Consider the following 47,556-nt stretch of genomic DNA (forward strand, 5'->3'; position numbering starts at 1 on the left):
CCTATAAAAACAAAAACAGTTGCAAGAACGTTCTTGCAACTGTTTAATTAATTATTTTTATCTAATAATCAGTGTCGTTTTTTTAGGACGAGACAACAATCAAGTTTCAAAAGCTTTTATAAATGAACTGTTATAGGTATAGAATATAGTACACGAACATTTACACCTCTTTGTTGACCCGGAATCCAATTTTCATAACTTGTGATTACCCTTATCGCTTCTTCATCAAGTCCGTATCCTAATGATTTAACGACTTTTGGCTCGACAATTTTACCATCTTTATCTATAATAAAGGTAACAAACAGTTTTCCGCTTATTTTATTTTCAAAAGCTGCCTTAGTTTTTGTGAAATTTTGCCCAACATAATTATAGAAATCCTGAATCCCTTTTTTAGGCATTGCTCTTAATTCTAAAACATCATAAGTATGCTCGACTCCTGAAGAATCTATGTTTTTGCCTGAAATAAATTCTCCTCTTTTGTAGATATCGGTATATTGATAATTTGTTTTTTTATCTTTGCCACTCCAAACTCCATCTTTAAATCCGTTTTTTACTTTTCCTGTAACGGTTAGATTTTCGTCAATTTCTTCATAATTACCATTACCATCAATTACGAGATGTTCATTTTTAGAATTCCAATATTGGTACGTTTTAAAATCAGAATTAAAACCTTTTTCAGAGTCTATGTATTCACCTTCTAATTTTGGATTCCCATTTTCGTACCATTCCATAAACTTTCCTTTTACTCTTGATTTGTAATAATTTTGAAGACTTTTTTTATTTCCATTTGCATAGTAAAAAGTATATTCACCTTCTTTGCTGTTACCATCATTCGTTTTTGAAGTTCCTTTCATTTGTAGAACGCCAGATTTATAGTAATCATAAATCTTATAAGAATCTTTTTCTGTATAATAGTCTTTTATGATTCTGTAATATTCATAATTTTCTTTTGTTGTTTCTTTCCAAATTGAATCAAAATAAACCGTTTTATCTGTTGATTTTTGAGAAAAAAGTAAAATAGGAATAAAGAACAAGAATGTAATTAGTGAGTAATTTTTCATAAATTGATTCGGAAAAGTTGTAGGATGGTGATTTTTTTAGTACAATTTAGCAACTTCTTGATTTACAAATTCTAAAAATCTTTCGTCAGCTTCGGTAAAAGGATCAATTACGTGACTGTCAATGTCAATTTGCCCAATATTTACTCCGTTTACAAATAAAGGAACAACGATTTCAGATTTCACAGTAAAACTGCAGGCAATATAATTGTCCTGAGCAGCAACATCAGGCACCACAAAATTTGCATTGCTTTCAGCAACTTGTCCACAAATTCCTTTTCCAAATGGAATAACAGTATGATCTGTTTCTGCGCCAACATAAGGGCCTAAGTGTAAGGTTTTGTTTTCGTGATTGGCAAAATAAAAGCCAACCCAATTATAATATTCTACATTTGCATTTAATAATTGGCAAATGGCTAATAGTTTTTCGTCTCTAAGAGTATTAGTGTCAGCTACAATAGCACTTATTTTTGGTTGTAATTCTTGAAATGTCATGATATAAAAATTTTATACAAAAGTATTTAAAGCTAAACTCAAAAAATACATAAATTTGAAAAAAAAATCCCGTTGAGAAAATATTTAATACAGTTCAAACCTTTTCTGATTTTTATAAGTACTTTTTTTGCTACTTATATTACGCTTACCTTTATATATAAGTTTTATTTGGATGGTTTTGAAATAAATGACGTTGACGGAATTACAAAAATCGTAAGTCGAAATGTGGAACAATTAATGCAATTGTTCAATGCTGATTTTATAGTGAGCAAGAGTTTATCGAACTCGTGGATGGATGTCTGGTACAATCAAAAATATATGACACGAATCATCGAAGGCTGTAATGCTGTTAGCGTTATGATTTTGTTTGTTTCGTTTGTTGTTGCTTTCTCCGGAAAATTCAAACCAACATCACTTTTTATCTTACTTGGAATTGTGCTGATTTATATTTGTAACGTTGTTCGAATTGCTTTATTAGTCGTTTTAATATATAGTTTTCCTGAGTACGCTCATTTTCTACATGGAGTTTTTTTTCCTCTAATGATATACGGAATGGTATTCGGTTTATGGGTTGTCTGGATTAATAAATTTTCAAAATATGCTAGATAATCTTAAAGAACACAAATTCACAATTCTGATTGCGATTTTGGTTGTATTTTGTTTTGGTGTTATCAGAGCATTTGAAGATCAGTTGTTTTATGATCCTTTTTTGGATTACTTTAAAGAAGGTTTTAAAAATTTACCTTTTCCTGAAGTTAATCAGTTTAAGCTTTTCTTGGGTCTTTTTCTGCGGTACATTCTAAATACGGTCTTGTCTTTAGTATTAATTTATGCCTTGTTTCCGGATGTCGAAATTCTGAAATTCACTACATTTATGTATGGCTTTTTTCTATTGCTTCTATTTGTGATGTTTTATGTAATTATTGAATACTTTTCAAATGCAAGCTGGCTGCTTTTTTATGTAAGACGATTTATTATTCAGCCCATATTTGTATTGTTATTTATTCCTGCATTTTATTATCAGCAGCAAAATCTTAAAAAATAACATTTCATTAAATCTTTCTTTGGTCTTTTTTAGGTAATTTTGCAGTATGAATGTAAAAAAGTGCACAGGATTATTTTTAGCGCTCCTATTGTTGGTTTCCAACATCGGGTTTGCTTTTGATGTGCATTATTGTGGAGGCGAAATAGCTTCTGTTTCATTAAATACTACAGCTTCTGCAGCTCCTGAAAAGAAATGTTGCGGAGGATCCGAAAAAAAATCATCTTGTTGTAAAGACAAAGTAGTTCATTTCGAAAAAAAATCGGACAATGCTACATTTAAGATTTTCTTTTTTCAATTAGCTTTTCCAGCGGTAATTCAGGAATACAAACCAATCGTTTTTGTGTCAATTCCGAATTTCAAAAGCAATCAAATCACATCGTATTACGCAGATGCGAATGCACCGCCTTTATTTAAATTATACAATCAATACATTTTTTATTCCTGATTTTAATGTTTAGAATCAAGCTGTTTATTGGCTTGAGCTATGCTGTTTAGTTATTTTTCACTTAAGGAGAATTTCTATAAAGCAGTTTTTCTAATTAACATTAAAATCATTTTTTATGCAAAAAAATATCATGCTTTTTTGTATGATTTTATTTTCTATAGCTGCTTTTTCGCAAGAAGATTTAGAGGAAGTTAAAATCACAAAGAAGCAAAAAGGAATAAAAAAATCCTATACACTTACCTCAAATACATCTGTAATTACAAGTAAAGAACTGCTGAAAGCGGCATGTTGTAATTTGGCTGAAAGTTTTGAAACCAATCCATCAATAGATGTGAATTTTTCGGATGCTTTAACAGGGACAAAACAAATAAAAATGTTGGGGCTTACAAGTCCGTATTTGATGATTACCGAGGAGAATATCCCATCAGTACGCGGAGCTTCTCAGGCTTACGGATTGTCATTTACGCCCGGAACATGGATCGAAAGTGTTCAGATTACAAAAGGCGCCGGAAGTGTAATTAACGGTTACGAAAGTATTTCGGGACAAATAAACACAGAACTTTTAAAACCATTAAACGATATTCCATTCTTTTTGAATGTCTACGGTTCTACTGATGCCAGATTTGAGGTAAACACGCATTTCAATAAAAAACTATCTGATAAATGGGCGACAAGTTTGTTCGTTCACGGAAATGCACGTGTCGCAAAAAACGATATGAACGACGACGGTTTTCTGGATAATCCGTTAGGAAAACAAATCAACGTTTTAAACCGCTATCAATATTATAATGCAGAAAGTGGTTTGGTGAGTTTTATCAATTTCAGATATATGAATGATAAAAAACAAACCGGAGAAGTTGATTTTGATAAAGACAGAGATCGAGGAACTACAAATCACTGGGGTTCAGAAATAAATACAGAACGTTTTGATGTTTCTACAAAAATTGGCTATGTTTTTAAAGACATGCCATATCAAAGTATTGGTTTTCAGAATGCTTTTAATAGTCATAATCAAAATTCTTATTTTGGATTGAATTTATATGATATTAAGCAAAATAGTTTTTATTCGAATTTAATTTTCAATTCGATTATCAACAACACCATGCACAAGTTCTCGACTGGTTTAAACTTTACTTACGATCAATATCAGGAATTTGTGAACGTAAATGATTTTAGCAGAATCGATAACTCCGTTGGGGCATTCTTTGAATATACATATGATAACACAGATAATTTTAGTTTAATTCTTGGAGGAAGGGTAGATAATCATAACCGACTAGGTTTTTTTGTTACACCTCGTTTGCATATGAGATACAATCCGTGGAAAGATGGGGTTATTCGTTTTTCTGCCGGAAGAGGAAAACGTTCGGCTAATATTTTTGCCGAGAATCAACAGCTTTTTGCAAGTTCAAGAACATTTTCAATTTTAGATCATAGTGGGAAAATTTATGGTTTAAATCCTGAAATTGCCTGGAATTATGGTATTAGTTTTTCTCAGAAATTTAAATTGTTTAATAAAAATGCCGAAGCTGGGTTTGATTTCTATAGAACCGATTTTCAAAATCAGGCAGTTGTCGATTTGATGCAGAGTCCGCAAGAAGTTTTATTTTATAATCTAAAAGGAAGTTCTTTTGCAAATAGTTTTCAGTTTGAGTTCAATTATGAGTTAATTCATAATTTAAATTTGAGAACTGCCTATAAATATTACGATATCCAAACTGATTATTTGAGAGGAACTTTTCAGCGTCCGTTGCAGGCAAAACATCGTTTTTTAGGAAATTTGGAGTATGAAACCCAATTGAACAATGGAAGACAATGGAAGTTTGATTATACTTTTAATTGGTCTGGAAAACAACAATTGCCTTACACAGCATCAAATCCCGTAGAGGATCAGTTTCCTGATTTTTCACCAGCTTATGCTGTTATGAACATGCAGGTTACAAGAGTACTTTCTCCAGTTTTTGAAGTATATGTGGGAGGTGAAAACATTGGAAACTACAAACAACAGAAAGCAATTTTAGGTGCCGAAGATCCATTTGGACCTAATTTTGATGCTTCTGTTGCATATGCGCCAATTTTTGGACAAATGTATTACGCAGGATTACGATTTAAAATAAAATAATAAATTTATAAACTTTAATAATAGACAAAATGAAAAATATAGTTTTAATTGCATTAGTAACTTTTTTAGGATTTTCTGCGCAAGCTCAAACTAAGAAAAACAAGAATTTAAAATACACGACAGAAGTAAATGGTAATTGCGAGCAATGCAAAAAACGTATCGAAAAAGCAGCGTTTGGAGTTCCGGGTGTTAAGTCTGCAAGTTGGGATATAGGTTCGCACGAATTAACGGTAATTTTAAATGAAGAAAAATCGTCGCCTGCCGATTTAAATAAAGCAATTGCAAAAGTTGGGCATGATACTAAAGAAGTTAAGGCAACAGAAGCCGATTATGATAATTTGCATTCTTGTTGTAAATACGTACGAGAAGAATAATCGTAACGAATAATAGAGAGAGCCCAAGGATAACTTGGGCTTTTTTAATAGTTAATTTATCTTTAAAATATCGTATTTTATTGTGGCTAAACTAAATTATTGTTACTTTCACGAACTTATAAATATAACCAAACGCGTTTATGAATAATTTTGATTGGACTCAATTAATTAACCCTGAATTTTATATTACACTAAGTATCGGTGGTTTTCAAATTGGTTTATTTATTGTTTTGTTTATTGTTTTTGCTGAAACAGGACTTTTTGCAGGTTTTTTTCTCCCTGGAGACAGTTTGCTTTTTTTAGCAGGTATTTATAGCCGTGATTTAATTCAGAATGTTGTTGATATACCAGCTGATTTTCTAAACGTATTTATACTTTCTACTCTGGTTGCTATAATGGGAGTTTTGGGTAATATGACAGGTTATTGGTTTGGTGCTAAAAGTGGGTATTATTTGTTTAAAAAAGAAGACACATTCTGGTTTAAAAAGAAGTACTTATTACAATCTAAAGATTTTTTTGAAAAATATGGTGGTAAAGCGATTATCTATGCGCGTTTCTTGCCAATTTTCAGAACCTTCGCCCCAATTATTGCAGGTATAGTTTCTATGGATAAGAAGAAATTTATGTTCTATAATATTCTAAGTTCATTTTTATGGTCTTTTGTATTGATCTTTTCAGGACATTATTTGTATGGAGTATTTCTAAAGCAAGGAATAGATTTAAAAGAGCATATTGAATATATCATTATTATAATTGTAATCATTTCTACGTTCCCGGTTTTAGTAAAGCTCTTAAAGAAAAGACCAAGTGAGAATATATAAATTGAGATATTAAAATAAATAAAAAAGTCCGAAGTTTAGAACTTCGGACTTTTTTATGCTTGAAAATTGAGATTATGATTCTTGATAATAATTCCTTTAAACTATGTAGAATTAATCGTTATTTGAGCTTATAAGAAGCTTTAGAAGGGGCTTTTAGTCTGAGCAGAATATTCTGTTATGGTTAGAATTTGTTTCTAAAGTTCGAATTTGGAATTTAAAAAAATGAAATTTAATTTTTCAAAAGTCTACCATTCATTTACTTTGTTTGCATCCATTTTTAAGAAGATAAACAGCAAAATAGTGAATCCCCAAAGTCCTGAACCTCCATAGGAAAAGAACGGTAAAGGAACTCCAATTGTTGGGAAAATTCCAATAACCATTGCAATGTTTACAAAAAAGTGTGTAAATAAAATCCCTGCAACACAGTAACCATAAACTCTGCTGAATTTTGTTTTCTGTCTTTCGGCCAAATAAATTACCCTTAAAAATAGACCAACAAAAAGTACGATCACAACTAACGAGCCTACAAATCCCCATTCTTCACCAACGGTTGTAAAGATATAGTCAGTATGTTGTTCAGGAACGAATCCTCCTTTGGTTTGTGTTCCTTCTAAGAAACCTTTTCCAATCCAGCCTCCTGATCCAATAGCAATTTCCGATTGATTGGTATTGTATCCAATACCTTTCATATCGACCGTTTTTCCTAGTAAGATATTAAAACGGTCACGGTGGTGTTGTTTAAAAATGTGATCAAAAACATAATCTACAGATAATACAAAGGCCGAAATAATAGCTAGTAAAATACCACTTAAAATAATGTTTCTATCGACAGCCCTGCCTTTAAAATGTATAATTGCTAATACTCCAAAGGCTATTAAAATAACTGCGTAGGGTTCTAAAACAAGAGTTAATACAAATAAAAGAATGGTGATAAAACCAGTCCAAACGTACCAAGATGGTAATCCTTCTCTGTATAGTACAATGATAAATATACTATAGATTAAGGCGCTCCCGGGATCCGGCTGAGGTAAAATTAATAATACAGGTAAAAAAACAATAGCCAAAGCCTGAATTTGCCTGTTTGTTTCTTTTAGATTTATTTGAGTATCACTTAAATATTTAGCTAATGCTAATGATGTGGCGGCTTTTGCAAACTCAGAGGGCTGTAAAGTAAAGCTTCCAATAGCATACCAACATCTTTGTCCGGCAATAGTTTTCCCAAATAGAAATAATCCTGCTAATGATAACAAAGAAACTCCAAAAATTATACTGGCATATTTTTCATAGAATTTTCCGTCAACAAAAAGTACGACAAAAATTAAAGGAATTGTACAACCTATAAAAATTAATTGTTTTTGGTAGGTTCCTTCAGTCGATAATAATGATGATGAATAAATATTTAGCCACCCTAATGTCACCAACGAAATGTAGATAAGAACGCTTATCCAGTCAATGTTATTTTTTACACTTTGATTTTTCATTTGAAATAATCTTTGTTAGTTTTCCTTAGTGGTGTCTGAAGGGATGGTTTTAATTTCTACTTTTTGTTTTACGATTTTAGCTCTCATGACAGAATCCTTTGGAGTAGATTCGATTGCGCTGGCGTCGCTCATTCCTCCTAATTTTGCATATTCACTCGCAAGACTTTTATTAAGAACTCGTATTTCTAAATCGTTTCTTGTGATTTTCTTTCTTAAATATTTTTCGATCATCAAACTTGCAATAGGTCCGGCTACTGTAGCTCCAAAACCTCCATTCTCGATCATAACTGCGATAGCTATTTTTGGATTGTCTTTTGGTGCAAAAGCCACAAAAATAGAGTGATCTTTTAGTTTTGTTCTAACACCTCCAATTTTTGCAAAGTTTTCAGCAGTACCTGTTTTTCCGCAAATATCAATACCTTCTACTCGAAGCGCATAAGCTGTTCCTTTGTTGTACACGTCAAACAGACCACTTATAACCGGAGGGAAATATTTTTGATCAATTGTAGTAACGTGTTTTGTGGTAAACTTAGGATCAATTTTTTCGCCTTTAATCTTCTTAATGATATGAGGTGTATAATAATAACCTTGATTGGCTACTGTTGCCATCATATTGGCTAACTGAATTGGAGTCATTAAAACTTCTCCCTGACCAATCGCATTCGATACAATTGTTGTACTTCTCCAGCCTCCGTTAGGATATATTTTTTTATAAGTTTTAGATGTTGGAATATTTCCTCTTTTACCTATTGGTAGATCATAACCCATAAATTGACCTAATCCAAAACTTTTCACGTGATCACTCCAAACATCTACAGCTTTTGCCGGATCTTTATATTTGTTGATAGTTAGCATGTACGATTGTGCAAAATAGGTGTTACAAGAATTGTAAATCCCATTGTGTAATTGGTGCGGACCAAAACCGTGACATTTCATAAAACGACCTCTACCATAACTAAATCCATGATGACACATAAAAGTAGTTTGCTCGTTGATAACGCCTTCTTGCAATGCTACTAAACCAGTCAGGATTTTAAATGGAGATCCTGGAGGATATTCTGCTAAAAGTCCTCTGTCGTATAAAGGTTTTGCTATAGAATCATGGTATAAAAGAGTGTAGTTTTTAGATTTTTGTCTTCCAACTAAAATTCCGGGATCGTAAGATGGAGCGGTAACTAAGGCTAAAATCTCACCGGATTTAGGTTCAATAGCAACAATTCCACCTCTTTTATTAATCATTAATTCTTCACCATATTTTTGAAGTTCAGCATCAATCGTTAGATTAATGTCTTCTCCGGCAACGGCGATAGTATCGTATTTGCCCTCTTTATAGGAGCCTATTTCACGATTGTATTTGTCTTTTTGAATATATTTTACACCTTTTATACCGCGTAAAATTTCTTCGTAGCTTTGTTCAACACCTTGTTGTCCAATTAAATCCCCACTATTGTAATATGGGTTTTTTGCAATTAGTCCTTCGGTTACCTGAGTAATGAAACCAAAAATATTGGCACCGTAATCTACTTCGTAATCACGAAGTGATCTTTTTTGGAAATAAAAACCTTCATATTTTCTGATTTTTTCCTGAAAAGCTGCAAATTCATTTTTGTTTAATTGTGCCAAAAATACAGACGGAAGTCGTGGACTATAGACTTTTGCTTTTGCAATTCGTTTGTCGTATTCTTCTCTTGTTATGTTTAGTAAAGCACAGAATTCAGGGATATTAAGGTTTTCTTTGATGTCCCTCGGAATAACCATTATATCGTATGAAGCTTGATTAGCAACTAATAATTTACCATGTCGATCATAAATATAGCCCCTTTCAGGATAATCATACTTCTTCTTGATCGCATTATTTTCTGATTTTAATTTGAAGGAATCATCAACAATTTGCAAATAAAATATCCTGATCACTAGCAAAGATGCTGCAATAATAATTAAAGAGGGCAGCAGGACTTTTCTCATCTTTTATTGGGCTTAATAAGATAAATTATTATGATTGAAGTAATTATTGTAAATATAGAGCTAAACAATGTTCGGAGTAAAATATCCCAGATAAACTTAAATTGAAAAGCTTCAAGGGTAAATAGTACGATGTGATGCAATACTACAGATACTAAAATAAATGAAAATCGCTCCGGTGTTAATGACTCGTTTAATCTGATGGTTTGATATTCGTAGCTTAATCCAAATGAGAATTTAAAAATATAAGGTCTGTAATAGGCTAAGATTACACAGGCAGTAGCATGTATTCCGCCAGAGTTACAAAACAAATCCATTGTTAATCCAAGTAAAAAGCTAGAGATGATTAAACCTGTTCTATTGCTGTTTACCGGATACAAAATAATGTATAAGATGTATGGGAAGGGACTTATGTACCCTAAAAAATTCATATTATTGAAAATAACAATCTGAATTGTTAGTAACATAATAAATCGAAAAATATTGACTAACAAAGCGCTATTCATTTTTTTCCTTGTTTTCTAAATTAATAAGTTCTTCTCTATCCTTACTCTTGATAATATAAACATGTCCCAAGTTTGTCATATCGTTAAACAACTTAACATTTATAACATAATAACTTGTGTTCTTTTCAATAAATATTTTGTCAACGGTTCCAATGTTAATTCCCTCAGGGAAAATAACAGATTGGCCACCAGTTACAATAGTGTCTCCTTTTCTGATAGAAGCCAGTCTTGGAACATCTCTTAATTGTGCAAATCCGGTGCTTTTTCCATCCCAGGTTAAAGAACCAAAGTGATTTGATTTTTTGATTTTGGCATTGATTTGTGACTTCATATTCAAAATACTTACTACTGTAGAGTATCTTGGCGAAGTATCGTCAATTATACCAATTATACCTAAACTGTTAATTACACCCATATCAGGTTTAACACCGTCTCTTGCTCCTGAATTTAATGTAATAAAGTTTTCGTATCTGTTGTAGGAGTTGTGAATTACTTTAGATACAACTATATCGGCAGGTTTTACTCCTTTTATGCTATCTGCCAAAGGTAGTTTTGTAGTGTCTTCTTTATTGAATAGTAAACTTTTCAATCTTGCATTTTCAAGTACAAGCTCGTCATTTTCAGTTTTTAGATTCAAATATTCGTTAATACGATTGATTCTTTCGTAAACGCCTCCGCTCAAAAAGTTGGCAGAACTAATTACTTTGCTTCTATGGTAGGAATGCGATTGAATTGTGAGAGTCAACGAAATACCTAAAAGCAGCAAAAACAGCAATCGATTACTGTTTCTTATAATGAAATTAAAAATTTGCTGCATTTCTTGTTTGGTTATTTTGTTTCAGGATATGCTTTTCGTTTCAAATTTTATAAGAGTCAAATTCAATTAATTCAACTCTTATAAAGATATATTGATTGTTATTTTGAATCTTATTTAATTAAGATACTTTTAAATTTTGCAATATTTTTAAGTGCCATTCCAGTTCCACGAACTACAGCTCTTAACGGATCTTCAGCAATGTAAACTGGTAAATCTGTTTTTTGCGAAATACGTTTGTCAAGACCTCTAAGCATAGATCCACCACCGGCTAAATAAATACCAGTATTGTAGATATCTGCTGCTAATTCAGGAGGAGTTTGAGATAACGTTTCCATTACAGCATCTTCAATACGTTGAATTGATTTGTCTAATGCTTTTGCAATTTCACGGTAAGAAACATCAACTTGTTTTGGTTTACCAGTAAGTAAATCTCTACCTTGAACTGACATATCTTCTGGCGGTCCATCTAAATCTTCGATAGCAGCACCAATTTGAATTTTTATTTTTTCAGCTGTACTTTCTCCAACAAAAAGGTTGTGTTGTGTACGCATGTAGTAAACAATATCATTTGTAAATACGTCACCCGCAATTTTTACAGATTTGTCACATACAATACCACCAAGTGCAATAACTGCAATTTCAGTTGTACCACCTCCAATATCAACGATCATGTTTCCTTTTGGTTGCATAATGTCAATACCAATACCAATTGCTGCAGCCATAGGCTCATGAATCAGGTAAACTTCTTTTCCGTTTACTCTTTCACAAGATTCTTTTACAGCTCTCATTTCAACCTCAGTAATACCAGACGGAATACATACTACCATTCTTAAAGCTGGAGTAAACATTCTTTTTTTCAACGCAGGAATACTTTTGATGAACATATTGATCATCTTTTCAGAAGCATCAAAATCGGCAATTACACCATCTTTCAAGGGCCTTATCGTCTTTATGTTTTCATGCGTTTTACCTTGCATCATATTGGCTTCCTTACCAACAGCAATGATTTTGCCTGATATTCTATCACGTGCAACGATCGACGGACTATCAATAACGACTTTATCATTGTGTATGATTAAAGTGTTTGCGGTACCAAGGTCTATCGCAATATCCTCGGTCATGAAATCAAAAAATCCCATAAGTTTTTTAGGGGTTTAAAATGTTATAAATTATTTTGAACAAAGTTAAACAAATTAATGTTTAAAATGACGCGTTCCGGTAAATACCATTGCAAGATTATTTTCGTTGCAATAATTTATGCTTAATTCGTCTTTTATTGAGCCTCCTGGCTGAATTACAGCTGTTATTCCTGCTTTTTTGGCTAATTCTACACAATCCGGAAATGGGAAAAATGCATCACTCGCCATCGAAGCGCCTGTTAAATCAAATCCAAAAGCTTTTGCTTTATCAACAGCCTGCATTAAAGCATCGACTCTTGACGTCTGACCTGTACCTGACGAAATTAGTGTTCCGTTTTTTGCAAAAACAATCGTATTTGATTTTGTGTTTTTACAAATTTTTGAAGCAAATATTAAATCTTCTATTTCTGAAGCAGTAGGCTCAGTAATAGTAACGGTCTTTAAATGCTCTTTAGTATCTGTAATATTATTTCTGTCCTGAATTAACAAACCATTAAGACATGTTCTAACTTGTCTTGAAGGTAATTCAACTTGATTTTGAACTAATATGATTCTGTTTTTCTTTTCTTGTAAAACTGCAATCGCCTCGTCATCATAACTTGGAGCAATTACTACTTCGCAGAATAATTTGTTGATTTCCTGAGCTGTAGCTAAATCAATTTTGGTATTTGCAATCAAAACTCCACCAAAAGCAGATGTAGGATCACAAGCCAAAGCTGCTAAATAAGCTTCGCTAATTGTTTTTCTTGAAGCTAAACCACAAGCATTATTATGTTTTAAAATTGCAAACGTTGGTCCGTCAGTTTTAAACTCATTGATCAGGTTTACAGCTGCATCAACGTCTAACAAGTTGTTGTATGATAATTCTTTTCCGTGAACTTTTTTGAACATTGCATCAAAATCTCCAAAGAAGAATCCTTTTTGATGTGGGTTTTCCCCGTATCTTAAAACCTGACCATCTGCAATACTTTCTTTGTAAATAGTCTCGTCAGTATTGAAATAATTAAAAATTGCACCATCATAGTGAGATGAAACATGGAATGCTTTTGTAGCAAACAATCTTCTGTTCTCAAGAGTTGTAGCTCCATTTTGCTTTGTAATCAAATCAAGAAGCAGGCTATATTCATTAACCGAAGCCACAATTACAGTGTCTTTGAAGTTTTTTGCACCGGCACGAATCAATGAAATTCCACCAATGTCAATTTTTTCGATAATATCTTGTTCGCTTGCACCAGAAGCAACAGTTTTTTCAAACGGATACAAATCAACAATTACCAAATCAATTTGAGGAATATCAAATTCCTTCATTTGTTGAACATCACTTTCGTTATCCTGACGGTTTAAAATTCCGCCAAAAATTTTCGGGTGTAAAGTTTTTACTCTTCCGCCAAGAATTTCAGGAAATGAAGTAATATCTTCAACCGGAACTACAGGAATTCCAAGATTTTTGATGAAATCTTCAGTTCCTCCAGTGGAGTAAAGTGTAACATTTTGTTCGTGTAATTTTCTAACGATTGGCTCTAATCCATCCTTTGAAAAAACAGATATTAATGCCGATTGTATTGTTTTAGTTGTGCTCATTGTGTAGTTATGATTTTCAGACTGCAAAAGTAGTTTTTTTAAATATTATTTTAAAGAAAATTAATGTAACATTATGCTAAAAAAAACTACTGATGAGTAAGTTAACTTTTATTAGGTTTTTGAATTTAAATTATTGAATTTTACTTTATTGAAAAATACGAAAATATGCTTGTTTATCTAAGATTATTAAAAGAAAGTTTAAGTTTTGCTATAAACGCTTTGCGAAATAATAAATTACGTACTTTATTGTCTTTGTTAGGTGTAACTATTGGGATCTTTTCAATTATTGCTGTTTTGGCTGCGGTTGATTCTTTAGATCGAAAAATTTCCAAAGATTTGAGTAGCTTAGATAAAAATACGATTTATTTGATGAAATTTTGCTTCGGACCATCAGAAATTCCACAATGGAAGAGAGAGCAATTTCCAAATGTAAAGTATGACGAGTATATAGCTCTAAAAAATTCACTTAATAATACAGAGCAGGTGGGGTATCAATTATTCGTAAATCATGAAAGTTTAAAGTATGATTCGAAAACCGTTGCCGATGTAAATATGATTCCTTCTTCATTTGAAATGGTTGATATTGACGGATTAAGTTTCGAAAAAGGGCGATTTTACAATGAATCTGAATCAAATTCAGGAACACCGGTAATTGTTTTGGGATATGATATTGCCAACGGACTTTTTGGCGAAAGTGACCCTATCGGGAAAAACATTCGTCTCTACGGACAACGCTTCACGGTTATTGGCGTAATGGTAAAACAAGGAGCGGGTTTTTTTGGAGATAGTAATGATACTTCAGTTTATTTTCCGGCAAATTTTTTACGCCGAATGTATGGCGACAGTGATGCAATGACTCCGGTAATTGTACTAAAACCTGTAAAAGGAATCGATATGGACGCTTATAAAGCCGAAGTTGCCCAAAAATTAAGAGCAATCCGCGGAATGAAAGCGGGAGAAATAGATAATTTCTTTGTGAATGTACTTTCCGGATTTACCGATTTTATCGACGGAATCCTGGGACAGATGAATGTTGTGGGATGGATTATCAGTGGATTTTCTCTTTTAGTTGGAGGATTTGGAATTGCTAATATTATGTTTGTTTCGGTAAAAGAACGAACCAACTTAATTGGAATTCAAAAATCATTAGGAGCTAAAAACCGTTTTATCTTATTTCAGTTTTTATTTGAAGCCATTATTCTTTCTGTTATTGGAGGAATAATTGGATTATTGATGGTTTGGGGCATTTCGGTTATTCTAACAAAAGCTCTCGATTTTGAATTTGTTCTGAGCATGGGAAATATACTTTTAGGAACCGGATTAGCCGCACTTATTGGATTAATTTCAGGGATTTTACCTGCAATTTCTGCCGCGAATTTAGATCCTGTTGAAGCTATTAGAACGGGAATGTAAATTAGATTATAAATTGTTATGAATTTAAATTGGATAAAGCATCCAACAATCCTAAAAGGAGAAATTGTTGATTTGATTCCTTTAGATCAAAATCATTTTGAGGAATTATATAGAGCTGCATCAGATAAAGAACTTTGGGAGCTTATTCCTACTGATTGTTCTAGAAGGGAAGTTTTTGATATTACTTATAATTTCGCTTTAAGCGAAAGAGAAAAAGGAAACCAATATCCATTTGTAATTTTACATAAAGAAACCCAAAGAATAATTGGATCTACAAGATTATTTGAGATATATCCAAATGATAAAAAAATAGAAATTGGTTGGACGTGGATTATTAAAGATTTTTGGGGAACAGTTGTAAATTTAGAAAGTAAATTTTTATTGCTTCATTTTTGTTTTGAAGAGCTGAACGCAAATAGAGTTCAACTTAAAACTAAAGATACCAATTTGCGTTCGCGTAAAGCAATAGAAAAAATTGGAGGTGTCTTTGAAGGTATTTTACGAAAAGATAAAATTCAGAATGATGGTTTGGCCAGAAATGCAGCTTATTACAGTATTTTGGATGAAGAATGGAGTCGTGTAAAACAAGATCTATTGGCTCAAATTAACAATAAGAGATGATTAACCCTTAATTATTCTTTTTACAACTTTTAGATTCCTTTTATTGAGAAATTTTGTCGTAATTTTAGTACCCTAAATTAAAAATACGATAATATGATACCAGTAAAAGCTTATGCAGCCTATGATGCTGTAAATCCGTTAAAACCGTACACGTTTGAGAGAAAGGAAGTTGGTGCTCATCAAGTTCAAATCGAAATTTTATATAGTGGCGTTTGCCATTCAGATATTCATACTGCAAAAGGAGATTGGGGGCCGGTAAATTATCCATTGGTTCCGGGACACGAAATTGTTGGTCGAATTGTTGCAGTTGGTAGTGAAGTTTCTAAATTTAAAGTTGGAGAACTTGCCGGAGTGGGTTGCTTTGTTGATTCATGCAGAGTTTGTCCAAGTTGTCAGTCAGGCGAGGAGCAATTTTGTGATGAAGGAATGACAGGTACTTACAATAGTGTTGAAAGAGGAACAAATATTCCAACCCGTGGGGGATATTCAACAAGTATTATTGTTGATGAAAGTTATACGCTTCATGTTTCTGAAAAGTTGGATATAAAAGGAGTAGCACCACTATTGTGCGCCGGAATTACAACATACTCTCCACTACGTTATTTAAAAGTAGGTAAGGGGCATAAAGTTGGTGTTTTAGGTCTTGGGGGGTTAGGGCACATGGCAGTTAAATTTGCGGTTTCTTTTGGTGCCGAGGTTACTATGTTGAGCCATTCTCCATCTAAAGAAGGTGATGCTAAAAAATTAGGAGCGCATAAATTTGCTCTAACTTCAAATCCTGAAACAATGGAATCTTTAGCTAATAGTTTCGATTTTATTCTAAATACTGTTTCTGCAAAACACGATCATAATGCTTATCTGAATTTATTAAAAACTAACGGAACAATGATTGTTGTTGGAGCTCCGCCAGCGCCTGCCGAAATTCCGGTTTTTACTTTAATCATGAAAAGAAGAAGCATCATGGGAAGTTTAATAGGTGGAATTAAAGAAACACAAGAAATGTTAGATTACTGTGCCGAACATAATATTACATCAGATGTTGAAATTATCGATATGTCATATATTAACGAAGCTTACGATCGTATGAATAAAAGTGATGTGAAATATCGTTTTGTTATTGATATGGCTTCTTTGAAGTAGGTTCAAAGGTGCAGAGGTTTTATTTTATTGAGTTTAAGACTTTGTATTTAATGAGTTCTTTACCGATGGATAAAACGGATTTAAACTGTTTATCGCAAAGCTTGTTCTTTGCTAGGAAGGAAGCAATCTCATTTGCTGAATCAATGTAGTGTGGCTACTTGGCTTCTAGTAATGACGAACGTTATGTTTGCTAATAAAAACTTTGCGTCTCTGCGACTTTTTGAGATTATAATTTCAGAATAACAGATATAAAAAAAATCCCAAGAAAATATTTCTTGGGATTTTTTTTATATCAATATGTTTTTAGGTTTTTGTTTTAATTTGAATTGGAGGTTTTATGAATTTAATTTGTTCCGGGAATTTAATTTTTGTTTTGTCCCATTTTATGTCTTCCGAAGAATAATAAGATTCGTTGTTTCTTTTATATTTCAAAACAGCGTCTTCTTCTTGAGTTGTTCTTCTTATAACACAGAAATCGCGATCTCTTATAAAATATTTTAAGGATTTATGCAAATCAAAGAACATCTTCGATTTTAAAGTGTCAGATTCTGATGCAATAAAAGTTGCATTTCGAAAGTCATCTTTATAATTTAATTTTATAAATTCATAGAGGTTTTTATTTGAAATTTCAATTAAATCTTTGGGTTGTAAATTTATAAAATAAGGGATAGTGTCAGCATTTGGTGTTCCGCATATGAATCCTATTCCTTTATTTTGAAAGTAATATGCTGTAGAATCAGTGTTGATGATAAAAGTATTTGTTCCGTAGACTAGCCAGCCAGGTATAGGAGGCGATGGAGGAATAGTGTCATTGTTTGTAATTTTTCCTTTATTTTCTTGAGAAATAATATAAGGTTTGTTTTTTGCAATAACCTTTTCTTCTTTCTTAGCACAATTCAAAAGAAACAAACAAATTGCAAAACCAAGAAAAACTCTTTTCATAAATTAAGATTTAAAATAAAGATATAAAAAAATCTCACCTGCAATTAAGCGGATGAGATTTTATATATTAAGAAGTTTTAAAACTATCTAATTGTATTATTTTGAATCAAATCGATATACAAGTTAATCTTGTCTTTTAATTCTTTTCTTGGCGTGATAAAGTCAAGGAAACCGTGCTCTAAAAGAAACTCAGCAGTTTGGAAACCTTCCGGTAAATCTTTACCAGTTGTGTCACGAACAACACGAGGTCCGGCAAAACCAATCAAAGCTCCTGGCTCAGAAATATTAATATCTCCTAACATTGCATATGATGCAGTTGTTCCTCCAGTTGTTGGATCAGTACAAAGTGAAATGTATGGTAATTTAGCTTCAGCCAACTGAGCTAATTTTACAGATGTTTTTGCTAATTGCATTAAAGAATAAGCAGCTTCCATCATACGAGCCCCACCAGATTTAGAGATCATTACAAAAGGCAATTTGTTTTTGATCGCGTGATCAATACCTCTGGCAATTTTTTCTCCAACAACAGCTCCCATAGATCCACCAATAAAGGCAAAATCCATACAGCAGATTACAAGTTCTTTTCCTTTAGATTTTCCCACTCCTGTACGCACAGCGTCCTTTAAGTGAGTTTTCTCCATTACATCTTTCAATCTTTCTGCATATTTTTTTGTATCAACAAAATGCAAAGGATCTTTTGATGTCATGTTTTTATCCAATTCAACAAATTCATTATTGTCGAATAAAATTTCAAAATAGGTTGCGCTTCCAATTCGAACGTGAAAATCATCTTCAGGACTAACAAATAAGTTTCTGGCTAATTCGTCGGCGTCAATAATTTTTCCAGTAGGAGATTTGTACCACAATCCTTTCGGAACGTCCATCTTATCTTCAGTAGCAGTCGTAATCCCTTTTTCGTGTCTTTTAAACCAAGCCATTTTTTTTAATTTAGAATGTAGATTTTAAAGTTTAGATTTTCAATCTGATTCAAAATTTAAATTCCAGGCTTTTTAGAAGTCCGGAATCTAAATTCAGAAATCTAAAATTTAAAGTGTATTTACGTTATTCAAGTCTGCAAAAGCTTGCTCAAGTCTTGTATTGAATGTCACTTCGCTTTCACGTACCCATCTTCTTGGGTCATAATATTTTTTGTTAGGAGCATCAGCACCTTCTGGATTACCAATTTGAGTTTTTAAATAGTCAATGTTTTTAACCATATAATCACGAATTCCTTCTGTGTATGCAAATTGTAAATCTGTATCAATGTTCATTTTGATAACTCCGTAGCTAATTCCTTCTCTGATTTCTTCAAGTGTAGAACCTGAACCTCCGTGGAAAACGAAATCTACCGGGTTATGTCCAGTGTTGAATTTGTTTTGAACGAAATCCTGAGAATTTTTTAAGATTTTTGGAGTTAATTTTACGTTTCCAGGTTTGTAAACACCGTGAACGTTTCCAAAAGCAGCTGCAATTGTAAATTTAGGGCTCACTTTAGATAATTCTTCGTAAGCATAAGCTACTTCTTCTGGTTGAGTATATAATTTTGAGCTATCAACATCAGAGTTGTCAACACCATCTTCTTCACCACCTGTAATACCAAGTTCGATTTCTAATGTCATTCCCATTTTGCTCATTCTAGCCAAATATTCTTTACAGATCTCGATGTTTTCTTCGATTGGTTCTTCAGATAAATCGATCATGTGAGAACTAAATAATGGTTTTCCTGTTTCTGCAAAATGTTTTTCAGAAGCATCTAATAAGCCATCAATCCAAGGTAATAATTTTTTTGCACAGTGGTCAGTGTGCAAAATTACAGTAGCTCCATAAGCTTCTGCCAATGCATGAATATGTTTTGCTCCAGCGATTCCACCAGCGATTGCTGATTTTTCACCTGCATTTGATAATCCTTTTCCAGCGTTAAATTGTGCTCCTCCGTTTGAAAATTGAATGATAACTGGCGCATTTAGTTTTGCTGCAGTTTCAAGAACTCCATTGATTGTGCTAGACCCGGTAACGTTTACTGCAGGTAAAGCAAATCCTTTTTCTTTTGCATAATTAAAAATCTCCTGAACTTGATCTCCTGTAGCTACTCCCGGTTTAATATTGTGTGCCATTGTAATTTTTTTTATAGTTGTTTTTAGTTTTTAGGTTGCAAAAATAAGAATTAATTAGCATTAGAAAGGATAATTTATTCCAAAATTTACAACACAGTGCCCAAAATTGTATTCTTTAAACCAACGATCTCCTTTGTCATGTGCTGGATTATAGGTCTTAAAGCCTAAATCTAAACGAATAACAAAAAAGCTTAAATCGTAACGTAAACCGAATCCTGTACCCAAAGCAATATCAGCTAAATCGTTTACGCTGTCAAATTTTGCTTTCTCATCAATTACATTATCGAGCACATTCCAGATATTTCCTGCGTCTGCAAAGATGGCTCCTTTAACATCTCCAAAAACTTTAAATCGAAGTTCGGCACTCATTGCAATCTTCATATTTGCCTCATTAAAGTCGTTTACAGCATTTGTACTTCCCGGACCTAATGAATAAGGTTGCCATGCACGGTTATCATTTGAACCTCCCGAATAGTAACTTCGTGAAAACGGAATGTAATTTGAATTTCCAAAAGGAATCGCAATTCCAAAAAAGCTTCTTACCGCTAATACCTTTTCTTTTCCAAAATCCCAGTGTTTGATATAATCGAACTCTGTTTTTATGTACTCTGAATATGCTAAGTTGAATATTTCGTAGTTGCCATTTGCATTCTTCGGTAAGTTTGCAATATTCGAAATAGCGGATAATAAAGTACCTGCAGATTCTATTTTTGTTTTAAATTGATAGAAAGTATTGTCGGCCAGATCTTTTTTAGTGGTTTTGGTAAACGTATAACTTGTCGCCAGAATAAAGTCATTTTCGGTCAAACGAATTCTTCTTTCTTCAATACTTTCTACATCCTTATATTGGGGGTCTCCAGGTCTCAATACTGTCTGATCGGTTAGTACTTGTCTGGTGAATGTATTTGTTCCTGAGGATATAATTAGGTTTCCGTTGTCATCAATATTTTTTGGATCAGTGTTATATTGATTGGCAATACCATTTAATTCGTTGTAAGAAGAAGTATAGACATTAAAATAATTATTCGGATTTAAGTTTCGAACAAATTGCGCATTTAGCAATTCCAGTTTTGCAGTATTGTTTCTTTTCGGAGACCAGTTGTAAGCAATACCGCCTGTGAAATTTTCTTTATCCAATCCGATGTTTCTTTGCTTGGAAAAACCTGCAGATACACTCGTGGACGGAATCATCCTTTTCGGGATAATTTTCTCGGTTCCAAAAGGCATTAAGATTCTTGGGAAATTCAGTTTTAAGTCTACACCATATTCTGAAACGTTAAAGAAATTATTATTCGGATTCGCCATATCTTTAGAGGAACCCAGATTTAAACGTGTAGAAATTTCCAGAGTCTCGGCTCTGTTAAAAACATTTCGAATAGTTTCGGAAATACTTGCTCCAATACCAAAATCCTGAATATTAGAATGTGTTACGTCAAAAGTGGCTCCAAAGCTATATTTTTTTCTCGGCGTCAAATAAACATTTGCAATTAAGGATTGTGCCGTTGAGTCGCGTTTATCAACTTCGTATTGAATCGAAGGATAATTAAAGATTTTCAAGTTGTTTAAATATCTTGACGAAAGAGTAGTTCTCGTGTCAGAGAAAGTACTTCCTTTATTGATAAAAACAGCATCCGTAATAGCACGCGGTTTGTATTTTAGCTTTTTATAACTGTATAAGTTAAAGTTGTTGTAGGTTGTACTGTCTGTAATTTTAGTTTTTGCATTTGCTGCCGAATAATCCGTGTAAATGTTTACGTCGCTAATTTTATACAATTTAAACGGTTCTGTTCTGCTTGAATCTCTTTCCTGAATATTATTGTTGTTTACTATTAAAGTGACATCGGCTTTGTTTTTTTTACCAATGGTATCAATGTCAAAAGTAACATAAGTTGGCTGAAAGTAATAAGCGCCGTGATTTCTAAAATAGGTAGTTATACGATTTTTTTCATCTTCAAAATCAGAAGTTTTATATTGATTTCCAGATTTTATTAGAGGTGCTTCAGGATTAGTTTTGTATAACGAATCTAATGCCGGAGTCATGATTTTGGTTTTAATAGTATCTAGAGTGTAAGCAGGGCCGGTAGTAATATTATAATTTATTTTGGCTTTTTTTCTCGCAACGCTGTCCATAGTGTAATCTGTAGAAACGTTAAAATAACCATTGTTGAAATAATAATACTTCAAACGTAATAGCGATTTTTTTGTTTTTGCAGTATCGATAATAACGGGCGGTTCGCCGGTGCTTTTTAAGAATTCATGAATACCTTTGTAAAAGAATGATTGCCCAAGGCGATCTACTTGTTTTGCAGATAACAATTTAGATTGGCGCTCATATTTTCCTGGATTATTCTTGAACTTTGCCTGATAAGTAGAATCCGGATTTAAATTGGCCAGGTTGTATAGATTAAGACGTAATTTAAAACCTAATAAAGTACCGTTTGGTTTTTGATACATTTGATTTGAGGCAATTTCGTCATTTGTATTCTTTCCGTTTACAACAATATTATTTTTTACAAGAAGGTTTTTTCCATCGGGAACTCTTTTTACGGCATTACAAGCGCAAATAAATATTGCTATTAGGATAAATGCTATTATTTTTGTGGAATTCTTTTTCAAGTGTTCTAAAATATTTAATTCAAAAGTACATTATTTTATGGTTAGTAAAAACCAAATAAAGCTTATCTCAAGTTTACATCAAAAAAAGCAACGTTTTGCAAATCAATTATTTTTTGCCGAAGGAGTAAAAGTAATTCAAGAATTGTTGCAATCCAATTTTGAATTAGAGCATTTGTACACGACTCTAAGTGATTTTGAAGCGGTTCAGGCTTCAAAACGAACACTTATAAACGAACAGGAACTTAAAAAAATAAGTGCCCTGACGACTCCAAATTCTTGTTTAGCAGTCTTCAAAATTCCTGCCGAAAACAAAATAATAGATTCAGGCTTGATTATAGCTTTAGACGACATTCGTGATCCTGGAAATTTAGGAACTATTTTACGCCTTTGCGATTGGTTTGGGATTAAGCAGATTATTTGTTCAAAAGAAACTGTTGATATCTACAATCCTAAAGTTGTGCAAGCTACAATGGGGTCAATTGCCAGAGTAAACGTAAACTATGTCGATCTTAAAACATTTATAAGTCAAACGAATCTACCGGTGTTTGGTACATTTATGGACGGAGAAAATATTTATCAATCAAAATTACCTCAAGACGGAATTATTGTTATGGGTAATGAAGCCAATGGTATTTCGGCAGAGATTGAAAATATAGTTACAAGCCGACTCACAATTCCCAGATTTGGTGAGCTTCAAAAAACCGAAAGTTTAAATGTAGCTACCGCAACGGCAATTATTCTTAGTGAGTTTAAACGAAATAGTTAGTTTTTTGTTTTAATGGAAAGTAAAATTAATTAAAATCGCTCTCGATTTCATCGAATCAATGTTTCCGGTCCAAGGACTTGCTCCATTTGCAGGATTATCACGAATTAATTCATCTGTAATACCAAACATTCCTCTAATAGAAGGAGAGAAAATAAAGTATTCAGAGAAAAAATCAATTCCAAAACCCAGTTCATAGGCTGCGGTCCATTGTTTTACTCTAAACTTTCCTTCAAAATTGTCATCTTTTGATTTTGCATTACTTGATAGGTTTAATGTAGATGACATTCCGCCAACTAAATAAGGGCGAATGTTTCCAGTCCTCAGAGCAGAGAATTTAAGTAGTAAAGGAAAATGAATATAGGTGCTATTTACTTCTCGTAGATAAAACGATTCCAAAGCGCCCGGCGTGTGCGGATAGTATAAATCACGTTTTGTATAATACAAACCTGGCTCAAAGCGCAGATTGATATATTCCTGTAATCTTAAATCGGCAACAACACCAACATTAAAACCCGTCGTTTTTTTTACCTGAATATCATCTGGTACCGGGGTTTTATAATCAATTTTAAAATCGAAACTGTTGAATCCTAAATAATATCCAAAATACAGGCGTTGTTTTTGCCAGTTTTCGAGGTTAATAATAGGATCTTTGCTAAACATACTTTTAGCAAATTGCGAATATCCTTTTGAGGATAATAAGACTAATAAAATTAAGATTACAGTTTTTTTCATACTATTTTTTAGACGCAGAATAAATGGTTGCAACACCAAAAGTTTGAGGTAAAGCTACAACATCTATAAACCCAATTTTTCTCAAAATATTGTTTAAAGCTTCTCCATAAGGAAAAGCGGCTGCAGATTCAGACAAATAACCGTAGGCAGAATTGTCTTTAGAGAATAATTTTCCTATAATTGGCAGTATGTTTTTGCTATAAAAATTATATCCTTGTTTGTATGGTGTTTTATCCGGTACTGATGTTTCTAAAATTACAAAAACACCATTTGGTTTTAAAACTCTTAAGATTTCAGAAAAACCTTTTTCAAGATTTTCGAAATTTCGAACTCCAAAACCAACAGTTATAGCGTCAAAATAGTTGTCCTCGAAAGGAATGTTTTCAGAATCTCCTAAAACTAAATCAATAACATTAGAAAGTTTTTTTTCTTCAACTTTCTTTTTTCCTACTTCAAGCATTCCTGCTGAAATGTCCAGACCAATAATTTTTTCAGCATTAGTTTGTGACATTAAAATAGCTAAGTCACCAGTTCCTGTTGCAATATCAAGAATGATTTTTGGTTTCGTGTCTGAAACTATTTTTAATACTTTTTTTCGCCATTTAACATCGATTCCAAATGAAATTACGCGATTTAAATTGTCGTAGTTCCCAGAGATGTTATCAAACATTTGGGCAACCTGCTCTTTCTTGCCTAAAGAAGAGTCTTTATATGGAGTTATTTTTTCAGACATTTTTTTTATTTAGGCAAATATAAACAATCTAGATTAACTGTAATTGAGTTTTTTTATTTGTAAATCAAATGTTTTTAAGAATGATTTTTTACCCTTATTGAAGATTTCGCAAGGTATCACCAAAATGGGGTATTCTGAAAAAATCACCAAAACAGGGTATTGTGGAATGTATATTTAATGACCACTTTTGCTAAAGTAAAAATGATTAAAATTTAATGATTGATAGTTATTAAATGACTCAAATCAAATGAATGCTTTTTTTGCACTGGTGTTTCATTTGTTCTTGAAAGTAGTTTTGAAAGTATTGTTCTTGGGGTCAATACTGTTTTGAAAGTGCGAAATACGTTCTTAGGATTAAATTTGTTTTTGGAAATTTTAATTTTCTTGCCTTTAATATCTTAGTGGTATTTGTTATTAAAGGCTCTTTTGAGATTCGTTCTCAATTTAACATTCAATGTTATTCAGTTATTCAAGTGCTTATTTTTTTTTCAAACACTTGTGATTTTTTTTTCCAAAACTACTTCTTGAATGAGTCCTGTCTAGAAATCAATCGTTTTAAAAAACATCCTTCAAAAGAGGATGTTTTTTTTTATTTTCGGATGTATGTCTCGTAGGTATAATCATAAAGATGTTTCTCATCTTTAAAGTTTTCTTCGGTTTCTACAAGCTGCCATTCGTTTTCGTTAATTTTAGGAAAGAAAGTATCTGCCTCAAAAGTGTGATGTACTTTTGTTATTTCTATAATATCTGCATAAGGCAATCCCAGATTGTAAATCTCTCCTCCACCTATAATGTATAAATCTTCATTTTCAGGACATGCGGTAATAGCTTTCTCAATACTGTCTACAACAATACAGCCTTCTGGATTGTAATCTGTTTGACGTGTAATTATTACATGAACTCTATTTGGTAATGGTTTTGGAAAGCTTTCAAAAGTTTTTCTACCCATAATGATATGATGATTGGTTGTAAGTGATTTGAATCTTTTAAAATCATTAGGTAAGTGCCAAACTAATTCATTATTCTTTCCAAGGGCATTATTTTCGGCAACAGCCGCTATCATTATAATCATGGTATGCTGAACTAAATTTTATTTTCGGTATCCTCGTTTATTCTCGATTCTAATTGACTAATTCTTTTTTGCTGTAAAGCAACAAGTCTGTCAATTTGTTCTCTCTCCCATTTTTTATTCATAAATCTGTCTGTAATATAAACTTTTATAAAGTGTAGAATAAAGACAAAAAACCATATCGTTATGGCCCAGATACACCAATTTTGATTGGTAGTGCCGCCAAAACCAAAAAATCTGTTGGCAATAAATAAAAATAAACTTCCTAATAGAAAAAGCACAAAATGAAAATAAAGCACTTTCTTTTGCCTAAGTCTTCTTCTGGCATATTCGTATTGTTCGTGTACTTCTTTTTCCATGTGAGATAAATGAGATTATAAAGTTAGAATTTATTTTGAAAACACAATATTTTGAGTGGAGATTATTTGTCTTAAAATGAGTTACGAATTCAGAATACAAAATTTATGAGACCATAAATTATTGATATGATTTAAATAATAGTGCATTTTTGATATTATCATAAATCGCTTGTGTGAGTATTGAAAGTTCGTTTGAATTTATGTAATTTAGTGTATGAATCTAAAAACTAAATAGTTATGTCTTTAAAGAAACAATTTATTAAAACGAAGCCGGTTTGTAAAGTTACATTTTCTATAGATGCTAAAGATGCAAGTTCGGCTGCAGTTGTTGGAGATTTTAACAACTGGAGTGTTGAAGAAGGAACTTTGAGTAAGTTGAAAAACGGAACTTTTAAAGCTACTTATGACTTAGTAAAAGATGCAATTTACGAGTTTAAGTATGTGATTGACGGAAGTTATGTTAACGATCCTGAAGCTGATTCGTATAAATGGAATGATTTTGCAGGAAGCGAAAACAGTGTATTAGTGATATAAAAAATCCGCTTAAAATTTTAAGCGGATTTTTTTATAATTTTTATACAGCAACACTTCCTTTTATTCCGGCATGCGGCTCGTAATCTACAAGCGTGAAATCATTATAATCAAAATCAAAAATGTTTTTAATCTCAGGATTCAAAATCATTTTTGGTAATGGTTTTGGCTCACGGGTTAATTGCAATTCTAGTTGTTCAAAATGATTGTTATAAATGTGCGCGTCTCCAAAGGTGTGAATAAATTCTCCTGCTTCAAGATCGCAAACCTGAGCAATCATCATAGTTAATAATGCATACGAAGCAATATTAAAAGGAACCCCTAAAAATATATCGGCGCTTCGTTGGTATAATTGACAAGATAGCTTCCCTTTTGTTTCACCTTTTTCAGTGTCGGGACTCGAAACATAAAACTGAAAAAAAGCGTGGCAAGGAGGTAAAGCAGCCTTGTTATTTGCAACGTTTTCTTCAAATGATTTTTTAGTATCAGGTAAAACCGATGGATTCCATGCAGAAACCAGCATTCGACGACTGTTTGGGTTTGTTTTTAGTTCTGTAATTAATTCAGATATCTGATCGATTTCTTCACTATTCCAATTTCTCCATTGATGTCCATAAACGGGACCAAGATCGCCATTAGAATCTGCCCAGGCATCCCAGATTTTTACTCCGTTTTCCTGAAGATATTTAATATTTGTATCACCTTTTAAAAACCAAAGCAGTTCGTAAATGATAGATTTTAAGTGCAATTTTTTGGTTGTTACCATTGGGAAACCTTCACTTAAATCAAAACGCATCTGATAACCAAAAACGCTTTTTGTTCCGGTTCCTGTTCGGTCCCCTTTTTGGTTACCGTTTTCTAAAACATGTTTTACTAAATCTAAGTATTGTTTCATAATTTGGTTTATTCAGTTATTCGTTGAACTGTTTAATCGATTAAACGAATTCACAATTAAACAATAAGAATTAACGTTTTGAGATTTCGTCTCTGATTTTTGCTGCTTTTTCATAATCTTCCTGAGAAACCGCCTGATCTAAAAGCTCATTTAGTTCTTGTAAACTATGTTTTGCATAAACATCTCCGGATTGATTGGTTTCTTCTTCGTGACCAAAAGTTTCAGGATTCGAAAGCACGTCGTCAATTTCCTGAGAACCCTGATCAGTTTCTGCAGTATTTGATTTTAAGTAAATTCCGGCTTTGTCTAAAATGTTTTTATAGGTAAAAATTGGTGCATTGAAACGTAATGCTAAAGCAATTGCATCAGAAGTTCTGGCATCGATAATTTCTTCAATTTTATCTCTTTCGCAAATCAAACTTGAATAAAAAACACCATCTACAAGTTTGTGAATGATTACTTGTTTTACTACAATATCAAACCTTTCTGCGAAGTTTTTAAACAAATCATGTGTTAATGGGCGAGGAGGTTTAATTTCTTTTTCTAAGGCAATAGCAATTGACTGTGCTTCAAAAGCGCCAATAACTATAGGTAATTTTCTTTCGCCATCAACTTCATTCAAAATTAAGGCATAAGCGCCATTTTGAGTTTGACTGTATGAAATTCCTTTTATGGATAATTTTACTAGACTCATATATGTGGGTAAAAAAGGGCAATTAATGCCTCATTTTAGTACTTTTTTTGATTGAAAAATAAAGGTGCAATTTTAATCAAAAAATATGGAACAAAAAAGCCACCTAAAACAAAGATACGATTATCTTGTTTTTAGGCAGCTATATTTTTATAGAGATTTTTAAATTAAGAATGTTGAGCTTTGAAAGCTTTTAATTTCTCAATTAATTGAGGTACAATTTCGAATGCATCTCCAACAACACCATAATCAGCCACTTTAAAGAAAGGAGCTTCAGGGTCATTATTGATAACTACTTTTACTTTTGAGGAGTTGATACCAGCGATATGCTGAATAGCTCCAGAGATTCCTATTGCAATATATAAGTTAGTTGCAACTGGTTTTCCTGTTTGTCCAACGTGCTCACTGTGAGGTCTCCATCCTAAATCAGAAACTGGTTTAGAACATGCCGTTGCAGCACCTAATACAGAAGCTAATTCTTCGATCATTCCCCAGTTTTCAGGACCTTTAAGTCCACGTCCGCCAGAAACTACGATATCAGCATCAGCAATTGATACTTTTCCTGTTACTTTCTCTACAGATTCTACTTTTACTCCAAAATCATTGTCGCCAATTGTTGGATTAAAGTCTTCTTCAGTTGCAGATCCTGCACTTTCGAAGATTCCGTAAGAGTTTTTAGCTAAACCAAGAACTTTTACATCAGTGTTGATTTCAGTAATGTTAAAAGCTTTGTTTGAGAAAGCATTTCTTTTTACCTGAAAAGGCGAAGTGCTAACCGGTAATCCAACAACGTTTGAAGCAAAACCAGCATTTAAAGCCACTGCCACTAATGATGAAAGATAAATACTATCTGTTGTAGAAGAAAGTAAAACTAATTTTGTTCCTTCTTTTTCAGCAGCTTGTTTGATAACATCGGCGTAAGCCTTAGCTGTAAAACCTGCTAATTTATCGTTGTTTACTTTTAATACTTTATCAACTCCGTATTTAGACAATTCGCTTACATCACTGATGTTTACTGTTAAAGCTGTAACGGTAGTTCCTAATGTTTCGGCTACTTTTTTAGCGTAAGAAGCTAATTCAAAAGCAACTTTTTTAAATTTTCCTTCTGCAGATTCTGCATATATTAATATTGACATAATTTTTTTGTTTAAAAGTTTAAAGTTTGCTCCGCCTATTCGAGCAAAGCTCTCGGGTCAGGTTTCAAGTTTATAAACTGAAATCTGCGACTGAAAACTGATTACTAGATTACTTTTGCTTCGTTGTGTAATAAATTGATTAACTCATCTAAATTATCAGGAGAAACTAATTTTACTGCTGATTTTGGAGCTGGTTTTTCAAATTTCACCGCTTTTGTATTTACAGGAGCGTCAACTGGCTCAAGAATAGTAAGAGCTTTTGTTCTTGCAGTCATAATTCCTCTCATGTTTGGAATACGAAGATCTTTTTCTTCAACAAGACCTTTTTGACCACCAATGATTAATGGTAAAGTAGTACTAACAGTTTCTTTTCCGCCATCAATTTCACGAACCGCTTTTACATTATTTCCGTCAACTGTTAAGGCAGTACAAGAATTTAAAAAGTTTGAACCTAAAATTCCTGCGATCATTCCAGGAACCATTCCACCATTATAATCTAAAGATTCTTTTCCGGCAATTACTAAATCATAACCACCATTTTTAATTACTTCGGCAAGTTGTTTTGCAACAAAAAAACCATCAGTTGGGTTTGCATTTACGCGGATAGCTTCGTTTGCACCAATCGCTAATGCTTTACGTAAAGTTGGTTCTGTATCAGGACCTCCAACATTTACTACAGTTACAGTAGCACCTTGTTGTTCCTGAAACCAAATTGCACGTGTAAGACCAAACTCGTCATTAGGATTAATTACATATTGAACACCATTGGTATCGAATTCTGAGTCACCATTGGAGAAGTTAATTTTTGAAGTAGTATCAGGCACGTGGCTGATGCAAACTAATATTTTCATAAGTATATATTTTATATTTATAATATTCTTTTACAAATTTAGAAATTAAAATCGGAATAATATACTATGCATGCATAATATTTTTTGAAAACTATTACGATTTCGCAGATTCTGAAATTTTGAAGCTGTTTCATGGTTGCTGAAAAGAGATAATGCAGTCATTTTGATTGATTCTTAGGAATTTTGTAATGGGATAAGGATCAACAACTGTTAAACTTTGGCTGTAATTATACTACAATTTGAATTGTTACGTTTTAAAGAAAGAATTTTGTAAAAATTAAGAATGCAACAAATAAAGTTGAATTTGTATCAAAAGTGTTTTAGGAATGAAAGAGTTGCTTTTACATCGATTTCGTAAATATCACAATAAATTTTAAAAAGTTAAAAGCAGAAGACAGAAGGAAGTTCATGTGATTTTAAATCTAATTTATGCTTTTAAGTTATTTAAAATATTTATTTTTGCTCTTCAGAAAATTCAACATACAATATAAATATGAGAACAATACAATTTAGAGAGGCCATTTGTGAAGCGATGAGCGAAGAAATGCGTCACGATGAATCCATATATTTAATGGGCGAAGAAGTTGCAGAATATAACGGAGCTTACAAAGCTTCAAAAGGAATGCTTGCTGAGTTTGGCGAAAAAAGAGTAATCGATACTCCAATTGCTGAGCTTGGTTTTACAGGAATTGCAGTAGGATCAGCTATGAACGGTTGTCGTCCTATTGTTGAGTATATGACATTCAACTTCTGTTTAGTAGGTATTGATCAAATTATAAATAACGCTGCTAAAATGCGTCAAATGACAGGAGGACAATTCAATGTGCCTATCGTTTTTCGTGGACCAACTGCTTCTGCAGGTCAATTAGGAGCTACTCACTCTCAGGCTTTAGAGAACTGGTTTGCAAATACTCCGGGACTTAAAGTTGTTGTGCCTTCAACTCCTTACGATGCAAAAGGACTTTTGAAATCTGCAATTCGTGATAACGATCCTGTAATTTTCATGGAATCTGAGCAAATGTATGGTGACAAAGGTGAAGTGCCAGACGGAGAATATACAATTCCATTAGGAGTTGCTGATATTAAACGTGAAGGAACAGATGTAACTATCGTTTCTTTCGGAAAAATTATCAAAGAAGCTTTTATTGCTGCTGATGAATTAGCTAAAGAAGGAATTTCATGTGAAATTATCGATTTAAGAACAGTTCGTCCTATGGATAAAGATGCAATTCTTAAATCTGTTAAAAAGACAAATCGTTTAGTAATCTTAGAAGAAGCATGGCCATTTGCAAGTATTTCATCTGAAATCACATATATCGTTCAGGAGCAAGCTTTTGATTTCCTTGATGCGCCAATTCAACGTATTACAACTGCTGATACACCAGCACCTTACTCTCCTGTTTTACTAAAAGACTGGTTGCCAAATGCAGCTGATGTAGTAAAAGCAGTAAAGAAAGTAATGTACAAATAGTCAATTAAACAATACTCATAAAACTTCATCAGTCATATTAATTGATGAAGTTTTTTTTTTGCCGGATTATGAAAAGAATAATTTTACTCAGCCTGTTTTTTGTATTCGCATTTGCGAGTATTGCTATTGCACAAACTAAAGTGAGCGGAATTGTTTTGGATAAATCAAATCAGCCTGTTCCATTTGCCAATGTTGTTTTTAAAGGATCAAATACAGGAATCGTTTCTAATGAAGATGGGCGTTTTTATCTCGAATCGCCAAACACTTATACGGCTTTATTAGTTACTTCTGCCGGATTTTCTGACAAGGAGGTTCCGTTAGAAAAAGCTGTAAATTATGATTTTAAAATTGTTTTGAATGAAGCTGAAGCATTAAATGAAGTTGTAATTTTTACCGGTAAAACATCCAAAAAGAATAATCCTGCATTGGATATATTGAGAAAAATTTGGGAAAGAAAACGTAAAAACGGTCTTTATCAATTCAATCAGTATCAAATGCAAAAGTACGAGAAAGTTGAGTTCGACATGAACACAATCGATAGTGCTTTTATGAAGAATAAACTCTTTAAAGGAATGGAGTTTGTGTTTAATCATGTTGATACATCAGATGTTACCGGAAAAACGTATTTGCCAATTTTCATCAATGAATCTGTTTATGATGTTTATGGCGATAATAAATTAAAGAAGGTAAAAGAGAATATAACCGGGAATAAAATGTCAGGGTTCAATGGCAATCAGCAGATCTTGTCATTTGTAAAAGATCTTTATTCAGATTATAATATTTATGATAATCACCTTAAATTTTTTGATAAGAGTTTTACGAGTCCGCTTTCAACAACCGGAATTGATGTCTATAATTATGTTTTAAAAGACAGTGCATTTATTGACAAAAAATGGTGTTATAATATTGTTTTTTATCCAAGACGTAAAAACGAATTAACCTTTAAAGGAGACTTTTGGGTAAACGATTCTACTTTTGCAATCAAGAAAATTAATATGGGTGTGACTAAAAGTGCCAATATTAACTGGGTAAAAGATATTTATATCGAACAGGAATTTGATGTAGAAAATGACTCTATTTTTCTATTGACACGCGATTATATGATGTCGGATTTTGCGTTGAATAAAAAAGAAAAATCGAAAGGAGTCTACGGAAAACGAACAACATTATATCGAAATCATAAATTCAATCTGCCAAAACCGGAAAAGTTTTATAAAGAAGAAGTCAATTTTATTGACAACGCTGTTTATGACCGACCGCCAGAATTCTGGGAAGAAAATCGTTTTGAGAAGTTAAATAAAGACGAAGCAGGAATCTATAAAATGTTAGATACCTTGCAAACCGTCAAGCGATTTAAGCAATTATATAGTCTCGTCTCGATTTTAGGCAGTGGTTATGTCGAATTTAAAAACTTCGATTTTGGACCTATATTCTCCACATTTGGTTATAATGAAGTCGAAGGTTTGAGGATCAGAGCAGGAGGAAGAACCTATTTTGGACCAAACGATCCATGGCGTATACAAGCTTATACAGCATACGGATTTGATGATAATAAATTCAAATACGGAGTTTCAGGAAAATGGATGGTCGACAAGAAAAACCGAATTATTATTTCGGGAGGAAATAGGCGTGATATTGAACAAATAGGTGCCAGCTTAACCACGACAAATGATATTTTGGGGCGAAGTTTTGCTTCATCGGCTTTATTTACAACTGGAAGTAACGGAAAATTAACCAATATAAATTTGAGTAATGTTTCTGTTGAAATGGAGGTCAAAAAGAATTTCGTTGTTCAGGCAGGACTTTCCTATAGAACTTTAGAATCAGCTTCTCCTATTTTTAGTTTAGATTATTATAGTACTTTGCCAACCGCAGCAAATCCTGCCGGAGTTGTTCAAAGTTCTGTAACGCAATCTGAGGCAAATATTCAGTTTGAGTATATGCCAAATCGTAAAACTATAGGTTTTGGAGTAGAACGTAGTCTTGTTGATAGCCCATTTAGCCATTTCTTTGTAAACTTTAGTTATGGTTTAAAAGGAGTTCTTAATAGTGATTTTGCTTACGAAAAAATACAATTATTCTATAAACAGCCAATTATTATAGGGCCTTTAGGAAGATCGAATATTATTCTTGAAACCGGAAAAACCTTTGGTACAATTCCGTTAGGATTAATGAGTGTGATTCCTGGGAACCAGACTTATTTTACAATCGAAAATACGTTTAGTAACTTAAATTTTTATGAGTTCATAACAGATCAATACACAACTTTACAATGGAATCATGATTTTGGAGGAAGATTATTCTCCAGAATTCCATTTATGAGAAAACTAAACTGGAGAGAATTTGTAGGCGTAAAAGCAGTTCACGGAACTATTTCAAACGCTAACAGAGCAATAAATGCTTCAGATCAGCCTTATAATGCGCCAGAAAATGTATATTGGGAATATAACGCCGGAATAGGAAATATCTTTAAAGTATTCAGAATCGATTTCTCTTGGAGAGGAAGTTATTTAGATACACCAGATGCCAACAAATTTGCAGTAAAAGGATCTTTTGGATTTTATTTCTAATTTTTTTGTCAGATGAAATAAAAGCGAAAGCTATTTAATAATCTCGCAAAGACGTCAAGTCGCTAAGTTTTTAATTCTTTGCGTCTCCGCGTCTTTGCGAGATTCTTTTTTATTTAATTTTGAACAGACTTAAATCAAAGTTATGCAAGAAGCAATTGATTTTCTATCAACCAAAAATCCAATATTTCAGGAAATTATCCAAAAATATGGATTACCGCCAATCCCGAAACGCCCGCAAGGTTTCGAAACTTTGGTATTGTTAATTCTCGAGCAACAAGTTTCTATAGATTCGGCGAAAGCCACATTCTTAAAAATAAAAGCTTATACAACTTGTAATCCCGAAACTATGTCAGTTTTACCGGATGAAGAATTTAGAAACCTTGGTGTAAGCCGTCAAAAAACGAAGTACATCAAAATCTTAGCCGATGCCGTTTTAAATCAAGAATTAGATATAGAGAGTTTAGCGACAAAATCCGCTGAACAAGTTCGGGAAGAGTTGATAAAGCTCAAAGGCATCGGAAATTGGACTATTGATATCTACCTGATGTTTTGCCTCCAGGAACCGGATTTGATTCCGTTGGGAGATATTGCGGTTGTAAATACAATCAAAGAATTGCTTGATATTCACGACAAACAAGAAATGGAAATTCATGCCAAACAATGGAGTCCGTATCGATCTTATGCCACATATTTACTTTGGCATTATTACTTAAATAAGCGAAACAGAAAAATTACATATTAACTGGCTGTTATTTAAAAGAAAAGTGCGTAGATTAATGCAGTTTTTTATTGTAAAAAAGGATTCTTTAGTTACTTTTGCAATCGAATTTATAGAAAAAATAAAAAACGAAAATGACCGCAGACAAACTAACGACTTTCGATGTATTGATCGAAATACCAAGAGGAAGCAGAAATAAATATGAGTACGATTTTGAAATCAAAAGAATGCGTTTCGACAGAATGTTATTCTCTTCAATGATGTACCCTGCAGATTATGGATTTATTCCTGAAACTTTAGCTCTTGATGGTGATCCTCTTGATGTATTGGTTTTGATAAACGAACCAACTTTTCCTGGATGTGTTATAGAAGTAAAACCAATTGGTGTTTTTCATATGGCAGACGATAAAGGACCAGACGAGAAAATTATTTGTGTACCAGTTTCAGATCCAATCTGGAATTCATTAAATGACCTTTCAGATATTAATGGACACTTATTGAAAGAAATCGAGCATTTCTTCCAGGTTTACAAAGATCTTGAAAACAAACAAGTAGATGTTGAAGGTTGGGGAGACGTAAACGAAGCTTTTACAATTATTGCTGAGTGTACTAAGCGTTTTAACGATATTGAAAACAAACCAGAGGGATTATTTAGTATTAAATAATTTTTGCCCTATTCTATTATAAAAAAAGCAATACTCCGTCAGGAGTATTGCTTTTTTGTTTAAATTCGTTTTAGTTAGTTTATTGACTATTAACCAAAAACCGTTAAAATATTATGAATGCATTTATGATTTACTTGCCAATTGTTATGGCAATTATAGGATTACTTTTCATGGGAATAAAAAGGACTTGGGTTTTAAAACAAGATGCGGGTGATGGCAAAATGAAAGAGATTTCAGATCACATTTACGAAGGTGCTCTCGCATTTTTAAAAGCCGAATATCGATTATTGACTTTTTTTGTAATTGGCGCCAGTTTAGTTTTAGCCGGAATTTCTTTTATCGTTCCTACCACACATATATTAATAGTTGTAGCTTTTATTTTTGGTGCATTCTTCTCTGCTTTAGCTGGAAATATGGGAATGAAAATAGCTACTAAAACGAATGTTAGAACAACTCAGGCTGCTCGTACAAGTTTACCACAAGCCTTGAAAGTTTCTTTTGGCGGTGGAACAGTAATGGGACTTGGTGTTGCAGGTTTAGCAGTTTTAGGTCTAACAGGATTCTTTATTGTTTTCTTTCAAGTATTTATGAACGGAGTTTGGACTTCATCTGAAGATATGACCAAAGTTTTGGAGACTTTAGCGGGATTTTCACTTGGTGCAGAATCAATTGCATTGTTTGCCAGAGTTGGTGGTGGAATCTACACAAAAGCAGCCGATGTTGGTGCTGATTTAGTAGGTAAAGTTGAAGCCGGAATCCCGGAAGATGATCCTCGTAATCCTGCTACAATTGCAGATAACGTTGGAGATAATGTTGGAGACGTTGCCGGAATGGGAGCAGATTTATTTGGTTCGTATGTAGCAACAGTTTTGGCTGCAATGGTTTTAGGAAACTATGTGATCAAAGATATGGGCGGAAACATTCAGGATGTTTTTGGCGGAATAGGTCCAATTTTACTTCCAATGGCAATTGCCGGTTTCGGAATTTTATTCTCGATTATCGGAACTACATTAGTGAAAATATCAGATGATAATGCTAAAGAAGCACAAGTACAAAAAGCTTTAAATATAGGAAACTGGGTTTCGATTGTTTTAACTGCAATTGCCTGTTTCTTCTTAGTACAATATATGTTGCCGGAAACGATGCAAATGAGCTTTTTTGGAGAAGGTTCTAAAGATATCTCGTCAATGCGTGTTTTCTACGCCACTTTAGTCGGATTAGTAGTTGGTGGAGCTATTTCGTCGGTTACAGAATATTATACAGGATTAGGTACAAAACCGGTTATGGCAATTGTACAAAAATCATCGACAGGAGCAGGAACAAACGTTATTGCTGGTTTAGCAACAGGAATGATTTCTACATTTCCAACAGTATTATTGTTTGCGGCAGCAATCTGGATTTCGTATGCCTTAGCAGGATTTTATGGAGTAGCTTTGGCAGCTTCGGCAATGATGGCTACTACAGCGATGCAATTAGCGATTGATGCTTTCGGACCAATATCAGACAATGCTGGAGGAATTGCCGAAATGAGCGAATTACCAAAAGAAGTTCGTACCAGAACAGATATTTTAGATTCAGTAGGAAACACAACTGCGGCAACCGGAAAAGGTTTTGCAATTGCATCCGCAGCATTAACATCTTTAGCATTATTTGCAGCGTATGTTACTTTTACAGGAATTGATGGAATTAATATTTTTAAAGCACCAGTTTTAGCGATGCTTTTTGTGGGTGGAATGATTCCAGTAGTTTTCTCGGCATTAGCGATGAACTCTGTTGGAAAAGCAGCTATGGATATGGTTTATGAAGTACGTCGTCAGTTTAAGGAAATTCCGGGAATTATGGAAGGAACCGGAAAACCTGAATACGGAAAATGTGTTGAGATTTCTACAAAAGCTGCTTTACGCGAAATGATGTTGCCAGGAATCCTGACAATTGGTTTCCCGATTGCAATCGTATTGTTAGGTAAATTAGTTTATGGAAACAACAATCAGTTAATTGCTGAAATGTTAGGAGGATATATGGCAGGAGTTACAGTTTCCGGAGTGCTTTGGGCAGTTTTTCAAAACAATGCAGGAGGAGCTTGGGACAACGCTAAAAAATCTTTTGAAGCAGGAGTGATGATCAATGGAGAAATGACGTATAAAGGTTCTGATGCACACAAAGCAGCAGTAACCGGAGATACAGTTGGAGATCCTTTTAAAGATACTTCTGGACCATCAATGAATATCTTGATTAAACTAACTTGTTTAATTGGTTTGGTAGTTGCACCAATTTTAGGAGAAGGACATTCCTCTGGAATGGCTCAAAAAGGTTCTTGTTGTGTTAAAATGGAAATGCACGCAGGAGGAGTTTCTAAATGCGGAGATATGTCAGGAATGACTAAAGAAGAATGCGCGAAAATGTGCAAAGAAAAAGGATGTACAGCTGAAGAAACTGCAAAATGTTTAGCAAATTATGATGCAAACGGAAAATACATGCATCAAAAAACAGATTGTTTTGATACTACTAAATACAGTAAAAACAGACTTGAGGTTAATTTATCGACTGTAAATGGTGTAACCGTTGGAACTGTAACGAAAACAGAAAACGGAAAAACAACTACCGAAGTTTATGAAGGAACAGAAGCTGAAGTAAAAGCAAAAATTGAAGCTGCAAAATAAAAAGACAACTTGATATAATTTTGTCAAAGTTTTTTACGCTCTCATAAACCCGACAGGTTTTTAAAACCTGTCGGGTTTGGCTTAAATAAGCGAAAATATTTTTAAACTTTGAAAAAAGTTCTATAAATAAAAAATGCCTCTAAATAATTTAGAGGCATTTTTTTGTTTCTAGTGTTTCAACGCATATTCTTTGATTAAAGTTGAGGCGGGAATATGCAATACTTCGGTTAAAATTCTAATCTGTTTTATGTTCAGAGCTCTTTTGCGTTTAAATATTTCTGAAACTCTTGATCGGCTATTTAAAATTACTCCAAGATCGGCATCTGTAAGTCCGTTTTGCTCCATCATGAATTTAATAGCTTCAATTGGATCAGGTTCAGGAATTGGATAATGAATTTTTTCATACTTTTCTATAAGTGTTACTAAAATATCTAATTCATCGCCTTCATTTGTGTTTGGTTTAGCATCAAAAAGTACGTTTACTCTTTCTAGTGCTAAATCATAATCTTTTTCTGTTTTTATAGGTCTTATTTCCATTTTTACAAATTTTTAATGTCTTTCAAATCGTCATATTCATTATGCGTCCCCACAAACAAAACATAGACTATTTGAGTTTCGTAATTAATTTTTACAATTAAACGATAATGATTCCCACAAATATTAAAGACAACTTTATTGCTACCTACAAAATCTGCCGAACCAAAAATAGATTTTATAGCATTAGAATTATTGAAATTATTTTTATCAAAAATTTGATACCAGGATAATAATTGTTGCTCGGAGTTCGGGAATCGTTTCCAAAAATTCTGCAAGGTTCTTTTTGCTATTATTCTCATAATTAGTTAGGCAAATATAGTTGTTTTTTCCCAAATTGGGAAATTGATTTTTCAATACTATGAAAATAAGAAATTATTTACAAAAATATTTAATGAAAGTTAAAACTTTGACAAAGCTTCTGGAAACAAAAAATGCCTCTAAATTATTTAGAGGCATTTTTTTATTAGTGTAAATTCGTGAAATTCGTGTTTCTAAAATAACCCATTTAATTCAGCATCAATTCTATTAATGATGTTTCCTAAGTCTTCCGGATTATCTACGAAATTGATATTGTCAACATCGATAATTAAAAGTTTTCCTTTGTTATAAGTCTGTATCCAGGCTTCGTATCTTTCGTTCAAACGGCTTAAATAATCGATCGAAATAGAATTCTCATATTCACGTCCGCGTTTGTGGATTTGTCCCACTAAATTAGGAATAGAGCTTCTTAAATAGATTAATAAATCCGGAGCTTTTACCAAAGATTCCATTAATTCAAAAAGAGAAGTGTAATTTTCAAAATCACGACTTGTCATTAATCCCATCGAGTACAAGTTGGGAGCAAAAATGTAAGCATCCTCATAAATCGTTCTGTCTTGGATAATTTTTTTACCGCTTTCGCGAATTTGCTGTACTTGGCGGAATCGACTATTCAAGAAATAAATCTGCAAATTAAACGACCAGCGCTCCATTTGATGGTAGAAATCGTCCAGATACGGATTGTCAACTACGTCTTCATAATGAGGCTCCCATTTAAAATGTTTCGCCAATAATTTAGTTAAAGTAGTTTTTCCTGCGCCTATATTTCCTGCTATTGCTATGTGCATTACGGTATTACGATTTTATAATTTGTGATTTCTTTAGATGTAAAAATAGATAAAATTTGGTCTTTGTAGCAGAATTTGTCAAACGATTTTTCTAAAATTTCAATTTCATAAACTGCATCCGAATTTGGTTTGCTAATATCTTTAAAATACAACAAATTAGCTTTGCTGAAAATATATTGTTGAGGACTAATAACTTCAAATTTATCAAAATCAGCAACTTTTCCTAAGGAAGTCACTTTCCCAAAAATATCGCAGGAAAAGAAATTGTTTTTTTTATCAATCCAGTAGAAAGTATTAAAATCGGTTTGGTAGTATTTTATTGATTCTGTTAACGGAGTGGAAACCGTTTTGTATTCATTTTTCAGATAATCAAAAAGTCCAATTTGTTGATTCAAAGTGTTGAAAATCCACAACTGATTTTGGGTTGACATTCCAATCGCACTGACAACAATTGGTGTATTGTTTAATGAAAAATTAATTTCTGTCATTTTATTCAGTTGATTGTCTAATAAGACCACACTATTAAAATCATCATAGAACAAAACTAGTTTTAAAGGATTCTGCAAATCAACTTTCGAGATTTCTCCCAAGGAAACATTTTTGTATTCAAGGATTTCTTTTTCTTTGATTTTACTGAAGACATTGTTTTTTATCTGATAAGAAAAACCAAAAGAATCATAACCTAAAAACTCATCAATATCTGTATTAAAGTGAGAAATTTGAGTAGCCTTCATTTTTCCTATCTGTGCAGAAACGGATAGAAAAGAGCCGGTAAGAAAAAGTAGAAATAAAAGTTTACGCACCGTTTTGCTCATAAGATTTGGTTTTCTAAAAGAGCCAAATTACAAAAAACAAAAGTAGGAAGGTACTTAAATAGGGTAGATTTAGATGATTTTGTTTTTTGAAGCTTTTTTAATGTAATGGTCTTAATAATAAGCAGTTTAGTCTATATCATAAGGGCATTGATATATTTAACTTTTTGGATCTTAAAATTAATAATACATTTGAATGTAAGTTTTATCGGATTTACTGAATTTAAAAGAAAATACAATGAAAAATATAGTTTTATATATGTCTTTGATGCTTGTTTTTGTGCAGGCTCAGGCGCAGAAAGATTTTCAGGGAATGGCTGTTTATGAGTCAAAAACACAAGCGCCTAAGTTTGAAGGTATGCGTGGCAATCGAGATATCACGCCAGAAATGCAAAAGAACATGGAAGAGCGAATGAAAAAAATGCTGGAGAAAACTTTTATTCTAAACTTCGATAAATCCGCTTCTATATATAAAGAAGAAGAAAAACTCGAAACTCCGGGGCAACAAGGCGGTGGAATGAGAATCATGATGAATTCGTTTATGGGCGGCGGCGGAACTTTTTATAAAGATGTAAAAAGTAAATCGTACACAGTCGACAAGGAATTTATGGGAAAAGAATTTTTGGTGGTAGATTCTTTGCCAAAATTAAACTGGAAACTAGAACAGGAAACCAAGCAAATTGGCGGATATATTTGCTATAAAGCGACAGCTGTAAAAGAACCAAGCAAAACTGATTTTAGAAATTTCAGACGAAAAAATAAGGATGATAAAAAACCTGAAGAAAAGAAAGACGATGTAAAGAAAACGTCGGGGGAAACGAAAACCAATTTTGAAGATAATTTTGAAATGCCAAAAGAAATTATTGTCACAGCTTGGTATTCGCCAGAAATCCCGGTGAATCAGGGACCTGAGAATTATTGGGGTTTACCTGGTTTAATTCTGGAAATCAATGATGGAAAAACAACCATTTTATGTTCAAAAATTGTTTTGAATGCTAAAGATAAAGTTGAAATAAAACCCTCTAAAAAAGGAAAAGTGGTTTCGCAGAAAGAATACGATGAAACCGTAATTAAAAAAATGGAAGAGTTTAGAGAAATGAATCGCGGGCGCGAAGGCGGTCCCGGAGGTGGTCCTGTTATGATCAGACGATAAACTTTAAGCACATTCATCTTTATTTTTTTTCAATGAAAAACATACTCCTTTATGTCATTTTTTTAATGACGTCGATCTCTTTTGCTCAAAGTGTTCGTTTTGATGGCTTTATTCAGGACGAACAAAAAAATCCGTTGGAAATGGCCAATATTATGGCTGTAAATACGGCTACAAAAGCAATGGATTCTTATGGAATTACCAATGATAAAGGAAAGTTTCAACTGACTTTAAAACCAAATACTTCTTATTCGGTTAAAGTGAGTTATCTCGGAATGAAATCTAAAGAAATTACAATCTCTACTAAAACGGAGAATATTGTCCAAAATATTGTCATGGATGATACTGGAATTGAATTGGAAGGCGTCGAAATTGTTCGTGAAATGCCTGTTTCGATAAGTGGCGATACTATTGTTTATAATGCAGATTCTTTTAAATCCGGAACGGAGAAAAAACTGGAAGACGTCTTGAAAAAGCTTCCAGGAGTTGAAGTAAATGCTGATGGTGAAATTGAAGTTGAGGGAAAAAAAGTCAGCAAATTAATGGTTGAAGGCAAGGATTTTTTTGATGGAGATACCAAGTTAGGCGTTAAAAATATCCCTGCAGATGCGATTGATAAAATTCAGGTTTTAAGAAATTATAACGAAGTTGGTCAATTAAAAGGTCTCGAAAACGATCAGGATAATGTTGCGATGAATATTAAACTGAAAGAAGGGAAAAAGAACTTCTGGTTTGGAGATGCAACCGCCGGAATTGGCGTTGGAGAACTGGATAGTCGTTATATTATTAATCCTAAACTATTTTATTACAGTCCAAAATACAGCATTAATTTAATTACCAATTTTAATAATATTGGCGAATTGCCCTTAACGGCCCAGGATTATTTCAAGTTTACGGGTGGATTTAAAAATATGATGAAAAAAGGCGGAAGCACTTTTAATGTTTCTTCTAATGATTTGGGAATTTCGGTCTTGAGAAATAATCGTGCAAAAGAAATCGAAACGAAATTCGGCGCAACCAACTTTTCATATTCGGTTACAAAAGCTTGGAATATTAGCGGTTTCGGAATCATTTCCACTTCAAAAACAGATCTTGAAACTAAATCACAAACTACAATCTTAGATTCGGGAGATGAGCAAAAACGTGATGAATTGACGCATCAAAAAAACAATCTTGGACTTTTTAAATTGAGTTCGACTTACAAGCCAAATGACAAGTTTCAGTTTGATTACGACATCTTAACCAAATTATCCAAGCAAGATGAAGATACTGATTTGTTAAGGGAATCTGTTGTAAATAACACTTCGACACTGGAAACGATTTTGACGAATAAAAAACAAGATCCGACATCAATAAATCAAAATTTGAGTTTGTATTATACCCAAAGCGACAAGAATATTTTTGCTTTTGAAATGCAGCATTTATATCAGGACGAAAATCCGTTTTATAATGCAAACCTGAAAACACAGCCTTTTGTTTTGTCCGGTTATACTTCAGGACAACAGAGAAATGATTTGAATCAGGATCGGTTTGTGAAAACGAATAAGCTGGATGCAAAACTGGATTACTATTATATGGTAACGCCAAAAAGTAATATCAATGTAACTTTAGGAAACACGTATTCGTATCAGGATTTTAATTCTCATATTTTTCAAATGTTAGATAATGGAGATAGAAATGATTTGAATGATCCGCAAAATAACAATCAGGTTAACTACAATTTTAATGATGCTTTTTTAGGCTTTCATTATAAGATTTTGTCAGGTAAATTTACATTGACACCAGGTCTTAGTTTGCATTCCTATTCGATGACAAACACACAATCAGGGACAGATTATTATCAAAATTTCACCAAGGTATTACCTGATTTTTTCGCCTTATATCAAATTAAAAAGGCAGAAACGTTGACTTATAATTTCTCTTTGACAAATGATTTTACAGATATTAATCAGTTGGCTTCGGGTTATGTTTTATCTGATTACAGTAGTTTATTTAGAGGAAATCGTTTATTAGAAAATGCTACTTCACAGGTACATACTTTAAGATATTTCAAGTATAATATGTTCAATTTTGAGAATATTTTTGCTAATGCGACTTATACTAAAAAAGTAGATGCGATAAAAACGGCAGCAGAATTTAAGGGAATTAATCAGTCATCAGTTCCATATAATTCGAATTTAGCCGATGAAACTTTCTCCGGAATGGGAAATTACGGACGTTCTTTCCTGAAGAATTATAAAGCTTCTGTTAATGCAAGTTTGAATTGGTCAAAGTTTAATAATATTCAGAATAATGTTTCGGCAACTACGGAGAGTTTTAGTCAAAGTTATACAGTAAAAGCTTCAACAAACTATAAAAACCTGCCTAATATTGAGTTTGGATATAATGCTTTGATCAACAAATACAGTGGTTCGACGTATTATACAGACAAACCTTTTGCGAGGTTAGATTACTATTTTTTGGATAGTTTTTCGTTTGTTTCAGAATATGAGTTTTACCATTATTACAACGGAAATAAAACGGTTGATAATGAATATGACTTCTTAAATGCAAGTTTAGTCTACCAAAAAAAGGACAGTAAATGGGAATATAAAGTTTCGACAACCAACTTGCTAAATACTAAATATCTCAATGATGACAGCTTCTCGCAGTTCTCGACCAGAGTTTCGCAATATACTGTTCAGCCTCGTTACATTATATTTTCGATGAAATATAATTTATAGTATTTTCAGTACAAACTTTATGCTTTGGTGATTGTTTTAATAAAGAAAGAAATATCTTTGTGTTTCTATTAACAAACAAAATTCTAAGCATGCGTAATTTTATATGGAGTTTCTTAATGATCTTTTGTTTAATATCTGTTTCTTATTCTCAAACAAAAGGAATTGAAAAAGGATCTTATCTGTCTACAAACAAAGGCCAAAAAATCAAATTAAATTTATTGGAGGATAATAAATACGAGCTGGTTTTTTATTCCGGAGATTATAAGATAAAAGGAGATTCGTTATTGTTTTCTCAAGCGGTAAAATCCGGAGCTTCTTTTGATGTGGCATTTAAGAATGATAAAAATGCCAAAAAAGTTAAAATTAAGTTTTTAGATCCTTCTTATTACACATTTTATATTGGTACACAAAATGGAGCAGAGCCTGTTCAGTATCAAAAAATCACAGACATAAGAGCAAAGGTAGATCCTGATTGGGTACAAATTGATTTAGAGTTTGAGATTGATCGCGTTGACTTTTTGTATTTGGTTTATGAAGATTATCAGGGTGAAAGCAAAATTTCGAAATATGCTTTGCCAAAAGAGGCTTCAGAAGTAACGGTAAAATATGAGCTGGATGCTTTAGGAGATATAAACATTTCAGGTTATTTTGATAAAAAGACAAATGAGCTGATGATTTCTGAGCAAACAGGAAAGAATCCGATTGCATTTGTAAATGCAAAAGATGCTCAGCCTGATAAAACTTCAAACATAATTCCTCTTGAAAATAAGACGGTTTCAAACTGGACCTATCCGGGAAAAGAGGCTTTGGTAAAGGATGATTTTGGTACAGAAGTATCAGTTGATAGTGCTTATGCTGATGTAGCTACGACTTCTAAAATTGATTTTAAATTCAAAATAGAAGATAACTTAAAGAAAGCAATTACTGCTACAAAAGATTCTAAAAGCAAATTTTTGATAGTTGCTGTTGATGGTAAAAATCCTTCGGCGAAAGCTGACTTTGATACTTTTGTTAAAGATCAGGAAACGCAAGTTGGGTATAATATGTATGATGTTTATAATCCGCAATATGACGTTTTCAATTATTATTTGACTACAGCCAATGATAAAAAATGGTTGAAATCCAATAAAATAACCGAGAATCCGAGTTTGGCTATCTTAAATGGTGACGGCGTAATTCTGGCTACTTCAAAATCTAAATTATCAGATAAACAATCGGAATTTAGTTATTATGATGAATTTGCCAAAAAACTGAATAGGGTAAATGCTTTTTATACTTTTGATAAAGTTTCTAAAAATAAAAAAGCTACAGATGCAGATATTATTTCTGCTTTTAAGCAAGCTTCAATACTTGATATTCCTTATGAATACGAATCAACTGATGCTGTTGCACAAGAGGTAAATCCGGCAGATTTTAAGTTTGCCAAAGTTACTTTGGATAAAAAAGTGGTTTCTCAAACCTGGAAAAAAACAATTGAGGCACATCAAAAAGATACGAAACCTAATAGAGATTTGGTAGAAACAATTTTGAGAGAAATAAAAAATGTGGGCTTTACTAAACAATTCTTTAATGAAGAAAGAGTTTTTAATGATACTGATTTCTTGGCGATTGACTATTTATTAAAACATTACGATGACATCGAAAAAATGAATATTGAAGATGAAAACGGAAATGCTTTAGCGTTGTTAAAAGGAAGTTTAAGTTTTGAAATTTCATCTGCATTACAACAAAATAGTGCTATAACAACAGAAGGTGTTACAGGAAAAGCAAATCAAAATAAAATTATTGCTATTTACAAAAAATTGATTGCAACCGGCAAAGGAAGTTTTGATTGCTATAAAGCCTATTTTGATTATTTAAGTTCAGAAACTGAAAATTCTATAGATGATATAGCCTACTTAAAAGAGTTTAGTTCTTACTTTAATACCTATTTAGGAACAGATAAAGGAAATGCAATTGAAAAATTAGATGAGATGTATTCCGGTTTAGACGAATCTTCTGATTATTCTTATAATGGATGGAATGCGTTTAAAGAATATCATTCTAACTTAAGTAATTCTGCAGCGTGGTCTATAGTTTTAAAACCTGCTAATTCTAAGTTTTTGAAATCTGCAATTAGTTGGTCAGAGTATAGTTTGGTTGTAACCAAAAATAATCCGTATTACTTAGATACTTTGGCGCAATTATACTATAAAGACGATCAAAAGCAGAAAGCAATCGAAACACAAACATTAGCCGTTAAATTTTTAACTTCCGAAGTTGAACAAGAAACGGCGACAGAAATTAAAGAGACGTTGAGTAAAATGCAAAATGGAACGTATTAAGAAATAATAGGTTTATGTCTCGTCCTAAAAAAACGACACTGATTATTAGATAAAAATAATTAATTAAACAGTTGCAAGAACGTTCTTGCAACTGTTTTTGTTTTTATAGGTTCTTATTTGGATTTGATTTTGACAATGCATTTGATTTGGTGTTAGCATATGATTAGAATAATGTGGTCTTTGTTCATTGTAAATATTGATCGATTCTTTTATAATTTGTTTTGTAATTTTTATTTTTTGATGATATTTATCGATCATAAATTCTTGTTTTAAAATTCCATTAATTCTTTCTGCTACGGCATTTTCATACGGGTCTGAGTTTTGGGTCATACTGCATAAGACTTTATTTTTGATTAGTTCTCTTT

The 47,556-nt window shown here is 32.8% G+C and carries 44 protein-coding genes; 19 read left to right on the forward strand and 25 right to left on the reverse strand.

From position 1 onward, the window contains the following. Positions 1 to 116 precede the first annotated feature (116 nt). The gene (locus CHB81_RS24395) at positions 117 to 1,061 is read right to left on the reverse strand and encodes an energy transducer TonB (RefSeq protein WP_089354434.1); all 945 of its coding nucleotides are present in this window, start codon (positions 1,059 to 1,061) and stop codon (positions 117 to 119) included. A 36-nt stretch (positions 1,062 to 1,097) separates the two neighbouring features. Then, positions 1,098 to 1,553: a GAF domain-containing protein gene (locus CHB81_RS24400; RefSeq protein ID WP_089354435.1), complete on the reverse strand. Its 456-nt coding sequence runs from the start codon at positions 1,551 to 1,553 to the stop codon at positions 1,098 to 1,100. 72 nt (positions 1,554 to 1,625) lie between these two features. Between CHB81_RS24400 and xrtF the strand changes: the two genes are divergently transcribed. The 6 genes from xrtF (at position 1,626) to CHB81_RS24430 (ending at position 6,360) form a co-directional block, all read left to right on the forward strand. Beyond that, complete coding sequence (xrtF, locus tag CHB81_RS24405) at positions 1,626 to 2,162, forward strand: exosortase family protein XrtF (RefSeq protein ID WP_089354436.1); 537 nt, start codon at positions 1,626 to 1,628, stop codon at positions 2,160 to 2,162. Continuing rightward, positions 2,152 to 2,598, forward strand: coding sequence for an exosortase F system-associated protein (locus tag CHB81_RS24410; RefSeq protein WP_089354437.1), 447 nt, complete (start codon positions 2,152 to 2,154; stop codon positions 2,596 to 2,598). Before xrtF ends, CHB81_RS24410 begins: the two co-directional genes overlap by 11 nt. Before the next feature lie 46 nt (positions 2,599 to 2,644). Next, positions 2,645 to 3,043: a hypothetical protein gene (locus tag CHB81_RS24415; protein WP_089354438.1), complete on the forward strand. Its 399-nt coding sequence runs from the start codon at positions 2,645 to 2,647 to the stop codon at positions 3,041 to 3,043. A gap of 115 nt (positions 3,044 to 3,158) precedes the next feature. Continuing rightward, entirely contained in the window at positions 3,159 to 5,165 is a 2,007-nt protein-coding gene (locus CHB81_RS24420; protein WP_089354439.1) for a TonB-dependent siderophore receptor, read from the forward strand. 29 nt (positions 5,166 to 5,194) lie between these two features. Beyond that, entirely contained in the window at positions 5,195 to 5,539 is a 345-nt protein-coding gene (locus tag CHB81_RS24425) for a heavy-metal-associated domain-containing protein (protein WP_089354440.1), read from the forward strand. A gap of 140 nt (positions 5,540 to 5,679) precedes the next feature. Further along, positions 5,680 to 6,360 (forward strand): DedA family protein, encoded by a 681-nt coding sequence (locus tag CHB81_RS24430; protein ID WP_089354441.1) that lies wholly within the window; start codon positions 5,680 to 5,682, stop codon positions 6,358 to 6,360. Between the two features lie 245 nt (positions 6,361 to 6,605). On the opposite strand, the gene rodA is transcribed toward CHB81_RS24430, so the two are convergent. The 6 genes from rodA to purH form a co-directional block, all read right to left on the reverse strand. Further along, a complete protein-coding gene (gene rodA / locus CHB81_RS24435) occupies positions 6,606 to 7,841 on the reverse strand; it encodes a rod shape-determining protein RodA (protein WP_089354442.1) in 1,236 nt (411 codons plus the stop codon). A gap of 15 nt (positions 7,842 to 7,856) precedes the next feature. Continuing rightward, positions 7,857 to 9,806 carry a penicillin-binding protein 2 gene (mrdA, locus tag CHB81_RS24440; RefSeq protein WP_089354443.1) on the reverse strand — a complete coding sequence of 650 codons (1,950 nt, stop codon included), beginning with the start codon at positions 9,804 to 9,806 and terminating at the stop codon, positions 7,857 to 7,859. Further along, entirely contained in the window at positions 9,803 to 10,309 is a 507-nt protein-coding gene (locus CHB81_RS24445) for a rod shape-determining protein MreD (RefSeq protein ID WP_089354444.1), read from the reverse strand. The genes mrdA and CHB81_RS24445 overlap by 4 nt, the downstream gene beginning before the upstream one ends. After that, positions 10,302 to 11,126 carry a rod shape-determining protein MreC gene (gene mreC, locus CHB81_RS24450; protein ID WP_089354445.1) on the reverse strand — a complete coding sequence of 275 codons (825 nt, stop codon included), beginning with the start codon at positions 11,124 to 11,126 and terminating at the stop codon, positions 10,302 to 10,304. Before mreC ends, CHB81_RS24445 begins: the two co-directional genes overlap by 8 nt. Before the next feature lie 110 nt (positions 11,127 to 11,236). After that, positions 11,237 to 12,265 carry a rod shape-determining protein gene (locus tag CHB81_RS24455; RefSeq protein ID WP_007804822.1) on the reverse strand — a complete coding sequence of 343 codons (1,029 nt, stop codon included), beginning with the start codon at positions 12,263 to 12,265 and terminating at the stop codon, positions 11,237 to 11,239. 54 nt (positions 12,266 to 12,319) lie between these two features. After that, positions 12,320 to 13,846: a bifunctional phosphoribosylaminoimidazolecarboxamide formyltransferase/IMP cyclohydrolase gene (purH, locus tag CHB81_RS24460; protein ID WP_089354446.1), complete on the reverse strand. Its 1,527-nt coding sequence runs from the start codon at positions 13,844 to 13,846 to the stop codon at positions 12,320 to 12,322. Positions 13,847 to 14,011: 165 nt separating this feature from the next. Here purH and CHB81_RS24465 point away from each other — a divergent pair, with 165 nt between their 5' ends. The 3 genes from CHB81_RS24465 to CHB81_RS24475 all read left to right on the forward strand — a co-directional run bounded on the left by CHB81_RS24465 (position 14,012) and on the right by CHB81_RS24475 (position 17,020). Beyond that, complete coding sequence (locus CHB81_RS24465; RefSeq protein WP_089354447.1) at positions 14,012 to 15,259, forward strand: ABC transporter permease; 1,248 nt, start codon at positions 14,012 to 14,014, stop codon at positions 15,257 to 15,259. An 18-nt stretch (positions 15,260 to 15,277) separates the two neighbouring features. Next, on the forward strand, positions 15,278 to 15,880 hold the full coding sequence (locus CHB81_RS24470; RefSeq protein ID WP_089354448.1) for a GNAT family N-acetyltransferase: 603 nt from the start codon (positions 15,278 to 15,280) through the stop codon (positions 15,878 to 15,880). Positions 15,881 to 15,973: 93 nt separating this feature from the next. Continuing rightward, the gene (locus CHB81_RS24475; RefSeq protein ID WP_089354449.1) at positions 15,974 to 17,020 is read left to right on the forward strand and encodes an NAD(P)-dependent alcohol dehydrogenase; all 1,047 of its coding nucleotides are present in this window, start codon (positions 15,974 to 15,976) and stop codon (positions 17,018 to 17,020) included. Positions 17,021 to 17,323: 303 nt separating this feature from the next. Here the strand turns inward: CHB81_RS24475 and CHB81_RS24480 are convergent, their stop codons facing one another. The 4 genes from CHB81_RS24480 to CHB81_RS24495 form a co-directional block, all read right to left on the reverse strand. Further along, positions 17,324 to 17,962: a hypothetical protein gene (locus tag CHB81_RS24480; RefSeq protein WP_089354450.1), complete on the reverse strand. Its 639-nt coding sequence runs from the start codon at positions 17,960 to 17,962 to the stop codon at positions 17,324 to 17,326. Between the two features lie 83 nt (positions 17,963 to 18,045). After that, positions 18,046 to 18,900: an acetyl-CoA carboxylase, carboxyltransferase subunit beta gene (accD, locus tag CHB81_RS24485; RefSeq protein ID WP_029271807.1), complete on the reverse strand. Its 855-nt coding sequence runs from the start codon at positions 18,898 to 18,900 to the stop codon at positions 18,046 to 18,048. A gap of 108 nt (positions 18,901 to 19,008) precedes the next feature. Then, positions 19,009 to 20,076, reverse strand: a complete 1,068-nt coding sequence (gene fbaA / locus CHB81_RS24490) for a class II fructose-bisphosphate aldolase (protein ID WP_089354451.1) — start codon at positions 20,074 to 20,076, stop codon at positions 19,009 to 19,011. Positions 20,077 to 20,136: 60 nt separating this feature from the next. Then, a complete protein-coding gene (locus tag CHB81_RS24495; RefSeq protein WP_089354452.1) occupies positions 20,137 to 22,692 on the reverse strand; it encodes a BamA/TamA family outer membrane protein in 2,556 nt (851 codons plus the stop codon). Positions 22,693 to 22,729: 37 nt separating this feature from the next. Here CHB81_RS24495 and CHB81_RS24500 point away from each other — a divergent pair, with 37 nt between their 5' ends. Then, the gene (locus tag CHB81_RS24500; RefSeq protein WP_089354453.1) at positions 22,730 to 23,458 is read left to right on the forward strand and encodes an RNA methyltransferase; all 729 of its coding nucleotides are present in this window, start codon (positions 22,730 to 22,732) and stop codon (positions 23,456 to 23,458) included. 9 nt (positions 23,459 to 23,467) lie between these two features. On the opposite strand, the gene CHB81_RS24505 is transcribed toward CHB81_RS24500, so the two are convergent. The 4 genes from CHB81_RS24505 to CHB81_RS24520 all read right to left on the reverse strand — a co-directional run bounded on the left by CHB81_RS24505 (position 23,468) and on the right by CHB81_RS24520 (position 26,351). Next, positions 23,468 to 24,190: a porin family protein gene (locus CHB81_RS24505; protein WP_089354454.1), complete on the reverse strand. Its 723-nt coding sequence runs from the start codon at positions 24,188 to 24,190 to the stop codon at positions 23,468 to 23,470. A 1-nt stretch (position 24,191) separates the two neighbouring features. Continuing rightward, positions 24,192 to 24,923, reverse strand: coding sequence for a bifunctional demethylmenaquinone methyltransferase/2-methoxy-6-polyprenyl-1,4-benzoquinol methylase UbiE (gene ubiE / locus CHB81_RS24510; RefSeq protein ID WP_089354455.1), 732 nt, complete (start codon positions 24,921 to 24,923; stop codon positions 24,192 to 24,194). Positions 24,924 to 25,512: 589 nt separating this feature from the next. Further along, positions 25,513 to 25,995: a dihydrofolate reductase gene (locus CHB81_RS24515; protein ID WP_089354456.1), complete on the reverse strand. Its 483-nt coding sequence runs from the start codon at positions 25,993 to 25,995 to the stop codon at positions 25,513 to 25,515. A gap of 11 nt (positions 25,996 to 26,006) precedes the next feature. Then, positions 26,007 to 26,351, reverse strand: coding sequence for a 2TM domain-containing protein (locus CHB81_RS24520; RefSeq protein ID WP_089354457.1), 345 nt, complete (start codon positions 26,349 to 26,351; stop codon positions 26,007 to 26,009). A 237-nt stretch (positions 26,352 to 26,588) separates the two neighbouring features. On the opposite strand from CHB81_RS24520, the gene CHB81_RS24525 reads away from it, so the two are divergent. Next, a complete protein-coding gene (locus CHB81_RS24525; protein ID WP_089354458.1) occupies positions 26,589 to 26,885 on the forward strand; it encodes an isoamylase early set domain-containing protein in 297 nt (98 codons plus the stop codon). Between the two features lie 40 nt (positions 26,886 to 26,925). Here the strand turns inward: CHB81_RS24525 and CHB81_RS24530 are convergent, their stop codons facing one another. From CHB81_RS24530 to CHB81_RS24545, 4 genes are all read right to left on the reverse strand, one after another. Next, on the reverse strand, positions 26,926 to 27,777 hold the full coding sequence (locus CHB81_RS24530) for a thymidylate synthase (protein ID WP_089354459.1): 852 nt from the start codon (positions 27,775 to 27,777) through the stop codon (positions 26,926 to 26,928). 70 nt (positions 27,778 to 27,847) lie between these two features. After that, entirely contained in the window at positions 27,848 to 28,471 is a 624-nt protein-coding gene (locus CHB81_RS24535) for a bifunctional nuclease family protein (RefSeq protein WP_059114911.1), read from the reverse strand. Between the two features lie 164 nt (positions 28,472 to 28,635). Beyond that, a complete protein-coding gene (locus CHB81_RS24540) occupies positions 28,636 to 29,604 on the reverse strand; it encodes an electron transfer flavoprotein subunit alpha/FixB family protein (protein WP_089354460.1) in 969 nt (322 codons plus the stop codon). A 104-nt stretch (positions 29,605 to 29,708) separates the two neighbouring features. Further along, a complete protein-coding gene (locus CHB81_RS24545) occupies positions 29,709 to 30,455 on the reverse strand; it encodes an electron transfer flavoprotein subunit beta/FixA family protein (RefSeq protein WP_041516527.1) in 747 nt (248 codons plus the stop codon). A gap of 493 nt (positions 30,456 to 30,948) precedes the next feature. Here CHB81_RS24545 and CHB81_RS24550 point away from each other — a divergent pair, with 493 nt between their 5' ends. The 5 genes from CHB81_RS24550 to CHB81_RS24570 all read left to right on the forward strand — a co-directional run bounded on the left by CHB81_RS24550 (position 30,949) and on the right by CHB81_RS24570 (position 38,539). Next, a complete protein-coding gene (locus CHB81_RS24550) occupies positions 30,949 to 31,926 on the forward strand; it encodes a pyruvate dehydrogenase complex E1 component subunit beta (protein WP_089354461.1) in 978 nt (325 codons plus the stop codon). 68 nt (positions 31,927 to 31,994) lie between these two features. Then, a complete protein-coding gene (locus tag CHB81_RS24555) occupies positions 31,995 to 34,496 on the forward strand; it encodes a DUF5686 and carboxypeptidase-like regulatory domain-containing protein (protein WP_089354462.1) in 2,502 nt (833 codons plus the stop codon). Between the two features lie 142 nt (positions 34,497 to 34,638). Then, a complete protein-coding gene (locus CHB81_RS24560) occupies positions 34,639 to 35,238 on the forward strand; it encodes a DNA-3-methyladenine glycosylase (protein WP_089354463.1) in 600 nt (199 codons plus the stop codon). A gap of 110 nt (positions 35,239 to 35,348) precedes the next feature. Beyond that, a complete protein-coding gene (locus CHB81_RS24565) occupies positions 35,349 to 35,879 on the forward strand; it encodes an inorganic diphosphatase (protein ID WP_089354464.1) in 531 nt (176 codons plus the stop codon). A 113-nt stretch (positions 35,880 to 35,992) separates the two neighbouring features. Continuing rightward, on the forward strand, positions 35,993 to 38,539 hold the full coding sequence (locus tag CHB81_RS24570) for a sodium-translocating pyrophosphatase (RefSeq protein WP_089354465.1): 2,547 nt from the start codon (positions 35,993 to 35,995) through the stop codon (positions 38,537 to 38,539). A 168-nt stretch (positions 38,540 to 38,707) separates the two neighbouring features. On the opposite strand, the gene CHB81_RS24575 is transcribed toward CHB81_RS24570, so the two are convergent. The 4 genes from CHB81_RS24575 to CHB81_RS24590 form a co-directional block, all read right to left on the reverse strand. Continuing rightward, a complete protein-coding gene (locus tag CHB81_RS24575) occupies positions 38,708 to 39,076 on the reverse strand; it encodes a type II toxin-antitoxin system HigA family antitoxin (protein WP_089354466.1) in 369 nt (122 codons plus the stop codon). Between the two features lie 2 nt (positions 39,077 to 39,078). Beyond that, entirely contained in the window at positions 39,079 to 39,375 is a 297-nt protein-coding gene (locus CHB81_RS24580) for a type II toxin-antitoxin system HigB family toxin (protein WP_089354467.1), read from the reverse strand. 192 nt (positions 39,376 to 39,567) lie between these two features. Then, positions 39,568 to 40,182, reverse strand: a complete 615-nt coding sequence (locus tag CHB81_RS24585) for a deoxynucleoside kinase (RefSeq protein ID WP_072970398.1) — start codon at positions 40,180 to 40,182, stop codon at positions 39,568 to 39,570. After that, positions 40,182 to 40,997 carry a hypothetical protein gene (locus CHB81_RS24590; protein WP_089354468.1) on the reverse strand — a complete coding sequence of 272 codons (816 nt, stop codon included), beginning with the start codon at positions 40,995 to 40,997 and terminating at the stop codon, positions 40,182 to 40,184. Before CHB81_RS24590 ends, CHB81_RS24585 begins: the two co-directional genes overlap by 1 nt. Before the next feature lie 235 nt (positions 40,998 to 41,232). Here CHB81_RS24590 and CHB81_RS24595 point away from each other — a divergent pair, with 235 nt between their 5' ends. The 3 genes from CHB81_RS24595 to CHB81_RS24605 all read left to right on the forward strand — a co-directional run bounded on the left by CHB81_RS24595 (position 41,233) and on the right by CHB81_RS24605 (position 47,191). Further along, a complete protein-coding gene (locus tag CHB81_RS24595; RefSeq protein WP_089354469.1) occupies positions 41,233 to 42,147 on the forward strand; it encodes a GLPGLI family protein in 915 nt (304 codons plus the stop codon). A gap of 32 nt (positions 42,148 to 42,179) precedes the next feature. Next, positions 42,180 to 44,867, forward strand: coding sequence for a carboxypeptidase-like regulatory domain-containing protein (locus CHB81_RS24600; protein WP_089354470.1), 2,688 nt, complete (start codon positions 42,180 to 42,182; stop codon positions 44,865 to 44,867). Positions 44,868 to 44,956: 89 nt separating this feature from the next. Continuing rightward, a complete protein-coding gene (locus tag CHB81_RS24605; protein ID WP_089354471.1) occupies positions 44,957 to 47,191 on the forward strand; it encodes a hypothetical protein in 2,235 nt (744 codons plus the stop codon). Between the two features lie 63 nt (positions 47,192 to 47,254). Here the strand turns inward: CHB81_RS24605 and CHB81_RS24610 are convergent. Then, positions 47,255 to 47,556 (reverse strand): integrase core domain-containing protein (locus tag CHB81_RS24610; protein WP_141130416.1); only part of this gene is annotated, 302 nt, incomplete at its 5' end.

Origin of the sequence: Flavobacterium sp. ov086, assembly GCF_900187965.1 — a bacterium.
Classification (GTDB): domain Bacteria; phylum Bacteroidota; class Bacteroidia; order Flavobacteriales; family Flavobacteriaceae; genus Flavobacterium.

Excerpts from the sequence above, each read along its gene's own strand:
- CHB81_RS24395 (WP_089354434.1), bottom strand. The coding sequence starts at position 1,061 with ATGAAAAATTACTCACTAATTACATTCTTGTTCTTTATTCCTATTTTA.
- CHB81_RS24400 (WP_089354435.1), bottom strand. The coding sequence starts at position 1,553 with ATGACATTTCAAGAATTACAACCAAAAATAAGTGCTATTGTAGCTGAC.
- CHB81_RS24410 (WP_089354437.1), top strand. The coding sequence starts at position 2,152 with ATGCTAGATAATCTTAAAGAACACAAATTCACAATTCTGATTGCGATT.
- CHB81_RS24415 (WP_089354438.1), top strand. The coding sequence starts at position 2,645 with ATGAATGTAAAAAAGTGCACAGGATTATTTTTAGCGCTCCTATTGTTG.
- CHB81_RS24420 (WP_089354439.1), top strand. The coding sequence starts at position 3,159 with ATGCAAAAAAATATCATGCTTTTTTGTATGATTTTATTTTCTATAGCT.
- CHB81_RS24425 (WP_089354440.1), top strand. The coding sequence starts at position 5,195 with ATGAAAAATATAGTTTTAATTGCATTAGTAACTTTTTTAGGATTTTCT.
- CHB81_RS24430 (WP_089354441.1), top strand. The coding sequence starts at position 5,680 with ATGAATAATTTTGATTGGACTCAATTAATTAACCCTGAATTTTATATT.
- rodA (WP_089354442.1), bottom strand. The coding sequence starts at position 7,841 with ATGAAAAATCAAAGTGTAAAAAATAACATTGACTGGATAAGCGTTCTT.
- mrdA (WP_089354443.1), bottom strand. The coding sequence starts at position 9,806 with ATGAGAAAAGTCCTGCTGCCCTCTTTAATTATTATTGCAGCATCTTTG.
- CHB81_RS24445 (WP_089354444.1), bottom strand. The coding sequence starts at position 10,309 with ATGAATAGCGCTTTGTTAGTCAATATTTTTCGATTTATTATGTTACTA.
- mreC (WP_089354445.1), bottom strand. The coding sequence starts at position 11,126 with ATGCAGCAAATTTTTAATTTCATTATAAGAAACAGTAATCGATTGCTG.
- CHB81_RS24455 (WP_007804822.1), bottom strand. The coding sequence starts at position 12,265 with ATGGGATTTTTTGATTTCATGACCGAGGATATTGCGATAGACCTTGGT.
- purH (WP_089354446.1), bottom strand. The coding sequence starts at position 13,846 with ATGAGCACAACTAAAACAATACAATCGGCATTAATATCTGTTTTTTCA.
- CHB81_RS24465 (WP_089354447.1), top strand. The coding sequence starts at position 14,012 with ATGCTTGTTTATCTAAGATTATTAAAAGAAAGTTTAAGTTTTGCTATA.
- CHB81_RS24470 (WP_089354448.1), top strand. The coding sequence starts at position 15,278 with ATGAATTTAAATTGGATAAAGCATCCAACAATCCTAAAAGGAGAAATT.
- CHB81_RS24475 (WP_089354449.1), top strand. The coding sequence starts at position 15,974 with ATGATACCAGTAAAAGCTTATGCAGCCTATGATGCTGTAAATCCGTTA.
- CHB81_RS24480 (WP_089354450.1), bottom strand. The coding sequence starts at position 17,962 with ATGAAAAGAGTTTTTCTTGGTTTTGCAATTTGTTTGTTTCTTTTGAAT.
- accD (WP_029271807.1), bottom strand. The coding sequence starts at position 18,900 with ATGGCTTGGTTTAAAAGACACGAAAAAGGGATTACGACTGCTACTGAA.
- fbaA (WP_089354451.1), bottom strand. The coding sequence starts at position 20,076 with ATGGCACACAATATTAAACCGGGAGTAGCTACAGGAGATCAAGTTCAG.
- CHB81_RS24500 (WP_089354453.1), top strand. The coding sequence starts at position 22,730 with ATGGTTAGTAAAAACCAAATAAAGCTTATCTCAAGTTTACATCAAAAA.
- CHB81_RS24505 (WP_089354454.1), bottom strand. The coding sequence starts at position 24,190 with ATGAAAAAAACTGTAATCTTAATTTTATTAGTCTTATTATCCTCAAAA.
- ubiE (WP_089354455.1), bottom strand. The coding sequence starts at position 24,923 with ATGTCTGAAAAAATAACTCCATATAAAGACTCTTCTTTAGGCAAGAAA.
- CHB81_RS24515 (WP_089354456.1), bottom strand. The coding sequence starts at position 25,995 with ATGATTATAATGATAGCGGCTGTTGCCGAAAATAATGCCCTTGGAAAG.
- CHB81_RS24520 (WP_089354457.1), bottom strand. The coding sequence starts at position 26,351 with ATGGAAAAAGAAGTACACGAACAATACGAATATGCCAGAAGAAGACTT.
- CHB81_RS24525 (WP_089354458.1), top strand. The coding sequence starts at position 26,589 with ATGTCTTTAAAGAAACAATTTATTAAAACGAAGCCGGTTTGTAAAGTT.
- CHB81_RS24530 (WP_089354459.1), bottom strand. The coding sequence starts at position 27,777 with ATGAAACAATACTTAGATTTAGTAAAACATGTTTTAGAAAACGGTAAC.
- CHB81_RS24535 (WP_059114911.1), bottom strand. The coding sequence starts at position 28,471 with ATGAGTCTAGTAAAATTATCCATAAAAGGAATTTCATACAGTCAAACT.
- CHB81_RS24540 (WP_089354460.1), bottom strand. The coding sequence starts at position 29,604 with ATGTCAATATTAATATATGCAGAATCTGCAGAAGGAAAATTTAAAAAA.
- CHB81_RS24545 (WP_041516527.1), bottom strand. The coding sequence starts at position 30,455 with ATGAAAATATTAGTTTGCATCAGCCACGTGCCTGATACTACTTCAAAA.
- CHB81_RS24550 (WP_089354461.1), top strand. The coding sequence starts at position 30,949 with ATGAGAACAATACAATTTAGAGAGGCCATTTGTGAAGCGATGAGCGAA.
- CHB81_RS24555 (WP_089354462.1), top strand. The coding sequence starts at position 31,995 with ATGAAAAGAATAATTTTACTCAGCCTGTTTTTTGTATTCGCATTTGCG.
- CHB81_RS24560 (WP_089354463.1), top strand. The coding sequence starts at position 34,639 with ATGCAAGAAGCAATTGATTTTCTATCAACCAAAAATCCAATATTTCAG.
- CHB81_RS24565 (WP_089354464.1), top strand. The coding sequence starts at position 35,349 with ATGACCGCAGACAAACTAACGACTTTCGATGTATTGATCGAAATACCA.
- CHB81_RS24570 (WP_089354465.1), top strand. The coding sequence starts at position 35,993 with ATGAATGCATTTATGATTTACTTGCCAATTGTTATGGCAATTATAGGA.
- CHB81_RS24575 (WP_089354466.1), bottom strand. The coding sequence starts at position 39,076 with ATGGAAATAAGACCTATAAAAACAGAAAAAGATTATGATTTAGCACTA.
- CHB81_RS24580 (WP_089354467.1), bottom strand. The coding sequence starts at position 39,375 with ATGAGAATAATAGCAAAAAGAACCTTGCAGAATTTTTGGAAACGATTC.
- CHB81_RS24585 (WP_072970398.1), bottom strand. The coding sequence starts at position 40,182 with ATGCACATAGCAATAGCAGGAAATATAGGCGCAGGAAAAACTACTTTA.
- CHB81_RS24590 (WP_089354468.1), bottom strand. The coding sequence starts at position 40,997 with ATGAGCAAAACGGTGCGTAAACTTTTATTTCTACTTTTTCTTACCGGC.
- CHB81_RS24595 (WP_089354469.1), top strand. The coding sequence starts at position 41,233 with ATGAAAAATATAGTTTTATATATGTCTTTGATGCTTGTTTTTGTGCAG.
- CHB81_RS24600 (WP_089354470.1), top strand. The coding sequence starts at position 42,180 with ATGAAAAACATACTCCTTTATGTCATTTTTTTAATGACGTCGATCTCT.
- CHB81_RS24605 (WP_089354471.1), top strand. The coding sequence starts at position 44,957 with ATGCGTAATTTTATATGGAGTTTCTTAATGATCTTTTGTTTAATATCT.